Annotated in this window: 53 protein-coding genes and 9 pseudogenes; 22 read left to right on the top strand and 40 right to left on the bottom strand. The window is 66.7% G+C overall.

The features are described 5' to 3' along the window. The first annotated feature begins 182 nt into the window (after positions 1–182). Positions 183–419 (top strand): hypothetical protein, encoded by a 237-nt coding sequence (locus AB0B64_RS58505; RefSeq protein WP_357961408.1) that lies wholly within the window; start codon positions 183–185, stop codon positions 417–419. Between the two features lie 96 nt (positions 420–515). Here AB0B64_RS58505 and AB0B64_RS58500 read toward each other — a convergent pair whose 3' ends face one another. Next, positions 516–1472 carry a tyrosine-type recombinase/integrase gene (locus AB0B64_RS58500; protein ID WP_357961411.1) on the bottom strand — a complete coding sequence of 319 codons (957 nt, stop codon included), beginning with the start codon at positions 1470–1472 and terminating at the stop codon, positions 516–518. 203 nt (positions 1473–1675) lie between these two features. Further along, a complete protein-coding gene (locus tag AB0B64_RS58495; RefSeq protein ID WP_357961413.1) occupies positions 1676–2167 on the bottom strand; it encodes a MarR family transcriptional regulator in 492 nt (163 codons plus the stop codon). A 129-nt stretch (positions 2168–2296) separates the two neighbouring features. Here AB0B64_RS58495 and AB0B64_RS58490 point away from each other — a divergent pair, with 129 nt between their 5' ends. After that, positions 2297–2869 (top strand): NADPH-dependent F420 reductase, encoded by a 573-nt coding sequence (locus AB0B64_RS58490; RefSeq protein ID WP_357961416.1) that lies wholly within the window; start codon positions 2297–2299, stop codon positions 2867–2869. Here AB0B64_RS58490 and AB0B64_RS58485 read toward each other — a convergent pair. Continuing rightward, positions 2850–3032, bottom strand: coding sequence for a hypothetical protein (locus AB0B64_RS58485; RefSeq protein WP_358205283.1), 183 nt, complete (start codon positions 3030–3032; stop codon positions 2850–2852). The two genes, AB0B64_RS58490 and AB0B64_RS58485, sit on opposite strands and share 20 nt — an antisense overlap. Between AB0B64_RS58485 and AB0B64_RS58480 the strand changes: the two genes are divergently transcribed. Beyond that, positions 3021–3758 carry an SDR family NAD(P)-dependent oxidoreductase gene (locus AB0B64_RS58480; RefSeq protein WP_357961421.1) on the top strand — a complete coding sequence of 246 codons (738 nt, stop codon included), beginning with the start codon at positions 3021–3023 and terminating at the stop codon, positions 3756–3758. The genes AB0B64_RS58485 and AB0B64_RS58480 overlap by 12 nt on opposite strands. A 30-nt stretch (positions 3759–3788) precedes the next feature. Further along, on the top strand, positions 3789–5045 hold the full coding sequence (locus AB0B64_RS58475; protein WP_357961424.1) for an MFS transporter: 1257 nt from the start codon (positions 3789–3791) through the stop codon (positions 5043–5045). Between the two features lie 62 nt (positions 5046–5107). On the opposite strand, the gene AB0B64_RS58470 is transcribed toward AB0B64_RS58475, so the two are convergent. The 4 genes from AB0B64_RS58470 to AB0B64_RS58455 all read right to left on the bottom strand — a co-directional run bounded on the left by AB0B64_RS58470 (position 5108) and on the right by AB0B64_RS58455 (position 9186). After that, positions 5108–5503 (bottom strand): Tn3 family transposase, encoded by a 396-nt coding sequence (locus AB0B64_RS58470; protein WP_357961427.1) that lies wholly within the window; start codon positions 5501–5503, stop codon positions 5108–5110. Beyond that, entirely contained in the window at positions 5500–6939 is a 1440-nt protein-coding gene (locus tag AB0B64_RS58465) for an MFS transporter (protein ID WP_358205268.1), read from the bottom strand. The genes AB0B64_RS58470 and AB0B64_RS58465 overlap by 4 nt, the downstream gene beginning before the upstream one ends. A 116-nt stretch (positions 6940–7055) precedes the next feature. Beyond that, positions 7056–7736 (bottom strand): TetR/AcrR family transcriptional regulator, encoded by a 681-nt coding sequence (locus AB0B64_RS58460; RefSeq protein WP_357961435.1) that lies wholly within the window; start codon positions 7734–7736, stop codon positions 7056–7058. A gap of 205 nt (positions 7737–7941) precedes the next feature. Next, entirely contained in the window at positions 7942–9186 is a 1245-nt protein-coding gene (locus tag AB0B64_RS58455; RefSeq protein WP_357961438.1) for an MFS transporter, read from the bottom strand. An 81-nt stretch (positions 9187–9267) separates the two neighbouring features. Between AB0B64_RS58455 and AB0B64_RS58450 the strand changes: the two genes are divergently transcribed. Both AB0B64_RS58450 and AB0B64_RS58445 read left to right on the top strand, forming a co-directional pair. Further along, positions 9268–9813 (top strand): CGNR zinc finger domain-containing protein, encoded by a 546-nt coding sequence (locus tag AB0B64_RS58450; RefSeq protein WP_357961441.1) that lies wholly within the window; start codon positions 9268–9270, stop codon positions 9811–9813. Between the two features lie 145 nt (positions 9814–9958). Further along, positions 9959–10879 carry a tyrosine-type recombinase/integrase gene (locus tag AB0B64_RS58445; RefSeq protein WP_357961444.1) on the top strand — a complete coding sequence of 307 codons (921 nt, stop codon included), beginning with the start codon at positions 9959–9961 and terminating at the stop codon, positions 10877–10879. 53 nt (positions 10880–10932) lie between these two features. Here AB0B64_RS58445 and AB0B64_RS58440 read toward each other — a convergent pair. The 5 genes and pseudogenes from AB0B64_RS58440 to AB0B64_RS58420 form a co-directional block, all read right to left on the bottom strand. Beyond that, positions 10933–11109 (bottom strand): annotated as a pseudogene (locus tag AB0B64_RS58440) (integrase core domain-containing protein); the annotation flags it as partial. A 294-nt stretch (positions 11110–11403) separates the two neighbouring features. Then, positions 11404–12267, bottom strand: a pseudogene (locus AB0B64_RS58435) (IS1380 family transposase); the annotation flags it as partial. A 123-nt stretch (positions 12268–12390) separates the two neighbouring features. Next, positions 12391–14151 (bottom strand): reverse transcriptase domain-containing protein, encoded by a 1761-nt coding sequence (locus AB0B64_RS58430; RefSeq protein WP_357961447.1) that lies wholly within the window; start codon positions 14149–14151, stop codon positions 12391–12393. 532 nt (positions 14152–14683) lie between these two features. Further along, positions 14684–15193, bottom strand: a pseudogene (locus tag AB0B64_RS58425) (transposase); the annotation flags it as partial. An 87-nt stretch (positions 15194–15280) separates the two neighbouring features. Next, complete coding sequence (locus tag AB0B64_RS58420) at positions 15281–15460, bottom strand: hypothetical protein (RefSeq protein ID WP_357961450.1); 180 nt, start codon at positions 15458–15460, stop codon at positions 15281–15283. 193 nt (positions 15461–15653) lie between these two features. On the opposite strand from AB0B64_RS58420, the gene AB0B64_RS58415 reads away from it, so the two are divergent. Next, entirely contained in the window at positions 15654–15968 is a 315-nt protein-coding gene (locus AB0B64_RS58415; RefSeq protein ID WP_357961453.1) for a hypothetical protein, read from the top strand. Positions 15969–16082: 114 nt separating this feature from the next. On the opposite strand, the gene AB0B64_RS58410 is transcribed toward AB0B64_RS58415, so the two are convergent. The 10 genes from AB0B64_RS58410 to AB0B64_RS58365 form a co-directional block, all read right to left on the bottom strand. Next, entirely contained in the window at positions 16083–16250 is a 168-nt protein-coding gene (locus AB0B64_RS58410; protein ID WP_357961456.1) for a hypothetical protein, read from the bottom strand. A 282-nt stretch (positions 16251–16532) separates the two neighbouring features. Beyond that, the gene (locus AB0B64_RS58405; protein ID WP_357961459.1) at positions 16533–17093 is read right to left on the bottom strand and encodes an ATP-binding protein; all 561 of its coding nucleotides are present in this window, start codon (positions 17091–17093) and stop codon (positions 16533–16535) included. Continuing rightward, on the bottom strand, positions 17090–17284 hold the full coding sequence (locus AB0B64_RS58400; RefSeq protein WP_357961462.1) for a DUF5999 family protein: 195 nt from the start codon (positions 17282–17284) through the stop codon (positions 17090–17092). Before AB0B64_RS58400 ends, AB0B64_RS58405 begins: the two co-directional genes overlap by 4 nt. Before the next feature lie 102 nt (positions 17285–17386). After that, positions 17387–17602: a hypothetical protein gene (locus AB0B64_RS58395; RefSeq protein ID WP_357961465.1), complete on the bottom strand. Its 216-nt coding sequence runs from the start codon at positions 17600–17602 to the stop codon at positions 17387–17389. A 346-nt stretch (positions 17603–17948) separates the two neighbouring features. After that, positions 17949–19097, bottom strand: coding sequence for an ABC transporter substrate-binding protein (locus AB0B64_RS58390; RefSeq protein ID WP_358205248.1), 1149 nt, complete (start codon positions 19095–19097; stop codon positions 17949–17951). A 26-nt stretch (positions 19098–19123) separates the two neighbouring features. Continuing rightward, complete coding sequence (locus tag AB0B64_RS58385; protein ID WP_357961471.1) at positions 19124–19975, bottom strand: ABC transporter permease; 852 nt, start codon at positions 19973–19975, stop codon at positions 19124–19126. Continuing rightward, positions 19950–20789 carry an ABC transporter ATP-binding protein gene (locus AB0B64_RS58380; protein ID WP_357961474.1) on the bottom strand — a complete coding sequence of 280 codons (840 nt, stop codon included), beginning with the start codon at positions 20787–20789 and terminating at the stop codon, positions 19950–19952. The genes AB0B64_RS58385 and AB0B64_RS58380 overlap by 26 nt, the downstream gene beginning before the upstream one ends. Beyond that, positions 20786–22450, bottom strand: coding sequence for a hydantoinase B/oxoprolinase family protein (locus tag AB0B64_RS58375; protein WP_358205243.1), 1665 nt, complete (start codon positions 22448–22450; stop codon positions 20786–20788). The genes AB0B64_RS58380 and AB0B64_RS58375 overlap by 4 nt, the downstream gene beginning before the upstream one ends. Next, positions 22447–24510: a hydantoinase/oxoprolinase family protein gene (locus AB0B64_RS58370; protein ID WP_358205238.1), complete on the bottom strand. Its 2064-nt coding sequence runs from the start codon at positions 24508–24510 to the stop codon at positions 22447–22449. Before AB0B64_RS58370 ends, AB0B64_RS58375 begins: the two co-directional genes overlap by 4 nt. Positions 24511–24513: 3 nt before the next feature. Continuing rightward, positions 24514–24831, bottom strand: coding sequence for a cupin domain-containing protein (locus AB0B64_RS58365; protein ID WP_357961481.1), 318 nt, complete (start codon positions 24829–24831; stop codon positions 24514–24516). Positions 24832–25142: 311 nt separating this feature from the next. On the opposite strand from AB0B64_RS58365, the gene AB0B64_RS58360 reads away from it, so the two are divergent. After that, positions 25143–26258 carry an ROK family transcriptional regulator gene (locus AB0B64_RS58360; protein WP_358205232.1) on the top strand — a complete coding sequence of 372 codons (1116 nt, stop codon included), beginning with the start codon at positions 25143–25145 and terminating at the stop codon, positions 26256–26258. 508 nt (positions 26259–26766) lie between these two features. Here the strand turns inward: AB0B64_RS58360 and AB0B64_RS58355 are convergent. Further along, positions 26767–27540 (bottom strand): GntR family transcriptional regulator, encoded by a 774-nt coding sequence (locus AB0B64_RS58355; RefSeq protein WP_357961487.1) that lies wholly within the window; start codon positions 27538–27540, stop codon positions 26767–26769. Positions 27541–27662: 122 nt separating this feature from the next. Here AB0B64_RS58355 and deoC point away from each other — a divergent pair, with 122 nt between their 5' ends. From deoC to AB0B64_RS58330, 5 genes and pseudogenes are all read left to right on the top strand, one after another. Further along, a complete protein-coding gene (deoC, locus tag AB0B64_RS58350; protein WP_357961490.1) occupies positions 27663–28421 on the top strand; it encodes a deoxyribose-phosphate aldolase in 759 nt (252 codons plus the stop codon). Positions 28422–28847: 426 nt separating this feature from the next. Then, positions 28848–29180: pseudogene (locus AB0B64_RS58345) on the top strand (hypothetical protein); the annotation flags it as partial. Between the two features lie 115 nt (positions 29181–29295). Beyond that, positions 29296–29673 (top strand): annotated as a pseudogene (locus tag AB0B64_RS58340) (transposase); the annotation flags it as partial. A 488-nt stretch (positions 29674–30161) separates the two neighbouring features. Beyond that, the gene (locus AB0B64_RS58335; protein ID WP_357961553.1) at positions 30162–30359 is read left to right on the top strand and encodes a hypothetical protein; all 198 of its coding nucleotides are present in this window, start codon (positions 30162–30164) and stop codon (positions 30357–30359) included. A 142-nt stretch (positions 30360–30501) separates the two neighbouring features. Then, positions 30502–30792, top strand: a complete 291-nt coding sequence (locus tag AB0B64_RS58330) for a hypothetical protein (protein WP_357961493.1) — start codon at positions 30502–30504, stop codon at positions 30790–30792. Positions 30793–31139: 347 nt separating this feature from the next. Here AB0B64_RS58330 and AB0B64_RS58325 read toward each other — a convergent pair whose 3' ends face one another. The 6 genes from AB0B64_RS58325 to AB0B64_RS58300 all read right to left on the bottom strand — a co-directional run bounded on the left by AB0B64_RS58325 (position 31140) and on the right by AB0B64_RS58300 (position 36928). Then, positions 31140–31592 (bottom strand): amidohydrolase family protein, encoded by a 453-nt coding sequence (locus AB0B64_RS58325; RefSeq protein WP_357961496.1) that lies wholly within the window; start codon positions 31590–31592, stop codon positions 31140–31142. Between the two features lie 68 nt (positions 31593–31660). After that, entirely contained in the window at positions 31661–32590 is a 930-nt protein-coding gene (locus tag AB0B64_RS58320; RefSeq protein ID WP_357961499.1) for an ROK family protein, read from the bottom strand. Between the two features lie 256 nt (positions 32591–32846). Then, complete coding sequence (locus AB0B64_RS58315; RefSeq protein WP_357961502.1) at positions 32847–33683, bottom strand: carbohydrate ABC transporter permease; 837 nt, start codon at positions 33681–33683, stop codon at positions 32847–32849. After that, positions 33680–34630: a sugar ABC transporter permease gene (locus tag AB0B64_RS58310; RefSeq protein ID WP_358205221.1), complete on the bottom strand. Its 951-nt coding sequence runs from the start codon at positions 34628–34630 to the stop codon at positions 33680–33682. Before AB0B64_RS58310 ends, AB0B64_RS58315 begins: the two co-directional genes overlap by 4 nt. A 1-nt stretch (position 34631) precedes the next feature. After that, on the bottom strand, positions 34632–35891 hold the full coding sequence (locus AB0B64_RS58305; RefSeq protein WP_358205217.1) for an extracellular solute-binding protein: 1260 nt from the start codon (positions 35889–35891) through the stop codon (positions 34632–34634). Continuing rightward, positions 35888–36928 (bottom strand): nitrilase family protein, encoded by a 1041-nt coding sequence (locus AB0B64_RS58300; protein WP_357961511.1) that lies wholly within the window; start codon positions 36926–36928, stop codon positions 35888–35890. Before AB0B64_RS58300 ends, AB0B64_RS58305 begins: the two co-directional genes overlap by 4 nt. A 97-nt stretch (positions 36929–37025) precedes the next feature. On the opposite strand from AB0B64_RS58300, the gene AB0B64_RS58295 reads away from it, so the two are divergent. Beyond that, positions 37026–37928, top strand: a complete 903-nt coding sequence (locus AB0B64_RS58295) for a LysR substrate-binding domain-containing protein (protein ID WP_358205212.1) — start codon at positions 37026–37028, stop codon at positions 37926–37928. Positions 37929–38021: 93 nt separating this feature from the next. Next, positions 38022–38177: pseudogene (locus AB0B64_RS58290) on the top strand (IS701 family transposase); the annotation flags it as partial. Between the two features lie 656 nt (positions 38178–38833). Here AB0B64_RS58290 and AB0B64_RS58285 read toward each other — a convergent pair. Next, the gene (locus AB0B64_RS58285) at positions 38834–39607 is read right to left on the bottom strand and encodes a transposase family protein (RefSeq protein ID WP_358205207.1); all 774 of its coding nucleotides are present in this window, start codon (positions 39605–39607) and stop codon (positions 38834–38836) included. Positions 39608–39698: 91 nt separating this feature from the next. Beyond that, positions 39699–39947 (bottom strand): hypothetical protein, encoded by a 249-nt coding sequence (locus tag AB0B64_RS58280; RefSeq protein WP_358205203.1) that lies wholly within the window; start codon positions 39945–39947, stop codon positions 39699–39701. Between the two features lie 406 nt (positions 39948–40353). Between AB0B64_RS58280 and AB0B64_RS58275 the strand changes: the two genes are divergently transcribed. The 3 genes from AB0B64_RS58275 to AB0B64_RS58265 all read left to right on the top strand — a co-directional run bounded on the left by AB0B64_RS58275 (position 40354) and on the right by AB0B64_RS58265 (position 42576). Continuing rightward, positions 40354–40932, top strand: coding sequence for an RNA polymerase sigma factor (locus AB0B64_RS58275; protein ID WP_357961520.1), 579 nt, complete (start codon positions 40354–40356; stop codon positions 40930–40932). Further along, positions 40925–42025, top strand: a complete 1101-nt coding sequence (locus AB0B64_RS58270; RefSeq protein ID WP_357961522.1) for a CU044_5270 family protein — start codon at positions 40925–40927, stop codon at positions 42023–42025. The genes AB0B64_RS58275 and AB0B64_RS58270 overlap by 8 nt, the downstream gene beginning before the upstream one ends. 371 nt (positions 42026–42396) lie before the next feature. Continuing rightward, positions 42397–42576, top strand: a complete 180-nt coding sequence (locus tag AB0B64_RS58265) for a hypothetical protein (protein WP_358205198.1) — start codon at positions 42397–42399, stop codon at positions 42574–42576. Positions 42577–42578: 2 nt separating this feature from the next. On the opposite strand, the gene AB0B64_RS58260 is transcribed toward AB0B64_RS58265, so the two are convergent. The 9 genes and pseudogenes from AB0B64_RS58260 to AB0B64_RS58220 all read right to left on the bottom strand — a co-directional run. After that, positions 42579–43625: a LacI family DNA-binding transcriptional regulator gene (locus AB0B64_RS58260; protein ID WP_357961528.1), complete on the bottom strand. Its 1047-nt coding sequence runs from the start codon at positions 43623–43625 to the stop codon at positions 42579–42581. Between the two features lie 254 nt (positions 43626–43879). Then, positions 43880–44890, bottom strand: coding sequence for an acryloyl-CoA reductase (locus AB0B64_RS58255; RefSeq protein ID WP_358205190.1), 1011 nt, complete (start codon positions 44888–44890; stop codon positions 43880–43882). A 76-nt stretch (positions 44891–44966) separates the two neighbouring features. Further along, complete coding sequence (locus AB0B64_RS58250) at positions 44967–45962, bottom strand: ABC transporter permease (protein ID WP_357961534.1); 996 nt, start codon at positions 45960–45962, stop codon at positions 44967–44969. Next, complete coding sequence (locus AB0B64_RS58245; RefSeq protein WP_357961537.1) at positions 45959–47449, bottom strand: sugar ABC transporter ATP-binding protein; 1491 nt, start codon at positions 47447–47449, stop codon at positions 45959–45961. The genes AB0B64_RS58250 and AB0B64_RS58245 overlap by 4 nt, the downstream gene beginning before the upstream one ends. Before the next feature lie 142 nt (positions 47450–47591). Further along, positions 47592–48659 carry a substrate-binding domain-containing protein gene (locus tag AB0B64_RS58240; RefSeq protein ID WP_357961539.1) on the bottom strand — a complete coding sequence of 356 codons (1068 nt, stop codon included), beginning with the start codon at positions 48657–48659 and terminating at the stop codon, positions 47592–47594. Between the two features lie 103 nt (positions 48660–48762). Next, on the bottom strand, positions 48763–49755 hold the full coding sequence (locus AB0B64_RS58235) for an ABC transporter permease (protein ID WP_357961542.1): 993 nt from the start codon (positions 49753–49755) through the stop codon (positions 48763–48765). After that, positions 49752–50672, bottom strand: coding sequence for an alpha/beta hydrolase (locus tag AB0B64_RS58230; protein WP_357961545.1), 921 nt, complete (start codon positions 50670–50672; stop codon positions 49752–49754). Before AB0B64_RS58230 ends, AB0B64_RS58235 begins: the two co-directional genes overlap by 4 nt. Positions 50673–51030: 358 nt before the next feature. Beyond that, positions 51031–51212: pseudogene (locus tag AB0B64_RS58225) on the bottom strand (IS5/IS1182 family transposase); the annotation flags it as partial. A 97-nt stretch (positions 51213–51309) separates the two neighbouring features. Beyond that, positions 51310–51483: pseudogene (locus AB0B64_RS58220) on the bottom strand (integrase); the annotation flags it as partial. A gap of 430 nt (positions 51484–51913) precedes the next feature. Between AB0B64_RS58220 and AB0B64_RS58215 the strand changes: the two are divergent. The 4 genes and pseudogenes from AB0B64_RS58215 to AB0B64_RS58200 all read left to right on the top strand — a co-directional run. After that, positions 51914–52207 (top strand): annotated as a pseudogene (locus AB0B64_RS58215) (integrase core domain-containing protein); the annotation flags it as partial. A gap of 257 nt (positions 52208–52464) precedes the next feature. Continuing rightward, positions 52465–52815, top strand: coding sequence for a DoxX family protein (locus AB0B64_RS58210; RefSeq protein WP_357961548.1), 351 nt, complete (start codon positions 52465–52467; stop codon positions 52813–52815). Between the two features lie 1046 nt (positions 52816–53861). Next, positions 53862–54527: a HAMP domain-containing sensor histidine kinase gene (locus AB0B64_RS58205; RefSeq protein WP_357961551.1), complete on the top strand. Its 666-nt coding sequence runs from the start codon at positions 53862–53864 to the stop codon at positions 54525–54527. A 271-nt stretch (positions 54528–54798) separates the two neighbouring features. Next, positions 54799–54957: DUF5999 family protein (locus tag AB0B64_RS58200; protein ID WP_358205292.1), on the top strand; the 159-nt coding region annotated here is incomplete at its 3' end.

Genomic DNA, 54957 nt, shown 5'->3' with positions numbered 1-54957 from the left:
CCTCGGCACGGGGCGACCAGAAGCACCAGGTCACAGGTCAGAAGGGGTGCGCCCCGCTCAGCCTCAGGACGCGGGAACACAGAGGTTATTTCCTAGTCCTGGGAAATTTCCAACGGATTTGCCTGACCTGCGACGATGTATGCCCAAGTGACTGCAGTCTCGATTCACTTACCGTGTGGGCCATGAGCGACAAGCCGGAGTTTGGGTACGGCGCGAGCGGTCGGCCGCTGTGGACCGCGCGGGATCGGGACGCTGAGGTCATCCGGACGGTGCTGCGCAAGGCGGAACGGCGGGAATTCAGCGAACGCCATGACGGGTTTGTCGAGGGCGGGGACGACGGGGCGCCGTTCCTTGTCGCGTGCGCCGTCGAGGCCGAGGTTCCGCGCCGGAGCTTACGCGGTATCGGGTCGATCTGGTGAAGGCTGGGTATCGAGTCGAGCCTGACCCCGACGATGATCAGGTGCCGCTGGTGCGGGACGGCTCGTGATGCGGTGGTCTACCGGGTGATGTGGGGGTCAGCGGGTACGGCGACGCTGGACGGGGTCGGCTTCGGCGGTGATGCGGGCGGAGGTCTCTTCACCGAGTCGCACGTAGCGGCCGAGGCTGGCCAGATGCTGGTGGCGGCTTTTGGCCTGCAGTTCGGGCGCTGTTCGGCCGGCTTGGGCGAGGTGCTGCAGCGCCCAGTGGCGGAGCTGGTGCAAGGTCCACCCTTGCCGGTGCGGGTCGAGCTTTGCGGAGGCGGTCTTGAACAGGTACTCGGCGCGCGGGTAGGACAGTCGGCCTCGCCCGGTGACGGGGCAGATGTCGGCGGCTGCCGGCGTTCGGCGTCCAGAGGTGGGGGCGCGCCGGTCGGTCAGGAAGACCGGTCCGGTCGTGCGGCCGGTCAGCAGGCGGGGCAGCAGCCGGGCCGTGGGGGTGGCCCAGTGTACGTACTCGATCGCGCCGCTCTTGGAGACGACGCGGGCGCGGCGGAACTCCAGGTCGAGGTCTTCGACGTTGAGGGTGAGGATTTCGTCGGCGCGGCCGGCCGTGTCGTACAGCACCCTCCACAGGACTCTTTCCCGCAAGGCGGGCGCGGGGTCGGTGAAGAGCGTCTCCAACCGGGTGCGCGGGATGGCGCGGTCGCCTCGGTGTGCCGTCCTGCGGCGTTCCAGCCGCCGGGCCGGGTTGGTGGCCAGCAGTTCCTGGCGCTGGGCCCAGGCGGTGAACGAGGTCAGCGCGGATAGGTGCCGGTTCCAGGTCGCGGCGGCCGCGGCGTTCCAGTGGTCCATCACCGCGGCGTAGTGCTCGGGCTGCAGGACGGCGACCGGATGGTGCGGGCCGGTGGCCGCGGTCAGCCGGGTGAGGGTCTCGGCGTAGCCGGCGCGGGTGGTGGCCGCAGCGAGGGAGTCGAGGAAACGCTCGACCGCAGCCGTGACCGTCACGCTGGCGGTCGCAAGGTCGGGCTGGCTGGGGAACGCCACGATGGACACGGAGCCGCCTCCCGAAAGGCGATGTGACACATAATGTAGCCGAGTCGCCTGCGCGGCGGCGGGCGCCGAGCTGGGCGAAGGTGACCCGGCGGCAGCCAGTGTGACAGATAATTCACATTCTGTGTCACGCTGCCGAGCGGTCCTGGGTGGGACGGGTGTTCCTGGGTGGGACTGCGCGAGAGAGCCGCGGGTCGGCGTGCCGATCAGGGGGCCCTTTTGCGGGAGGCGGTCGGCAGTACACGGGGACGCAGCCGGGTGCGCACACCGTCCATGATGTCGGCGAGTTGGGCGATCTCCTCGTCGGTCAGGAGGTCGATCAGGCCGTCGCGGACCGCCTCCACATGTCCGGGCGCGGTCTTCTCGAGGAGTCGCTGGCCGTCTTCGGTGATGACGACCATGGCCCTGCGTTCGTCGTTGGTGTCGGTTTCGCGGCGTAGCAGGCCGGCCTTCTCCAGTTGGGCCACTTGGTAGCTCAGGCCGCTGCGCGAGGTGATCATCAGGTCGGCGAGCTCGGTGATGCACCGGCGTTGGGGGGCGCACTCGTTGGCCCAGTGCAGGATCTCGTACTGGATCATGGTGAGGCCGGCGTCGTCTCGAAGTTGGCGTTCGACATGGCGCTGGATCAGGCCGGAGGTTTCCAGGAAGCCGGTCCAGGCGCGCATCTGCGTCTCGTTCAACCACCGCGGTTCGCTCATGTGAGGAGCCTATCGGAGTTGCGTCGAATTCGACGCATCCGTACGATCGACTCCGTTGCGCCGATGCGTCGAATTCGACGCATTTCGTGTCGTGCATCGACGCGCCTCACATCTCGGAAAGGGCCACTCATGAAGATCAGCATCATCGGCAAGGGCAACGTCGGCTCCGCGTTGGAGCGCCGTCTTGCCACGGCCGGGCACACGGTCACCACGGCGAACTCTTCCACCGCTCCGGACCAGGTCGCGGCGCAGGTCGCCGAGGCCGACGTCACCGTGCTGGCCGTGCCGTTCCCCGCCATCGCCCAGCTCGACGCCAAGATCAAGACCGCCCTGGCGGACAAGGTCGTGATCGATGTCACCAACCCGCTGGCGGCCGACTTCATGTCGCTGACCATCGGGCACACCACCTCGGCGGGTGAGCAGGTCGCCGCCACACTGCCCGGCGCCCGGGTGGTCAAGGCCTTCAATACCGTGTTCGCCGCCACCCTGGACACCCCCGGCCTGTTCTTGCCGGTGGCCTCCGACGATGAGGCCGCCAGGAAGACCGTGCTGGAGTTGGGCACGCAGCTCGGCTTCGACGCCGTGGACGCCGGCCCGCTGGCCAACGCCCGCTACCTGGAGCCGGCCGTGGAACTGCTGATTCAGCTCGCGTACGGGCTGGGGATGGGCGCAGGCATCGGCTTCACTCTGGCACGGGCATGACGATCCCGACGTGGACGGCGGGATTCCGCCCGGCGGTCATCAGCCCGTACGAGCGGATCTCGTCCCATGCCTTCGGCGAGGAGGCCACCCGGCAGACCTTTGATCCGCCGACCATCCGTACAACCGCGGCGTGCACCGGAAAGGGCGGGAGATGACCGATCACGACCTGTCCGGCAGGGTGGCCTTGCTCACCGGGGCATCAGGCGGCATCGGCCAGGCACTAGGCCAGCGCCTCATCGCCTCCGGCGTAAAGACCGCCTTCGTCTACGGTTCACACTCCAACCCGGCCCACGCGTTGGTCGCCCAGGCCCAGAACGCGATGGTCGACGCGGTCGCGCTCGCCGGCGACCTCGCCGACCCGCACGTCCCGGCCAGACTGCTGAATGAGGCCGCCGACGCGCTCGGCGGCCCCGTGGACATCCTGATCCCCAACGCAGGCCATGCGCTCCAGCAGGACTACACCACGCTCGAACTCCAGGCGTGGGACCGTACGCTCGCGGTCAACCTGCGCGCCCCCTTCCTGCTGGCCCAGCACGCCCTGCCGGGCATGGCCGCACGCGGGTACGGGCGCGTGCTGTTCATGTCCTCGGTCGCCGCCTTCACCGGCGGCATCATCGGCGCGGACTACGCCGCCTCCAAGGCCGGACTGCACGGCCTGACCCACTTCCTGGCCGCCCGCGTCGCCTCCCGCGGCGTGACGGTCAACGCCCTGGCGCCCGCTCTGATCGCCGACACCCGCATGCTGCCTGGCAACGCCGATCCCCGCGCACTGCCCGTCGGCCGGTTCGGCCAACCCCAGGAGGTCGCCGACCTAGCGCTGGCCGTCCTGCGCAACGGATATCTCACCAACCAAGTGCTGAGCCTGGACGGCGGCGCCTACCCGCGCTGACCTCTCCCTCTTTGCTGACAGGAGCCCCTCATGCCTGTGGCCCTGCTCGCCCTTGCGATCAGCGCATTCGGCATCGGAACCACCGAATTCATCATCAACGGCCTGCTGCCCGAGCTGGCCGCCGACTTCGACGTCAGCATTCCGGCCGCCGGGCTGCTGGTCTCGGGATACGCAGCCGGCGTGGTCATCGGCGCGCCCCTGCTCACCATGGCGGGAGCGCGCCTGCCCCGCAAGACCATGCTGCTCGCCCTGATGATCCTCTTCCTGGCCGGGAACATCCTCTCAGCGCTGGCACCCTCCTACGGCGTGCTGATGGCCGGGCGGATCGCCGCGGCCTTCTCCCACGGCGCCTTCTTCGGCGTCGGCGCCGTCGTCGCGGCCGACCTGGTGAAACCGGCCAAGCGCGCCAGCGCGCTGTCGGTGATGTTCTCCGGCCTGAGTATGGCGAACGTCCTCGGCGTGCCCGCTGGCACCGCGATCGGGCAGGCGTTCGGCTGGCGCGCCACCTTCTGGGCCGTCGTCGCCGTCGCGGTGGTCGGCCTTGCGGGGGTGGCGGCGCTGGTCCCCTCCCGCCCTCGCCCCCAAGAGCAGAGCCTCCTGCGCGAGCTGAGTGTCTTCCGGCAGGGCGGCGTGTGGCTCGCGCTGACCATGACCGTGTTCGGATTCGCGCCCGTCTTCACGGTGATCACCTTCATCGCGCCGATGATGACCGACGTGGGCGGTTTCTCCCCGGGAACGGTGCCCGTGGTCATGGGGCTGCTCGGAGTCGGCCTGGTCGCGGGTAACCTTCTCGGCGGCCGCCTGGCCGACCGGGCCGTGCTACCCGCGGTCTACATCTCCGTCGGCACCCTCACCGCCCTATCGGCGATCGTCGCCGTGGCGGCGGACAACCAACCGGCCTTCATCGCCGCGATCGTCCTGTTCGGGGTGGCGGCCTTCGCGACAATCCCGCCATTGCAGACGTGGATGCTCGACAGCGCCTCACAAGCGCCCGCCCTGGCCTCGGCGGCCAACATCGGTGCATTCAACCTGGCCAACACCCTCGGCTCCCTGCTCGCCGGACTCACTATCGAGACCGGGCACGGATACGCGGCACCGGCCTGGATCGGCATGGCGCTGGGCCTGGCCGGCCTGGCCGTGACCGGGCTGGTAAGCCTGCGCATCCGCCACCAAGCCCTGCGGGCAGATGCTGACCAGAAACACCAGAAGACGGCACAGCCGTTCGCCTCCTCTGGGCCGGCGAATCCCGCGACATCAGACACCAGCACCACCATCAGTGAGGCATAACCGCACGTCGATGGTGACGGCCCGCCCCTCACGCGTGCCATCACCATTGTTGTCCCTGCGGTTCAGGGCGCCAGTCCCAGCTCCCGCAGCTGGGCGGTCCTCAACGGCCGCCAGCCGCCGCCGTCCAGCTTGGCCAGCTCGGCCTCCACGTCGACGGTGATTACGCCGAAGAAGTTGACGTTCTCGCTGTGTGCTGGGGAGATGTGGGCCAGCAGCTCGTCGGGAATGTCCCGGCCGGCCGCCCGCAGCTGCCGCACGGCCAGCGAGTAGTACTCCGTCGTCCACGCGATGACAGAGTTGGTCAAAACGGTCAAACACCATGCCTGGTCCGTCTGGTCAGCCAAGGCCGGCTTGGTGATGGCGCCCTGCTGGGCGTAGTGCAGGTCCCGGCGCAGCGCGTGCAGGCTCTCGGGGCCTCTCCCCGAAGCGTGGACATTGATGTGTATGGCCTGTGTCATCGCGGCGTGGTGGAGGGGCGAGGAACGAACCAGGCGATTAGGGCTGATGCGGCCAGCAATCCGGCTCCGGTCAGGAATGCCGCCGCGTAGCCGCTGGTGAGCGCTGGAGCCGAATGGGGGTCCGTGGCGGTGCTGGTGACGGAGAGGGCGAGGACGTTCAGGAGTGAGATGCCCACGGCTCCGCCGATCTGTTGGGTGGCGTTGGTCAGCGCGCTGGCGATGCCGCTGTCTTCGGGCAAGACATCCTGCAAGGTGATGCTGACGATCGTGGTGAGTGCGGCGCCCACCCCTGTGCCGACCACGAGTTGGGCGATCAGCAGGACGGCAAAGCCGCTGTGGGGGTCGATGGTGGCCAGGCCGGCCATTCCCAGCGCGCCCACAGCCAGGCCACCGATCAGGATGGTTCTGGGCGTGACACGCGCGGGCAACCTGCCGATGCCCAGGGCACCGATCAGGATGCCAACGGCCATGGGGACGAAGGCCAGGCCGGCCTGCAGCGCGGAGTAGTGCTTGACGCTTTGCAGGTAGTAGGTGAGGAACAGGTAAGCGGCGTACAGAGCGCCACCGGCCATAAAGTTGATCACGTGTCCGTTGCCCCGGACCCGGTGGGCCACCACGCGCAGAGGCATCATCGGCTGTGGCGAGCGGTGCTCGATCCAGACGAACAGCACCAGCAACGCCATACCTGCCAGCCCGAAGCCCAGGGACACAGGATGGGTCCAGCCCCGCGCTTCCGCCTGTGAGACGGCGTAGATCAGCGCACCGATGCCCAGCGTGGCGGTCAGCGCGCCGGGCAGGTCATAGCGAATCGGTCCACTGGATCGACTGTCACGCAACACTCGCACGGCAGCGACCAGCAAGATCGCCACGATGGGGACGTTGATCAGCAAGCACCAGCGCCAGGAGGCGTACTCGGTGAGCACGCCGCCGAAGATCATGCCCGCCACTCCTCCGGTGCCGACGGCCGCGCCGAAGACGCCGAAGGCCTTGGCGCGTTCGCTCGTGTCGGTGAAGGAGGTGGTGAGCATGGCAAGTCCGGCGGGGGCGAAAAACGCTCCGGTCAGGCCCTGCGCGGCTCTGCCGGCCAGCAGCAGCAACGGGTCTTGGGCCAGCCCGGCGAGCGCCGAGGCTAGCGCGAAGCCCACCAGCCCCGCGACGAAGGCCTTCTTGCGGCCATGCAGGTCGGCCACCCGGCCGCCGAGCAGCAGGAAGCCGCCGAAGGTCAGCGAATAGGCGGTGACCACCCATTGCCTGTCGCCGTCGGACATGCCGAGCGCGGCTTGGGCTGAGGGCAGTGCGATGTTGACGATGTTGGCGTCGAGCACGATCAGCAACTGGGCCGTGACGATCACCCAGAGCATCTTCCAGCGTCGGGGGTCGCTGCCGCCCGAAGAGCCGGGCTCGGTGGTGTTCCTATCGATCTGCTTGCGCTTCATTTGCCTCTCCCGTCCGTCATAGGCCGACACTTTACAACAGTCTGTCGAAAAGTCGTCAGCCTGATTGAGGGCGGCACAGGCAGGTGCGGTTCCTACGGGGCGTACACGGACGCTGCTCAGCGGCGGCGCTGAGCAGCGCCGTCCAGGAAGAGATCCAGTTTGCGCTCGAACCAGGCCTCCGGAGGTCCTGAGACCGCCGCGGCGAGCACAGGGCGCAGCCGCTGGTCGTAGTCGTCCAGCCAGGGCTCGATCAGCTCGCGGCGCCGTCGCTGCCGGCCGAGCGATGTCTGCGTTCCTGGCTCACCCTCCGCTGCGCCGATGAACGCCTGCACCACCAGTTCGGCGACCATGTCCATGATCAACGCTGCGTCCTGGCTGCTGAATCCGAACCCCAGCAAGGCGACACCGGTCCGGTTGTAGCGACGCACCAAGGCGGCGGAGGTCAGCCTCAAGGAGATGATCTCTTCGGCCAGTCCGGGGTGGGATGTGTACAGACGCCAGTGCGCCCATGCCGTTTCGGCCAGGAAAGCACGCCAGTCTTGCCCGGGCTCCGGCCACTCGACCGTGTCCACAGCCTGGTCCACTGCGGCCGCGGCCAGCTCATCCCGGCTGCGAAAGTATCCGTACAGCGTCGAGTGCGAGGTGCCAAGCCTCTTGGCCACCGCGGTCATGGTGAACTCCGCCAGACCGATCTCCAACGCCGCGGCCACGATCGCATCGCGGTCCGCGAACGGCGGCCGCCCCATCCGGGAGGAAACCGAGCCGTCCGTAGTCCGCCGCCTGTCGCGCCCGCCCATCGACACCCTCCTGGCATCCATTACTTCGCAACTGATGCTACGGAATGCCGGCACCGTGGTCGGGAGTATCTCCGGCGTCACCAGATCGCTCGATCTTCTCATCCGGTCGTCTCAAGCGGTCACCCGCAGAACGGCCGCAGGGGCGCCACGGCCTTCTCCGCCTGATCGCGTCACATGAGAGCAAGTCTCTAGGTCACGACTTGGTCTAGGCTGCGTCCGGTCGTATCGGTTCGGGCTGCGCCGAAGACAGCCCCGATCCAGGCGGTGTGGGGCGGTAGGCGATGGCGGCCACGAAGGCGCTTGCCAGTGCGATGGCCGAGGCGGCGACGAATGCGGCGATCCCGCTGTCGTCGAGCCCGGTCAGCTGGCCCGCGATGGCGGTGCCCAGGCCATAGCCGGTCCACATGAAGGTGTTCAGCCAAGCGAAGACCTCCGTGCGGTAGCGGGCGGGGGCATGCTCGGCGAGCAGGGTGGGCTGAACCGCGTCGCGCGGCCCCGTCAGCAGCCCGATCACAGCGATCAGGACGGCCAGGGCGAGGAATTCCGGTGCGAAAGCTCCGGCGAGCATGCTGGCGCCATCGGCCAGGGACAAGACGATGAGCAGGCGCTTGCCGGAGATGGGCCAGGTGCGAGATCCATAGCCGAGCGCGCCGACGAGCGCGCCGGCCGACAGCAGCCCCATCAACACTCCCGCCGAGGACGGCGAGCCGAACTTCGTGGCCGCGGCCACCGTGGCGATGCGCAGGCAGCCGAAAGAGAAGGTGCCGAAGGCGGCCAGGATCAGCAGGACCAGGGTAGGGCGGTGGCTGAGGGGCCCGGCCAGCCGACTCAGCCGGGTACCGGCCTTCGCGGCCGGTGTCACCGACGCCGCCTGGCGTACCCCGCGTGACACGAGCATGAGGCTGGTCCCGATCAGCAGGCAGGCGCCGGCGGCGGCCACCACACGATCCGTCGGCATCGCCAGCATCAACACCGGCACCAGCAGGGGACCGAGAATGAACATCACCTCGTTGACCGCATTGTCGGCCGCGTAGGCGGCCGGCAGCGAGTCGGGCGGGACGATCCGCGGCCAGCTGCCTCTGATCACGGCGCCGACGGGTGGTGTGGTGGCGCCCAGCAGCACCGCCGCGCCTACCATGGCGGCGGATCCGGCCTGGTAGGCGGACAAGAGCAGGCCATAGGCCACGGCGTGAGCGGCGAGGTAGGCCGCCAGCACCGGGCGCGCGCCATGACGGTCGGCCAGCCGGCCGCCCAGCGGCGCGCACAGGGCCAAGGCCAGGGCGTGCCCAATAAGGACGAAGCCGGCCGCAGCATAGGAGTCGAGCTGGTCGACGGCCGCCAGCAGTAACGCGAGGCTGAGCACCGGAGTGCTCAACTTGACGATCATCCCCACGGCGAGCAGGAAGGGGACGCCTGGCTGGATCAGCAGGCGGCGATAGGACGTGACCACAAGCACTCCGTTACCATCAATTTCAGTTACGCCTATAACATCGGAAAGGTTGTTACTGGTCAAGTGGAAATAGCCTGTAACGTGACGCGGCAAGCGCCGCTGATAGCCGAGCTGGTCAATGCGGCGACCACGCACCGGCCAGGTGGCGCCAGGACGCGGTGCCTGGAGGGAGAGGAGTTGGTGACGGTCGTCGCCGCCGCAACAGGCGAACGCGCCGGGATGGCGCTGCGGGCCGACCCGGACGCCGGTCTACGCCTGGCCGAGCTGGCCCGCGAACTGCGCGAGGTGCTGCTGGCGGAGCAGGCAGCGGACCAGGCCGCGCGCATCAACGCCCTGATCCGCAGGTACGGCGCGCAACCGTACCTGGTCGAGGACGTCGGCCAGCCGTTCCATCTGCACTTCCATGGATCGGGCGGCACCTACGTGGAAGCGATGGGCGGCGAGTTCGCCACCGCTCTCGCGCTGATCGTGGACGGCTACGGCCCCGACCGGTTCGGGCAATGCGAGGCCCACCAGTGCGATGCCGTCTATATCGACCTCACCCGCAACGGGTCACGCCGCTACTGCAGCACCGCCTGCACCGCCCGGGCCAAGACCGCCGCCTACCGCAGCCGCCGACATGCCTGAGCCATGAACTCGCCCGGATTGTCGAGCTTCCGGAATGTAGCAATTCCGGAAGGAGACTCCAAGGGTGACTTCCGGAAACACAACTAAAGAGATCTCGCAGAGCCCCGGATCAACTTCCGGAAACACAAACCGAAGACGAGCGGTCGTGCTTCCCGGCCTGTATGCGGCGATCCTCGCCGAGTACGCCACCGCGCTGGAGCGCTCACCGCTGGCCGACTCCAGCAAGACCAAGTACCACTCCCGGCTGCGCGGCTACCTGGCCTGGCTCGCCGACCAGGCCGACGCCGACGCACTGGACGGCGACCCGCTCACCGACCCCATCGCCGCCACCGGCGCCGTGCGCGACTTCCGCCGCTACCTGAAGAACGGCCGCCGCGCCCCCAACACCATCGACACCTACCTGTCGGCCATCGACGACTTCTACGCCCGCCGCGGCCTCGGCAAACCCCGAGCACGGCGCGAACGCGACTCCCGCCGCACCGCACCCCACGCCCTGGACGCCCGCCGCGCCCGCCGCTACGTGCGCCACGTTCAGCTCACCGCCGGCCCGCGCGACAAGGCCCTCGCGCTGCTGCCCTACTTCGCGGGCTTGCGCATCTCCGAAGTGGTCGGCCTCGACCTGGCCGACGTCCGTCTCTCAGCCCGCAAAGGCGAGCTGCGTATCCGAGGCAAGGGCCGCGACGGCGGCAAGATCCGCCACATGCCTGTCCACCCCGACCTGCGCCAGGTCCTCACCGACTGGCTTCAGACCCGCGCCGGCTGGAAGGGCGCCAGCAGCACCGCGGTGTTCCTCAACCACCGCGGCGGCCGCCTGAGCGACCGCGCCGCCCGCGACATCATTACCGGCCTCGGCGAGGCCTGCGGCATCAACGACGACCCCACCGACCCCTTCGGCCCGCACGTCCTGCGCCACACCTTCGCCACCCAACTCATCCGCGACGGCAAAGACCCCATCCTGGTCGCCGAACTCCTCGGCCACGGCTCTCTGGACACCACTCGCCGATACGCCCTGCCCACCGAGGCCGACAAGACCGCTGCCCTGGACGCTCTCATCACCGATCACTGAGCAGGGCTCGGGCTTCACCTTCGTCACGCAGAGTTACTTTGCCCCTGGTGACGTCAACCCGAGCGCTGGGCCGTGATGGGCGGCAGTCCGTCGTTGGCGCTGTGCCGCCGGCTGGTGTTATAGAAGTCGGCGATCCAGGTGGCGATCTTCAGGCGGGCCTCGGCCCGGGTGCGGAACCGGTGGCGGTGCACGTACTCGACCTTGAGGGTGCTGTTGAACGCCTCGGCCGCTGCGTTGTCGAGCGCTTATCCGGCTAATCAGGTCGGTGTTCGGCGTTGGCCGGTTAACGCTTTCAGCTCACGCGATTGGTGAGTCGGCGTATTTGCTCTTCGTGCTGACGGACACGAGCGGCGACGGCCTCTAGCCTCGATCTTTCGTGATCAAGGATTGGTCGGCTGAGCGGTCCGGCTGAGGGTTGATTACGGGTAGTGGTCAGCGCGCCGGCCCAGCTGTCGCGCCGGGTGGGCGGGGTTCCACGGGCCCGCGGGTGTCCTTTCCTGGTCGTAGGGTCGGTTGATTGCTGGTCAGGTGGGCGCGGGCAGGGCTTGCAGGCGGGTCAGGGCGGTGAGGATGTCGCGGGCCCAGGGCCAGCGGGCGGCCAGGCGCAGGCGCACGCGTCGGCTGCCGCGCACGAGTCGTCCGGCCACGGCGAACAAGCGCAGGCGCAGGCGTTTGGGCTCGTAGCTGCGGGCGGCGGTGCCGGGCAGCGCGAGCATCTGCATCCAGGCCAGCAGTTCGCAGGCCAGGGCGACGAGTTCGCACCAGATCTGGTTGCGGGCGAAGTGGTGCAGTGGCAGGTTGGCCAGGCCGGTGTCCTTGGCGCAGCGGATGCGGTCTTCGGCGCGGGCCCGGCGGCGGTGGCGCAGTTCCAGGTCGGCGAGCTGACCGCGTTTGGCGTCGGTGACGAAGCAGGTGACGCGGCATCCGTCGATGTCGGTGAAGCGCAGCTGGGCGCCGGGATGCGGACGCTCCTTGCGGGCGATGACCCGCATGCCCTTCGGCCAGCCCGTCAGGTCCAGCAGGCCGGTCAGCTCGGCCACCCAGGCGCCGGGCCGGACCTGACGGTCGGCGTCGTAGGCGGGCGTCCACGCGCTCTTGGGCAGGCGCAGGATGGCCTGTTGCACCTCCTCGGTGAGGGTGAACCCGATCGAGTACGACAGTCGCCGACCCGGCTTGGTCAGCCAGGACAGGAACTCATGGGTTCCGCCGCCGGAGTCGGTGCGGATCAGCACCTGGCGTCGGCGGTGCTTGGGCAGCTGGGCCAGGGCCAGCCGGGTGGCTTCGATGTGGTCGGCGGCGGTATTGGAACCGGCGTTGCCCGGTCGCAGCAGAATGGCCAGCGGTTCACCGGAGCCGCCTGCGCCGTGGTCGGCGAAGACCGTCATCGGAGCACCGGTAGGCCACCGGCGAGGTGCCCGCGCGGAGCGCGGGTCCTTTTCCGGTGACCTCCGGCCCGAACCGCCCGTGCGGCTTTGACCGCAGACGGCTCTCCAGTGATCTTCGTGGTTCCGTCAGCCGCTGGCGTGGATGGCGGTGTGACAGTCACGGCAGACCACGAGGGTCTTTCGCCGTTTCTTGACCATCACCGTCACCCAGGCCGGGTGCGGCTGCCTGCGGTCGGTCAGGTCCGCGAGGCTGCGAACGTGGTGGACGACAATGTCGTCCGTTTCGCCGCAGATCTCGCAGCGTCCGGCCAGGAGCCTGGAAATCAGTTCCTTGCGCCGGACAACGGTCCTGGTCATGGACTTGTCGATGACCAGTGCGGTTCTCTGCCGCCGCAGCGGAATCCCGCCGAACCGCGCGACCAGCGGCTTCCTGCCGGGACGCTCCGTGATGACCTGCAAGCACGTGCGGGGTCCGACCGGGGTGTCGACTTTGGCCTTGTATCTCCGGGCCATGGTCGCGACGGTCGAGCGGTGCTTGCCGGCGAGCGTTTTGAGCAGCGAGGTTTCCATCACCCAGCGGAGCCGGGCGAGGCGGAATACGTCGCTGGCGAGCAGGTAGTACTGGACGATGCCTCGGTACTCGGCTCCGTAGGTCCTGATGATGTCCCGGTCCGGGGCGGCGAACAGGTTGGAGCGGTGCACGGGTTTGCCGCGGTCGAGGTAGCGAGTGCAGTAGGCGTTGATCACCGGGATCGGCACCCGCAGCCGGATCACGCCGTTGACGGACCTCCGCCGGTTCGTGATCTTCGTGGTGCTGTGCTGAACGGTGATCTCGTAGCCGAGGAACCGTGCCGCTTGGGTGCGGGCATGGGTGATCAGGGTCTTGTCCGGCGACAATTCGAGCTTGAGGTCTTCATGCAGGAACTGGGCCAGGCGTGCCTTGATCTGCTCGGCTTCGGCCTTGGGTCCGGCGAACCCGAACAGGATGTCGTCGGCATAACGGATGTAGCGGAGCCTGCGATAACTCGGATCTCGGGGATCTGAGCTGGGCAAGGACCGCAGCCGTTTGCGTAGGGCGCGGAACTCGGCGAGGTCGCCGCGTTCGCGGGCTCTGCGCATCGCGTAGTACGTCCTGTGATACTCCCGGTTCGGTTTCCGGGAGCCTCCTCGGGTGTATTCCGGGATGAGGACGGTCTCGACGAAGACGTCCAACCGGTCCAGATAGATGTTGGACAAGATCGGGGACGCGACCCCGCCCTGCGGACAACCGCTGAGCGTCGCGTTGAAGATCCAGTCTTCCAGGTATCCGGCTTGCAGCATGTGTCTGATCAGCCGAAGAAACCGGCCGTCGTGGATGTTCGCCGCCAGCCTCGTCATCATGACGTCGTGGTCGAGGCTGCCGAAGCAGTCGGCGATATCCCCTTCGATGAACCAGGTTGTGCCCTGCCACGTGTCCGCGACCTTGCGGAGCGCGGTGTGACAGCCGCGACCTGGCCGAAACCCGTGAGAGGCGTCGCGGAAGGTCGGCTCGTAGTAGGCCTCCAGCAGCAGGCGCACCACTTCGGCCACCAGCTTGTCTGTCCAGGAAGGAAGGCCGAGCGGGCGGCGTGTGCCGTTCTTCTTCGGGATGTGGATCCTTCGTGCGGGACTCCACCGGAAGCGCTCGTGGCGCAGCGCGTCGATGACGCGTCCGATCTTGCCCAGCGACATGCCGTCCACGGTTTCCCGGCTCGTCCCGGGCGTCATCGCTCCGTGATTGGAGTAGAGCCGCCCGTAGGCCAGCAAATACAACTGCGGGTTGAACAGTTGCCGATACAACTCCTCACACGACAGGCCGTGCCTGCCGCGTTCACGCAGGACACCCAGCACCGTTTCGGCGCTCTGCATTTCGCATACCTCCCAGACCGGGATGTCCGATCACCTGTGCCCCTTGGCCCTGTGGACGGCTTTCCCGTCCTCCCCGGCAGGCCGTGACCCCTGCGACTACTACGGGCACTCCGTCGCCGTAGGACTCGCATCCCGTAGGCGATCCCATGTTCGTCTCCGACGTACGTAACAGCGTGAGGTAGGCGCCCCACTCATCTCCTTCAACACCCTGACTGGGCGTCGCTCCGCCGACTGAAAGGTGCGGCGGCCCTTCCATCAAGCCACCGCAGTCGACGGCACCGGCCTCAGACGCCTTGCCGGTGGAGTCTCCGTTGCCTCCGCTGGAGATTGGGGTTCAGGCAATCCAGCTTTCGCCATGTCACGCGGGCCTCCTGGCGCGCCATCCGCAGCGTCTCGGCATGGCCGCCAGTTTCCTGACATGCTCTGGTCCCGTCACCGTTTCCGGATCGGGTAAGTCATTAGGCCCAGGAACCTCCTTTCAAGTCCCTCCCAGCTATGCCGGGGATACGCCAGAGCGCCTCATGGCGCACTGGAAGCCGAAGGTGTGTTTCCAGGTCGGTGCGGCGTGTTGTTTGTCGGAGTGGGCGATGACGATGGTGGCGTCGATGTCGATGGGGATCAGCTCGCCGTCGCTACCCGGCGCTGCGGTTCCTGCCAGGTCCCAGGCGCGTTGGCGAGCAGCGGCGCGAGCGGCGCGCAGGGCCTTGAGCGCCTTGACCTCGTCGCGGGCGAGCCGGTCGATCAGGCGGGAGACGGTCGGGTCGGAGGCGACCGGGCCGAACAGGTCGGGCTGGGCGCGCAACAGGGCGATGTCGGCCAGGCAGTCACCGCCGAGGGCAAGACTGACCGCCAAGTCGGCCACGATCTTGCCGGGGTCGTGCACCGCCCGTTCCGGCCGCCAGCGCTCCAGCTGGGCCGACAACGCCCGGTCCAGGCCTGTGAGGTGCAGGGTCTTGAGCAGCAGCAGGCTCCCGGCATGGGATAGCAGCCCGGTGCCGTCGGCGGAGGCGGTGATGGTGCGGTGGGAGGCGATAGTCTTCACGTGGAAAGTGCTTCTCGATCTGGCGGGGACAGGACTCTAGACAAGCCCCATCCTCCCAGCTCAGAAGCACTTTTCTTATGCAGTCGATCAACCTGCGCGAAATTCACCGCGAAAGCCTGAGGTTAGAAAGTGAGTCCGCGTCGCGAACCAAGTACTCGCGTCGATCTCGACTCCCGTGTCCGTCAGGCGCTCGACCGCGCAGAAGCCGCCATCGCAGACGATGCCACGACTCAGCAGCAAATAGATCAGCTGCTCCAGGCCGTTCACGAGCCAAACGATCCACTCGAAGCCAGCGCGCCCGACGACTGATCGCCAGTCGCCGGGCGCGCGACACCACGAAGAATGCCTCAACCAACCTGCCTCGCGCTGCGGACGGCGAGAGTCGGGTCACAGCGCATCCGACTGAACACATCAGAACCGCGTCCATAACGTCAGCAACTCCAGCGCAGGCAAGAACTCCATGGCGTTGCTCGCCCACGTCGCCAAGCTGATCAAGGATCAGGGCTACACCGGCCGCGTCGTCGTGCTCCACAACGACCTCGGCAAAACCCCATCCGGGGAGCCGATCGAGTGGCCAGGCGTGGCAGCGCTCGCTCGCGAGCACGCCGAGAAGGACGGGTTTGAGTTCTACTTACGTCCGCACCCGCGACTTGGGCGGGCTGTGGTGTCAGCTCGTCCACGAATGCCGCAACTGGCCATCCAGCTCGGCGCGCTGGTGCACCTCGGTTATCCGAACTTCTCTACAGGGTGTCTCTTCTGTCCCCCAAGGGTGTAAGCGCAGGTCTAAGCCTGCATGGGAGATAGGTCGAGCTTGAGTGTCTCCCAAGAGTGTCCCTCGGGGCGAAGTGTCGCGGTGCTCCTATGTTCGTCCGCTCACTGACCTGCGCCATCAGTTCCAATCCCAGCAGGAGCGAGCACGCACGGTCGAGCACGAACGCGACCAGGCCCTCGGTACGTCGCGGCGCACGCCCAGGAGATCGAACGGCTCCGCCAGGAACTGGCCGCCGAACACCAGCGACGCGAGCAGGCGGTTACCGCCGCGGCCGTGACCGAGCAAGCGACGATCGCGTCACCGCTTTGAGCGCTACGTCCAGGACCCGGACGCCTGAGCAAGGACATCCTCGGTCTCCCGAGTATTCGCGGCCGGGCAGAGGCGTGCCGGTAAAGCGCTACCCCGCCCACCGTGCGAGCGCCGCGACCGTGGATCCGGTCACTGCGGCGGCCGGGCACGTGAGCACCCTTTGCAGGCTCGCGCTCGAACACCGCCACGCTCGCACCCATCGGGTCGCTGTGCCGCTGCGCCAGCAGGATAGGGGCCCGCCCATTCCCCCACGCCAGGCTACGCCCGGGGGTTCGAGACGGAGACGCCGCGGTGCTGGTCGGCGCCGAAACGTCGGGTGAGCTCGTCGGCCGCGCGCGGGCTCTCTGGCAGCTCGAACCAGACGGCCTTGCCGGCAGCGGTGGGTGTGGCGCCCCAGCAGCAGGCGAACTGGTCGATCAAACTCAGCCAATGGCCTTGTTCGTCGTCCTGGCCGGTGTGGCCTGTGTGAGGGAGGGCTGGATCGGCGTGCTCGACCTCGCAGCGTAGCGTGCCGTCCATTGTCCACAGCGTGAGCCGGATCGGTCCTCTCCCGTGGCGGTATGCCCTGGCGACCAGTGCGCTGACGAGCAGGTCAGCGCTCTTGCTGTGGCGGTTGACATGCCAGTCGGTCAGCTGGGCGCGGGTCAATCGTCTCGCCCTGCGCACACAGGACCGGCCGGGCGGCAGCGGCCAGGTGGCCATGTCGACGCCAGGCACATCAAGCGGTGTATCGATGTGGCAGACAAGGGCTTTTAGCCTGGTGTAGGCTTGCATGAGCCCGGTTGCCGATGTGGCAATGATCGGTTTCCTCGGGTTCATGCCGCACCTGCGCAGAGGGTGCGGTGGGCAGGGATGCTCCGTCCATCGGGCAGCAGTTCGCCGGTGTCGTCGAAGACGATGACACCGTTGCAGAGCAGACCCCAGTTCTGCTCGGGGTGGTAAGCCACCAGACGCGCCGCGTCATGATCGGTTGCGTATGCGGATGGACAGGGTGGTTGGTGCTGGCACATGGTCTCGGTCCTTTGAATCCTCGCGTGAACGATCTGATCTCCCTGTTGTCAGGGCGATGTCGAGCTGGTCGATGGTGGTCGTGACAGCGGTCAGGGTTGTCGTCATCTGGTGGTGTCTCCTGAGTCGAGTTGTGGGAAGTGCCATGTTGTCTTTGTGTCGAGATTGTCGTTCAGCCCCCCAGATCGGCATGCGCGGCCGTCCTTGATGTGTCCGAGGCCCGGGCGGGCGAGCAGGTCGGCCGGGCGTGATGTCGTGGCGGCCACCGCGTCCAGCAGCGGCAGACCCAGCTGGACGGCGTTCGCTAGCGCGTGGTTCATGCGCAGCGCCTCTCTCTGTCGGCCAGTGTCGGCGGGCGGCAGCTCTCGGTGTGGACGGATCGACCACCGAGCTGGCATCGGCCGGGTGTCATGCCCGCGGCCGCTGCGGCGTCGGTGACGAGAACCAGATGCTCCGCGAAGGCCATCGCTGCGGCTTGGGAGCTCGCGGGCCATGCACGCGATCCGGTCGGTGCCGTCGGCCAGCCGCATGGATCTTGGTGCAGCCGATGTCTATGCCAAGCGCGTACCGCTACCTGCCCGGCATTCTGGCGCGGAGCGTCGGCTGTCGAGACGGGCGTCCGGAGGGGAAGGCCTCGGACGCCCATACCGAACGCCTGGTGCTGGATCACAGGCTGGAGTTGACGAAGTCGACGAGCTCCTTCTTGCCGAGCAGCTCGGTGAACAGGTCCTCCGCGATGATCCAGTCGGCCGGGAAGCCTGCGGGAACGTGGCCGGCCTTCTCGTTGGCCGCGGCCTGATAGTCGAAGCACTTGCGCCAGTAGGTGTCGGAGGTGGAGTCGTACACCGTCTTCTTGGCCTCATCGAGTGTGGGGAAGTAGACGAAGGCGGGGATCTGGTTCTTGGCGTCCTGAAGGGTGAGCCCGCCCCCGGTTTGCCGATTGAGATAGTCCACCATCGGGCCTAGCGCGTCGTCGGGGCGCTCGCGGATGTATCGTGCCGTTCGGTACCAGACGGCGATGAGCTTCAACACGATCTCGTGCCGCTGATCGAGCATCTTCGTCGTTGTGGCGAAGTTGGAGTACCAGAGCCCTGCCTCGCCGATCTGCTGGTTCTGCACCAGCGGCAGGTACTTGCCCTTGTTGGCGCCGGTGAGTAGCCGGACCGTCTCAGGCAGGCCGCCGAGGAAGACGTCGCCCTCGCCACGGATGAAGGCGATGGCGGCGCTCGCGGATTGGTCGAAGGAGAGGATCGTGACATCCTTCTCGGTGAGCCCCGCGGTTGTGAGCGTGCCGTCGATCGTGGCCTGGAAGCTCGATGGGATCGTGACGATCTTCTTGCCGCGAAGCTGTGCGATCGCCGCCCTACTCGCCTCTTTCGGGGACGCGCCCTCGGCTGGTGGCGCATATGGGCGGAAACCATCCTCGTTGCGGACGATGAACGCGAAACCTCGGAACTGGGAGGTCGTGCCGATAATCCTCATATCCGGCGTCTTGGGCTGCAGCGGCACCAGCGAACCGAGCGCGCCGCTGGCGACGTCGCAGGTGCCCCGGGCGAGGGCTGCCGTCTCACCCGGCTCCAGCGAGAATTGCTGCAGTTCAAGCTGCAGGTCGATGGTCTTGTCGATGCCCAGGTGCTTGGTCGCCTGCCAGGCGACGTAGTCGAGGAACGGCAAGACGCCCAGCGTGACCGCGCCGCTGTCGCGGGTGCCCGGTGAGCTTGATGTACGCGGCGAGCCGCAGCCGGACAGGGCGCTCAGCAGGGCGGCTGCGGTGGCGGTGGAGCCGGTGGCGGATAGGAAACGTCTTCGTGTCATTTGCATGGTCGTGCGTCTTTCTCGGATCAGGCGGGGCCGCGTCCGGACCAGCGGACGAGCCTGCCGCCGGCGAGGCGGATGATTGCGTCGAGGATCAGAGCGAGCAGGGTGAAGACGGCGATCGCGACGAGGATGCCTTCGGTGCGCAGGTACAACTGGTTGGTGATCATCATGTGCCCGAGGCCGTCCTGGGCACCGATGAGCTCGGCCGCCACCTCCAAACCGAACGCCGCCGAGCCCGCGGCGCGTACGCCCCCAAGGATCTGCGGGGTGATAGCCGGCACGACCACGGTGCGGTAGACACGGGCGCGGCTCGCGCCCAGGGTGCTGGCCGCGTTCATGAAGATCGCAGGCACGTTGCGGATGGCCTCCGAGGTGCTCACGACGACGATCACGAAGCAGCCGAACGCGACGAGCAGGACCTGCGGCGGGCGCCCGATGCCCAGCCACAGCATGAACAGCGGGATGAGTGCGAAGACGGGTACGGGCCGTAGGGCGTCGACCAGGCCCTCGATGGAATACCGTATGATCTTGCTGTAGGCCATTGCCAGCCCGAGGAGTATCGCCGCCGCGCAGCCAGCCGCAAATCCGGTGAGCAAGGTGCCCATCGAGTAGGCGATGGCGCCCGGCAGCAGCGGCGCCATATCGGTGAAGGCGTTCCACACCAGGCCGGGGCTGGGCAGGAACAAGGGGTCGATCGTGGCCAGGCGGCTGATCGCGGCCCAGGCGGCGGCGACCACGAGCAGTGGGATCGTCCGCCGCGCCAGCGTGCGAACCGTGCGCCGCAGCCGACCCTTTCCTCCGTCCAGCGGGGATTGCGCCGCTCGCACGGGTGCGGCCGCACGGGTGGGATCAGTGCTCGTGGTGTGATGGGCCATGGGAGCTCCGGTCCGGGTCTGGCGCTTGCAACATGAGCCGGGACAGTTCTCGTCGGCGATCCTGCAGGTCGCGGGAGGTCCGCAACTCGTCGGTGCGGGGCCGGGGCAGGTCGTTGTCGTAGATGAGGGGCGGGTGGGACGGGCGGAGCAGCACGATCCTGTCGGCCAGGAACACCGCCTCCTCAAGGTCGTGTGTGACGAACACGATGGTCTTCCGCTCGGTGTCCCAGATTCGGAGAACCTCCTCCTGGAGGCTTGCCCGAGTGACCGTGTCCAGCCCTCCGAACGGCTCGTCCATGAGCACCACGTCCGCTCGGCCCGCGAACGCGCGGGCGATGTCGACACGTTTGCGCATCCCGCCCGACAGCTGCCTCGGGTACATCAAGCGCCAGTCACGCAGGCCCACCAGGGCGAGCATCTTCTCGACCCGGTCACATCGCTGCTTTTTGGGCAGGCCTTGGGCCTTCAGTCCGTACTCGACGTTTTGGTGGACGCGCAGCCATGGGAAGACCGCGTCATCCTGGAACACCATGGCCCGGTCGGCCCCGGCACCCCGTACGGGGTGCCCGTCCAGGAGGACTTCGCCCGAGGTCTGCCGCACCAGTCCAGCCGCGATATGCAGCAGGGTCGACTTGCCGCCCCCGGAGGAACCGACCACGCACAGGAACTCTCTCGCCCGCACGTCGAAGTTGACGTCCTTGAGCGCCGTGACCGGGCCGCCGTCGGCCTGATAGATCATGGCCACATCGCGGAAGGCCAGTTTTACCTCGGGTCGCGTCGTGGTCGCGTCGAGGACACCGTCTCGCGTGCTCATGTGTCGTACCCGTAGTGGATCTTCGCGGCCTCGGCGCTCACGCGGTCCTCGCGCAGGTCGCGCTCAACGAGTTCGACTGGCCGCTCTCGCGCATCGCCGTACCCGCCGCCCCCGCCGACCGCGACCGTGACGACGTCGCCCCGGTTCAGTACGGTCGAGCCTTTGCTCGGGAATTCCTCGTGCTCGCCGCTGGCGCGGTTCACGCCGATGGCGGCGGTCGTGCCCGGCTCACCGCCGAGCAGTCCCTCCGGCCGGGTCGTGAAGCGGTCGGAGTAGGCAGTCATGTAGATGTTGTCGCGAAGGATCTCATAGCCCCGGCTCGCCCCCATCCCGCCGCGTGTGCGGCCCGGCCCGCCGGAGTCGCGCAGCAGACCGTAGTGCGTGACACGGAAGAAGTCCTGCGAGTTCTCCAACGCCTCCACCGGCGTGTTCGTGCAGTTTCCCAGAGGGTCATCAACCTGGTCGGCGCCGTCGTGGCGGTGGCTGGCGCCGTACCCGCCGCCGTACAGATCGGAGAATCCGCTGTGCCCCTGCGAGGTGGTGTGGTGCAGGTCGATGGAGGTACGGGTGTCGTAACCGGTGGCGGCCACCCGTTCCGGCGCCGCCTTCGCCAGCGCCTTGATCACCGCGGAGAACACTCGGATGACCGGCAGGGCACGGGCTTCGACCGGAGCGGGTGATGCCGGATTGAGGATGGAACCGAGCGGCGGGTGCTCGATCGTGACCGGGCGGTAGCAGCCAGCGTTGAGGGGCAGGTCCAGGTCGTTCAGCGCGGACTTGATCGCGCTCATCGCGGCGGACACGGTCGAAGCCAGCGGGCAGTTGATGGCGCCCCTGACCTGGGCCCCGGTGCCGGCGAAGGCGACGTGGATCTGGTCCCCCGCGATGCGGATCTGCACGCGCACGGGGATGGCGTCTGGTCCGAGGCCGTCATCGTCCACCCAGTCCTCGGCTTCGAACACACCGTCCGGAAGCTCGTGGATCTGGGCCCGGGTCCGTCTCTCGGCGTAATCCAGGTAGTCATCGAAGGCGTGCAGCAGCGTGTCGGTACCGTACTTAGAGGCGAGGCTGCGCAGCCGGTCGGCGCCTATGGCGTTGGCGGTGAGCTGGGCGTCCAGGTCGCCGAGCACATAGCGAGGCATGCGTACGTTCGACTCGATGATCTTCGGGAGGATGCCGTCGTTCCAGTCCCGGCTCAGCGAGAACCGCATCGGCGCGAAACGCATGCGCTCCTCGTACATGTCCCGGGCACGGAGGTTGAAGCCGAGCGAGTGGCCGAGGTCGATGTAGTGGCCGACGCTCGCCGTGTAGCCGATCAGCCTGCCTTCGTGGAAGACCGGACGGAACAGGAAGATGTCGGAGAGGTGCTGCCCGCCCGAATACGGGTCGTTGTTGATCCAGACCTCGTCGTCGTCGGCCGGTGCGCCGAGTGCCGCCTGGCACGCGGCGAACGCCGGCGGCATCGAGTTCAGGTGCAGCGGGATGTTCTCGGCCTGCGCGATGACCCGGCCCTGGGGGTCGAGGAACGCGGTCGAGGCGTCCGCCGCTTCCCGGATGACGGGAGAGTAGGCCGAGCGCAGCAGATTGGTGCTCATCTCGCGGGCGATCGCTACAAAGTTCTTCGTCAGCACCGCGAAGGTAACTGGATCGAGGAGTGTCATGGGTTCCTCCTGGACAACCGCAGGTTCGAGTGTTCGTCCACGCGCGCTGTCCAGCCGCGTGGGACGTAGCAGGCTGAGGTGCTCTCCTCGACGACGGCGGGGCCGACCAGCTCGTCCCCGGCTGACAGCCGCGCCCGGCCGGTGAAGACCGCCGTCAGGTTCCCGTCCGAGCCCTTGATGTCGGCGCTCTGCGCGCCGCCGCCGGCGGCCTGCGACGGATACGTCATCGACGCCAGGTCGGCGAAGTCGCGCTGGCATTCGCCCCGCACCCGGTAGGACACGAACTCGATCGGCTCGGATCGGCGGGAGCGGGAGTAGCGCTCCTCGTGCGCCTGGTGGAATCCCGAAACCAGGTCGGGGATGTGGGCCGGGGCTCCGGCGAGGACTGACAGTTCGTACGCCTGGCCGATGTAGCGGCCTTCGAGGATCCGGGTCAGCTGGATGGCCTCCTCCGGTGCGCCCATATCCCGCAGTTCGGCGCGGACCTGGGCGTCGAGGCTCTGGTAGAGCTCCTCCAGGTCCTGGGGGGCCCATTCGGCGGCCGGGCGGATGCGGGTGGCGGTCCGGGTGGCCTGCAGTGGCGCGACCAGTAGCCCGAATGCGGACAGCATCCCCGCGTTCGGTGGGACCAGCACCTCGGGGCAGCCCAGTTCCTCGGCCACCCGGGCGGCGTGGAGCGGACCGGCGCCGCCGTACGCCACCAGGGTGTAGTCACGCGGGTCGAGTCCTCGTTCCATGGTCACGATGCGGATCGCGTTGATGGTGTTCTCGTCGGCGAGCCGCACCACGGCCTCGGCCGCCTCTGGCACTGTGGCGCCGAGGTCGTCGGCGAGGGCGGCGATGGCCCGCTCGGCGGCCGCGCCGTCCAGCGTCCACTCGCCGCCGATGAAGCTCTCCGGCCGGATCACGCCACGTACCACGTGCGCGTCCGTCACGGTGGGGCGTGTGCCGCCCCTGCCGTAGCAGGCCGGTCCGGGGTCGGCCCCCGCGCTTTCCGGGCCGACCTGCAGGAGCCCGCCCGCGTCGATCGACGCGATCGAGCCGCCACCCGCGCCGACCGAGCTTATGTCGGCCGTCGGCGAGCGGACGGGGAGTCCGTCGAGGGTTGACTGCGACGCGTAGCGGAGCCGCCCGTCATCGATGACGGCGATGTCAGTGGACGTGCCGCCCATGTCGAAGGTGATGACCGAGCGGACTCCAGCCCGCAGCGCGATCTCCGCGGCGCCGCCCGCGCCGGCCACCGGTCCTGATTCGAGCATCTCGACTGGGCGGACGTGGCTGTGGCCGATGTGCTGCAGGCCGCCGGAGGACTTCATCACCATGAACCTTCCGGCGAAGCCGCGCGCGCCTAGGTCCTCGTGCAACTGCGACAGGTAGGTGGAGATGCGCGGTCCCAGGTACGCGCTCATGGCCGTGGTGGAGGCGCGTTCGTACTCACGGAACTCAGGGGCGACGTCCGATGAGATGTCGACCCAGAGCCCGGGGAGTGCCCGGTTCAGGTATTCCTGCACGCGGGTCTCGTGCTCGGCGTTGGCGTAGCTGTGCAATAGCGTCACGGCGACCGCACGCACCCCGCTCGTCTCCAGCCGTCGAGCGAGGGCGTCGAGCGAGTCGGGCGCCAGCGGGGTCAATACTTCGCCGGCGGCGGTGATCCGTTCGGTGACCTCGTGCGCGTGGTCTCGCGTGACGAGCGGCGCCGGCTTGACGTACTGCAGGTCGTAGATATTGGTTCGGGCGCCTCGCTGGAGCTCCAAGATGTCCCGGAATCCCTCAGTGGTCACGAACGCGGTGGGCGCGCCCTTGCGTTCGATGACCGCGTTGGTGGCGACCGTTGAGCCGTGCAGGAACTCCTGTGTCTGCTCCAGACTGGTGGACATCCGCTCCAGCGCGTGCTGTACGGACAACTCGGGCGAGCCGGGGGTGGAGGGGACCTTGGCGCACAGCAGGGCGCCCTGCTCGGTCTCGAACACACAGTCGGTGAATGTGCCGCCGATCTCGACTGCGATTCTGCGGAACGCCCCCGCCTGGTCCTCCCGGGTGATCTGGTTTGGTGAGGTCATCGTCTAGTCTCCCGTCAGGCGGTCGGCGCGGCCGAGGACGGGGGCGGTCGACCAGGTCATCTCCGCCTGCGCCGGGCCGGGGTTGTACACGGTGTGGGGAACGGAGTCCTCGATGAGGGCGGCATCGCCCTCGCGGAGGTTGACGAAGTCGCCCTTGTCGCCGATCTGGATGAGGATCTGGCCCTTGACCACGTAGACGACCTCGTCCGCTCCAACGTGGCCCGGGTCGAAGGCGGACTTGCCGCCGGGAGGCATGGTCGAGTACGCGAAGACCAGCCGGTCTGAATGGAAGTACTTCAGGGCGAACTCATCGCCCTCCATGAACGCCTCTGCTTCATGCCGGTGAACGATCTGGGCCCCAGTTACTGCGTGCAACGTCGCTGTCCTCTCGGTGAGCTACGCGAAAGCTTCAGAGTTTGTTAGTATGTTTCCTAACAAACAACCCCCCTAGGCGTCAACGGTCACCACATGCCTTGAGAAACCGTTTAACATCGTGATCACACGGAACCGGCGGGGCGGGTCGACGCTGGGCGGACCGGTTGGCTTTTGAGAGGATTGACGACATGACCCCGGAGACGGGACCGGCTGGGCGAGCGGACATGCGCTCACTCCGCGGACTGAGTGAGCAACTTGTGCTGGAGGCCATCGCGGCGGCGGGGTCGACCACCCGGCCAGCCATCGCGAAGGCCACCGGCTTGTCGAAGCCGACGGTGTCGCAGGCCGTGCGCCGCCTGCTGGAAACGGGGCTCATCGCCGAGAACGGCGACGTGCGGGGCAACACCGGCCGGGTGCCGATCGCCTACGCTATCCAACCCTCGGTCGGCTTCGTCGTCGCCATCGACGTCGGGGGGTCGAGCGTACGGGTCTCCTGCGCCGACCTGTACGGCGAGAGCCACGCCGAGGTCCGGGCTGAGACACGCACCGGCGAGGAAGCCCTGCCCGTCCAGCTTGTCGAACTGGTCCACGAGGTGCTGGCCAAGGCGGGTCTCGCTGAGTCCTCCCTCCTGGCGATCGGCGTGGCCGCCCCCGGCGTCGTCGACCCTGTCACTCAACTGGTCAGTCTCGCGCCGAACATCTTCGTGCGAGACGGATTTGATCTGACCCGGTCGCTGCGAGAGGTGTTCACGACGCGGGTCTACGTTGAGAACAACGTGAACATGGCCGCGGTCGGCGAGAAGTGGCGTGGTCTCGGCCGCGCCGTCGACACCTTCGCTTTCGTGGGCATCGGTGCCGGCATTGGCATGGGACTCATCCACAACGATCAGTTGTGGCGTGGCAGCAACGGCGCGGCGGGGGAGATCTCCTTCCTGCCGCTCGCCGAAGACCCGCTGGACACCCGCCACCGCGTACGCGGTGGTCTGGAGGACCAGACCGGGGCGGCCACCCTGCTTGCTATGGCCCGGCAGAATCGCGGCTGGCAGGAGCATCCCCCGCGCGGCGTCGCTGAGATCTTCCTGCGCGCCGAGGACGGCGACCCTGCCGCGCAGGCACTGGTCAAGGCAGCGGGAAACTGGATCGGGCTCGCTATCGCCAGCATCTGCGCCGTCGTCGACCCGGGTCTCGTCGTGCTTGGCGGTGGCATCGGGGCCAACCTCCGCGTACGGGAGATGGTGCAGGGCGTCGTCGAATCCCTCATCCCTTACCCGCCGCGTATCGAGACCACCGAACTGGGCGAAGCAGTCTCCCTGTACGGCGCGACCTCGGTAGCGCTGTCCATGGCCCGGGAGTTCCTCGCGGCAAAGGCATGAAGGCCCGACTACATCCGATGCCCAGGCCCGCAGCAGGCCGAGCGAAGCATCCGGAACTCCCGGGGAGAAGCCAACTGCTCAGGCACCCCAGAACACCCTGGCCACTGCGCTGAAGGAGTGGGGCATGCTGTGCGGCACCTGCACGCGGCGAAGTATTTGTCGGGATCCGGGCCTACAACAGGAAGACGCCGCCTGCTGAACGAGCGCGATGCCGCACGCGCAGCGCCCCGACCTGCACGATGCCCCACCAGAGCGCCGTCACCAAGCCAATAGGCGTGGTGTTTGGCCGTCTTGACCAACGTGGTGACACACTGTGGATGGCGAAGTGGTACACGCTCGCGGTGCGGCAGTTGCGGGCCGGAAGGTGCCCGACGAACCGCGAGAGGGCCTGGAGGCCTGTCGGGAAATCTTCGTTTCCCGACACCGTATGGCGCCGCTTGCGTTGTTCCGCTGCGTCGTTCCAAAACCTTGCCCGACACGACTGGGTGCTTGGAGGCCGGGTGAGGCGTCAGGCTGGGTGACTCGCCGCGTCGCCGCCGCTGTCGGCCCGGTGCGAGGGGTGGCCGGGAGCGGAGACGGAGAAGTCGACCTTGAGCGCGTAGCGGTGCGCGACATAGGAGCTGATCGTGTATTCGAGAGGGTTCCCATGCTGGTCGATGATGGAGCGCGTCTCGACGAGCATCGGCGTGGTGGGGTCAACGTCGAGTTCGGGTGCATCGTCATCGGCTGTGCGCGCCGTGAGGACGGAGGAGCCGAGAGTCGGGTGCAGTCCTGTGCGGCGGAGGGTCTGGTGCAGTGATCCGGTCTCCAGGTCTGCGGTGAGCAACGCGTCGAGGGTGGCGGGGAACGTGGCGTGTTCGATGGCCACGGGCAGGTCGTCGAAGAGCCGGACGCGGCTGATGGCGACCACGGACGCAGATTGCCTGGCGAGGGCCGGGTAGAGGGCGGCCGTCTCCTGGGGGGAGGCAGGGCGCACGGCGGCCTCCAGGACCCGGGAACGTGGTGTCTTGCCAAGGGCGAGGGCCTGGTCGTGGAAGCTCAGCAGGGTGCCGACCGGCCGGGCGGCGGCGGTCTGGCGCACGAAGCTGCCCCGCCCGGGCACCCGCTCCAGCAGGCCGTCGCGTTCCAGTCGGACCAGAGCGGCGCGCGCCGTCATCCGGGAGACGCCGAACTCCTGAGCCAGCCGCGATTCGGAGGGGAACGGATCGCCGACGGCGGCTCCTTCGAGGCGCCGGCGCAGCTGCTTCTCGATGCGCTCGTACAGCGGTTGCGACGCGGCCATGGCGGGTGTGGTCCTCCTCAGTCGGATGGTGTCGGCTCCCAGTGTGACGTCAGTCGACACCACCTTCGGATCTGTATAGGCTGTATATACAGATTATCTGAGGCGACCCTAAGGAGAGCATCATGTCCGTGGCCTCGATCGACGTCCCGCGCTGGGCGGGCCCCCTGCCCTCACACGAGGTGGTGGCGAAGATGATCGACCACTCGCTGCTGCGACCCGAACTGACTCCGGCCGAGGTCGAGGACGGCCTGGAGACTGCCCTGGAGTACCGCACAGCGTCGGTGTGCGTGCGGCCCACCGACGTGGCGGCGGCGGCCGCCACGCTGCGCGGCAGCCAGGTTCGCGTTGGCACGGTCGTCGGCTTCCCGCACGGCAGCAGCACCACGCAGGCGAAGGTCTTCGAGACCACCGAACTGATCTCTCTGGGGGCGGAAGAGATCGACATGGTGATCAACATCAGTCGCCTGGGCGGCGGCGACGTCGCGTTCGTCCAGAACGAGATCGCCGCCGTCGTCCAGGCCGCTGAGGGACTCCCCGTAAAAGTGATCTTCGAGAACGCCTACCTGACCGACCAGGACAAGACCGCCGGGTACAAGGCCGCTGAGACAGCTGGCGCGGCCTTCGTCAAGACCAGCACCGGGTTCGCCCCCGGCGGCGCGACGGCCGCCGACATCGCCCTGATGCGCCGCACCGTGTCCTCCCACGTGCAGGTCAAGGCGGCCGGAGGCGTTCGCACCCTGGACGCTCTCCTGCACCTGCATCGGCTCGGCGCCACCCGCTTCGGAGCCACGGCCACCGCGGCGATCCTCGACGACCTCGAAAGCCGCCGCAACGGCAACCCGCCCACCGCGAGTGCCGCCGAACTGACGGCGGGCTATTGAGTGGGAAGCACCGTGGAGGGCGTAGCGCCTCCACGACCGGGGTGGTTAGGCGGCTGCGAGGCCGAGGCGGGTGTCCATGTCCAGGCGGTGCCGCCCGTCTCATCGCCAACGGCTGTTCCCGCGTAAGTAACGACCCAATACCTGGCGGCTGGGGACACCTTCGGGAGCGGAGCCCCTGGTCGAGGCGGATGCCGCAGGCGAGGGAGTGCAGGGCGGGGAAGTCGCCGTTCTCGATGTTGGTGAGCCAGCCTTCAAGGTGCTGGGTTCCGGTTCTGTTCGTCATCATTTGGGCGAAGTCGGTGACGTGTCCGGCGAGCAAGGTCAGGCGGGCGCTGCGTGCCTTGAGCTGGGCGAGCTTGGTGGCTTCTTCGGTCGTGAGGTGGTCGGGGTCGCTGGTGATCCAGCGGGTTGCTTCACGGACGGTCGGTGGCGGCGCGGGCAGACGAGCCGTACAACGCCAACGCGCTCCTCGCCGACGCGGCCGACTGCGACAACCGCCACGTACAGACCGCGCTCGACCGCGCCAAGCAGGCCCTCGACAAGCTCCACACCATCTACACACAGGTGGACGAGCAGCGAGCCGTCGCAGCTCAGCGCGAAGCCGCTAAGCAGGCTGCCGCCGACCGCGTCGCCGAACTGGAGCAGCAACTCGCCGACGCCCGCGAAAGGGCCAAGGCGCTCGGCGCGACCACTAAGCGCACCATGTCCGGCGACCGCGAGCGCGACCACGCCATCCGCGAGTGGGCCAAGACCCAGGGTCTGCCCATCAGCGGCCGAGGCCGGATCCCCGGCACCATCCGCGACCAGTACAACGCTGCCAACCCCGCAGCCAGTGCGCACCGCTGCGGGCCGCAACCCCGAACCCAGCGCCTGCATGATCGACGCCCAGAGCGTCAAGACCACCGCCAACGTGCCGGCCACCAGCCAGGACTACGACGCCGGCAAGAAGATCGCCGGCCGCAAGCGCAGCATCGTCACCGACACCCTCGGCCTGCTCCTGGCGGTGCTCGTCACCGCCGCCAGCATCTCCGACACTGCCGCCGGCCTGCCTCTGCTCACCACGGTCGCCGCCACCCACCCCACCCTCACCAAAGCCTGGGCCGACAGCGCCTACCGCACCACCGTCATCGACGGCGCCGCCACCCTCGGCATCAACGTCGAAGTCGTCACCCGCGACCCCGCCACCAAGGGCTTCACCCCGCTGCCGCGCCGCTGGGTGGGCGAACGCACACTCGGCTGGCTGATGCTCCACCGCCGCCTGGCCCGCGACTACGAAGCACGCCCCGACCACTCCAAAGTCATGATCCACATCGCCATGATCGATCTCATGACGCAGGAGATGTCCTTCCCCGTCAACTCTGCGTGCTGGACGCGGCGATCGCCGCGGCTGAGGATCCTGCCAGCGGAGAAGGCCCGACCGATGACAGCTGACGCTGCAGGGTATGAGCCGGCCACCCGAGGGGTGATCCTGGCTTGCCCGCTCTCACCAGCGCTCTGCGTCGCCTGCTCCGTTCCTTCGATGCCTGCGCCGACAGCTGACCGAGCAACCCCAGCCCCCACACATTCTGCTGCGACCGCCAGAGCGCAATCTGCCGGCCACACCGGGGAGAGCCGACTGGCCCTCCTGGAGGACTTCTCCCACCCCCATTTCGCCCGTTGGGACAACCGGCCCGTCGGCACCTGGGGGACCTGGCGGTCTTCTCCACCAAGCAGAAGGCGACCACCACCGGGGAATGGGGCATGCTGGTGGCCCGCGACCCGCGCCTGCGCGAGTTGGCCGTCCTTTTCGCCCACTACAACAAACGGGCCCGCGCTGAGATCGACGCCAGCGACGAGTACTTCCCGTTCGCCTTCACCAGCATGGGACTCAAAGAGCGGATGACCACGCTCGGCGCAGCGATCGGCGCTCAACCAACTGGCCCGGGCCGTCCACGTTGAGTCCCACCGCCGGCACAACCTCGACGCCTTCACCAAGGCCCTGGACGGCAACCCCATCATCTCCCCGATCGTCGTACCGCCCGAGCGAGGCGCCCACGGCCTCTACGTCCTCGGACTGCTATTCCACCCCGACCAGGCGAGCGTGACCCGCGATGAGTTCGTCTGTCTGTGCGTCGCAGAAGGCGCGCTGGAGGTCGACACGCCCGGCTCCACCCGCGACATCTCCGACGAGCTGCTGTTCGCCCGCCAAGACCCGTCCGCGCCCCTGCCGGGCCACCGCGGTCGGCGCCGTCGACCTGCCCGGCGTCGCCGCCTTCCAGGAAGCCTTCATCAAGCTCCCGCACGGGGGACCCCGACGATGAGGAACTGTGAGGAACTGCTGGACGGCTACCTCGCCGCGCTGGCCAAAGTCAGCGCGCACGTGGCCCGATGACCGCCACTCCCGACGTTAGCCCCGGCACTGACGCGGGAGCCGCCTGCCGGTACAGGGCGAGGTCGACGCCGACTTCACCCCCGCGCACATCCTCGCCGCGCTCCCCCGCACCGGCCATCCCCCAACGCCGCAACCGATCGGGGGTGGCCGAAGCGGCCCTAGCCGACCGCTGGTGGCATCCCGGACACACCGCCCCAGCCACGCCGCCCGCTACCATGCCCATGCCCGTGCCTGGCGCGCAGCCCGCACCGGCGACCATCGAGACTGCGGCGGCACCTGTCCGCGCGTGCGACGCGAAACTGCTGTACCGCAACCTGTCATCCACGCGCATACCCTGCACGCCTTGATCATCGAGCCACGCCCGGAATGGGAACTTGCGGGAGGGCCCTTCGCCAGATGACCGGGGCCTTCTCAGCCAGGCCGACGGACGGAACGACCGGGCAGGGCGCCGGTGGGCCGACCCTCTTAATGACCCAGGTGCCCATGACGAAGGGAATGCCGGAAGGCTGCGGCCGGGGGTTGTCGTATGTCGCGACGTCGCCGACCGTCTCGGGGTCGAAGAGCGCCAGGTCGGCCTGGTGTCCGGGCTTGATCAGACCTCGGGTGGTGAGTCCGATGCGGCGGGCGGGTCGTGACGTCATCTTTGCGACGCATTTCTCCAGGGTCAGCAGGTTGAGTTCGCGGACGAAGCGGCCGAGGAGGCGGGGAAAGGTGCCCCAGGCGCGAGGGTGCGGCCGGGTTCCCGCGAGCAGCCCGTCACTCCCGACCGTATGGGCCGGATGGCGCATGATGGCACGCACGTTTTCTTCGTGCCCCACATGCTGGAGGCAGGTAGTTCCGAGCCGGCTGCGGCCCTGGCTGGTGGGGATCAGGGGTTCCAGGTTGCCAGTGCGGCACCGATCATGCCCCCGTCGTCGCCCAGCACCGCCGTCCGGACGTCTCCCTTGTGCCAGCGCAGCGTGCGGGCCGCCGCGAGGTACGCATCCCGAATCGGACCCGGCCTCGCCATGATGCCGCCGCCGAGCAGGAGGACATGCGGGGCGACGACGGCGCAGAGGCTGTCGAGGCCGACGGCGAACAGGTCGGCACAGCGGCGGATGACGCCCATGGCGATGCCGTCGCCTTCGGCGGCGGCCTGGGCCAGGCATGCGGTGCTCGGACGGCCATCCCCAGCGATAGCGGCGGTCCGTCCGCCGGGGTTGGCCCGTGCCTCCTCCAGCGCGGCGACGTTCAGCGCGAGACCGCCGGCCAACTGCTCCCAGCATCCGTATCGTCCGCAACGGCAGGCAGGCCCTCTGGGGTCGACGACGACGTGGCCGACCTCGCCGGCGTCGCCGGTGCCGCTGTGCAGGTGGCCGTTGATGAAGACGCCGCCGCCGATGCCCGTGCCGACAGTGACCATGAGGATGGTGGCCGCATCGCCGTTGGCGACCAGACGTGCCTCGGCCAGTGTGGCGGCGCGGGCGTCGTTGAGCACGGTCGTGGCCCGGCCGGTCGCCGTCTGGATCTCGCGGCGGTAGTCCACGGCTTCGAGGCCGAGGTTCGCCGACCAGGTCAGGACGCCGTTGGATACGGTTCCCGCGACGGCGAGTCCGACGGCGTGGATGTGGCGGCCGGGATGGCGGTCGAGCAGTTGGAGTGCGACCTCGGTGGTGGCGTGCCTCCGGGCGCCGGCATCGGTGGGCAGGACGCGCCGTACGGTGCTTGCCACGGTGCCGTCGGCTGCCACGATCGCGGCGCGGATGTGGGTGGCTCCGAGGTCGATGCCGATCGCGGCGGGATCTGCCGAAGTGTTCATGTCAGGTTATCCGAACTCTCGTTGGGGCCATGTGCTTAAAAGATTCAAGGCCCCAGGCCTTCTAAGGGGAAAATTGCATCGTCATCCAGGGTCCTTGGCTGAAGGCCGGCCGGCGAATTTACTTGAAGGGTTGTGCCTGTGCCGGGATGTCGCACGGGTTGAGATCCTCGCGCTGCGGCTTGCCTGCGAACATCGCCCGATTCTTCGACCCGATCCAGGCACTCTGAAAAGTCGGTGTGTCATGGCTCGGCCGTGGCTATTTGACGCTCCCGGCCGTCAGACCGCCGACGAGATGGCGTTCGATCGAAGCGAAGAGGATGACGACGGGGACGATCGCGATAAGTGAGACAGCGAACAAGTACTGCCACTGCTCGTGATACTGGGTGACGAACCCGGGGATCGCTCTGGTGAGGGTCATCCGGTCGTCCGAGGACGTCACGGTGATGGCCACGATGTATTCGTTCCAGGTCCCGATGAACGTGTAGACGGCCGCTGTCACCACGCCGGGCATGGCCAGCGGAAGCATCACGCGGGTGAAGGCCGTGAGGCGGCCGGCGCCGTCGAGGTAGGCTGCCTGCTCCATTTCTTTCGGGATGCTGGAGAAGTAGGCGTTCAGAATCCATACGCAGAACGGCAGGTTGAACGCGGCGTTCACGACGATCAGCGCCTGGCTCGTGTCCGTCCAGTCCAGTGCGACGAGCTCACGGTAGATGCCGACCAGCAATGCGGTCGGTGCGAACATCTGCGTGACAAGCACGACGAACAGGAACGCGCCACGTCCGCGGTATTGGTTGCGTGCCGTGTAGTAGGCCGCCGGCAAGCCCACGGCCAACGCCAGGACGGTGGCTGCGCCTGAGACCTGGAGTGAGAACCTCAGGGCCGCCCAGATCTTGGGATCGTTCACCTTCCAAACATTCACGAAGTTCGCCCACTCCCATGTTCTGGGGAGGTAGGAGGGTGGCGACTGCATCAGTTCGGGTGCCGGTTTGAGGGCGGTCAGGAACATCTGCAGGTACGGCGCGACGAAGGCGATGGCGATCAGCCATCCGACGGCCGTGATGAGTACGGTACGCGGCCGTATCGGCGATCTCATGCCTGCGCCCTCCCCTGCCGACGCGCACCCCATGAGTAGAGCAGCGCGAGGGTGAGAATCAGTGCAAAGTTGACCACGGCCAGGGCGGCGGACTCGCCGACGTCCTGGTTCAGAAAAGCGATCTTGTACATGTAGGTCGTCGTGGTGTCGGTGGCGTGTCCCGGCCCGCCCTGGGTCATCGCCCAGATGATCGGAAAGGAATTGAAGACATTGATGATGTTGATGACCGATGCGACGAACAACACCGGCCGCAGAAGGGGGAAGGTGATCTGGAAATATGTGCGAAGTTGCCCCGCGCCGTCGACGCGTGCCGCCTCATACACCTCGCCAGGGATGGTCTGCAGGCCGGCGAGGATGACGAAGGAGGTGAACGGCAGTGAGACGAAGACCGAAACCGCCATCATGCAGGCGAACGCCACCTCCGGGTGGGCGAGCCAGTTCACGGGCGTGTCGATCACTCCTATGTCCATGAGGAGCTTGTTCACCACGCCGTAGAAGTCGTCGAGCATCCATTTCCAGAGCAGGGCGGTCATGAGGACTGAGGCCGCCCATGGCACGATCACCGCCCACCGCACCAACCGGCGTCCAGGGAAGCGGGCATTCAGGACCTGTGCCAATGCCAGAGAGACCACTATGGTGACGGCCACGACGCCGACCACCCACAGCGCCGTGCGCCACAGCACCAGCACGAGGTCGTCTTCGCCGAACAGCTCGGCGTAGTTGCGAAAACCGGTGAACCCGGTGGACAGACCTGAGGAACTGACTTTCGTCAGGGATGTCCGCACCATCTCGACGGCAGGCCACAGGACGACGCCGAGAATCAGGGCCACGGCCGGGCCGACCCACGCCAGCGGCGTCAGTACCCGGCCTGCGGTGCGCCACAAATTGGATCGTGGTACCACGCCGCTCGATGCTGTTCCAAGCGGCGTGGTTCGCGCGTCGTGCATGTCAGTCGTTCTTCGCGGCGACGTCCTGGAGCTTGTCCAGGACGGTTTTGGGGTCGGCGTCGGCCACGGCGGTTCCTATCTGCTGTTTGGCGGCGCCCGCGACCGCGCTCCAGGCCGGATCGTCGGTCGGTGCGAACCGCGGGTTCGCCAACGACTCGACGAAGGGCTTGTAGTACGGGTCGGAACTCAACGCGTCGCCGGCCGACCTGGTGACCGGCAGAAAGCCTTCGGTCTTGAGGAACCCGGCGACATTGTCCTTCTGGTAGAAGAAATTGAGAAACCTCGAAACGGCGTCCTTGTTCTTACCGTCGCCGTTCTTGAAGGCCACCAGGAAGTCCTGGACGCTGAGCGTCTGGGAGGTCGCGCCGGCTGCGCCGGGCAGGGGCGCCACACCGTACGGCAGGTTCTTGTCCACCGTGTCGATGAAGCCCTTGCGCTGAAAGACGGCGCCGTTCAGCATGCCGATCTTGCCCTGCGAGAACTGGTTGAACACGTCCTTGCGGTTGGTGGTCTCCGGGTTCGGCTGGGTCAGTTCGGCTTTTGTCAGCTCCCGCAGGAACCGGAGCGTGTCGACGTTGGCCTGCTGGTTGATCGCCCACTTGCCGGAGGAGTCCACCCAGCCACCGCCATTGTTCATCGACCAGATGAAGAACTCGGCCTGTGCCTCTTCGACACCGAGCGGCAACCCGAGCGGGCTCACCCCGTTCACCGCGGACTTGATCTTCTGAGCGGCGAGCTTCACATCATCCCAGGTCTTCGGCGGTTCGGCGATCCCGGCCTTGCGGAAGATGTCCCGGTTGTAGAAGAACAGCCGTGCGCTGGCGAGGAAGGGTAGTCCGTATTGCTGTCCACGGTACTTGGCCCCGTCGGCGAACTTGGGCAGGAAGTCATTCATGACCTGCGGCGAGACGACATCGGACGCCTTGTAGATCAGGCCGTCGCGCGCGAAGTCGGAATAAGCGTTGTAGTTGAGGATGTCGGGCTGCTGACGGGTTTGGATGTAGGTTTTCACCTTGGCATCCATCTGTTCCCAATCAATGATCTCAAGCCTGACCTTGTACCCGGGGTTCTTCGCTTCGAATTGCTCGATCAGGCTCTCCCAGTATGGCTGGGTGTCGTCGTCGTACTTGGCGGCGACGAACCTGATCTCCTTGCCGGTGTCTTCTCCGCCGGCTGACGAGCTGCCCTTGCCGCATCCGGCGAGTCCCGCGAGGATCGCCAGACCCGCCGCAACAGCCGTGATCGGATGTGTTTTCATCATGGGTGACTTTCTTGCTGCATGTCGTGAGGACGTGAGACGTCGATCCGCGCGGGCTCGTCGGAGAAACGCGCGGCGCGCGGGTCGCGTTCGTCGCCGAAACGCTCGGTGAGAATGCCGTACAGCTCGGGCCTGCGCCCCATCATCCAGCGCCGCCCGGTGGACATCGGCAGGAGATTCAGGTCGAGATCGGCGACCACCATGGTGTCCTCAGGGGAGGTCGTCTCGACCAGGATCCGGCCATAGGGGTCGAGAATCATGGCGTTCCCGGTACGCACCTCGTCGTCGTCTCGCCCGACGCCGTTGCTGAAGACGACGCCGAGCCCGTTGTCGTGGGCACGCGCCGGCAACCAGCGCAGCAGCCATTCACGTCCGCTGGGCCCGCGGAACTGCTCTTCGATCGTTTCCCGATCCCGATATCTGGCCTGCCAATGCGCCAACGGGATCGGCTTCATCGAATGCGGGCTGCGTGATGCCGTTCCACCGGTCTGATGCGGAGCCAAAAGTACGGAGGCGCCCATGAGAGCGGTGGCGCGCACGTTTTCCACGAGATTGTTGTCCCAGCAGATGAGAACCCCGAGGCGAACACCCCAGGGAGTGTCGAAGACGGTGTACTCCGCGCCGCTGGATATGGCCTCGTGCTCGAACGCGTGCAGCTTGCGATGGCGGTGCACGCGTCCGTCCGGAAGGCATACCGCGTACGAGTTGAACAGGCGGCCGTTCTCGTCCACCTCCAGGAATCCCACCCCGACGGCCAGGCCGTTCTCCATCGCGAGGCGACGTACCGCGGTCGTCGATGGCCCGGAAATCGGCTCCGCGAGCTCATGCAGTTTCTCGGCCGAATGATTGCGGAGATGCCAGTAGCCGAGCAGGCACATCTCCGGAAAGGCGATGACCTGTACGGAGTCCGCGGCGGCCTCGCGCACGAAGTGCGCTATTCTCGCCAAATTATATTCTTTGGCGTCCGGCCTTGCCTCGAACTGCACCGAAGCGCACCGCAGGACACTCTCCTGCTTTTTATCGCCGGTCGACGGTGACAATGGTTTCTCCCTGAACTGGAATCGATGGGCTCCATCACACCCGATACGAGGGGGGCCGGTCCAATGAAACTTTCGACGGGTTCCATAGACTGCAGGAATGGAAATCCGTCTGCTGCGTGCGTTCATTGAGACGGCCAGGGTGGGTGCGTTCGGCCGGGCGGCGCAGGTGCTCGCTGTCACGCAGCCTGCTCTGACCAAGCAGATTCAGGCTCTGGAGGCCGAGATAGGCGGTCCGCTGTTCGACCGGGGACGGCACGGGGCCACCCTGACCCCCCTCGGCCAGATGTTTCTCCCCGATGCCCAGGACCTCGTTCGCCGCGCGGACATCCTGGCCCGCCGGGCCCGCCAGACGGCACTCGGCGAATCAGGCTTGCTGAGCGTCGGCTTCGGAATGTCCACCATCGACCTGGCCCCGCGCGCCGTGGCGGCATTCCGCCGCCGCTACCCGCACGTCGAAATCACCCTCGACGACATGTCCACCGCCACCCAGCTGGACCTCATACGGGCGGGCAGGCTGCATGTCGGTTTTGTCAGGCTGCCTGTGGACGACCTGGGGGCCATCGCCCTGCGCACGGACACGCTCGCCGTCGCCGTGTCCTGCGACGAAGGACCCGCGCCTCCAGGCGATGAGAGCGTCGTGTCATGGCTGGACGACCACCCGCTCATCCGGCTCGCGGCGGCGAAGGGCCCAGGACTGGCGGCCCAGCTCGACGGCTTCCTCAAGGCCTACGACCTGAGGCCGCACATCCTTCAGGAAGCTCACGATCTTCAGACAGTCGTGGCCCTGGTGGCCTCGGGCGTCGGCATCGCCATCGTGCCGGCCAGCGCCGCCAAGATCGCGTCCCCCGCCGTCACCATAGTGCCCATCGCATTGCCTCCCGCGAGATGGCAGGTGGGCGCCGTGTGGGATCGCGCCCACATGAGGCCGGTCACGGCCAACTTCCTCGCCGTCGTACACGAACTCGTGTCACCAGCTTCCCGAGGTGGCGCAGAGGCCTGACTCATTTAGCACTACAGTCATGTTTTGTGATCTATAGTCGGGTTCGTGTCGGGTGTGGTGACGTCTGAGGATCTCCAGTCGTGGGCGGCCGGGCTGGATGAAGTGTTCGCGCGGGTCGCCAGTCGTTTCGGTCGGGTAGAGCCGCGTCGGCAGGCACGGGCGTATCTGGTCGGGCTGCTGGCGCCGGTGGAGCGTAAGAACGGCTGGCAATTGGCCGAGGCCGCAGGCGATGCCCAGCCTCATCGGATGCAGGCCGATCACCGGGCGCACCTCGGAGTGCCACATCTCGATTGTCAGTCCGTCCTGACGCTGGCTGCGGTCCTCCCCCGGAATCACCGCGCGTGAACCCATGCCCGGATTCGCGTCGATCATGTGGTGGCCGGGGCCCAAAACCGCTGATTGTCGGCATATCGGCCGGACTGCCGAGTTGCCGGGTGATCGCAGGAGGCGGGAGCGCGGACGCCCCGACGTCTGCTCCGTGGTCGGGCGCCCGCCCTTGTCACGGGTTCGGCTCCCCCCCCTGAATCCGAACCCGCCCCGCCGCTTTCATATCCGCATTCGTCCGATTACTAACAGCGAGAAACCGCTGATGGCGCACCATGACCGTGGTCGCGCGGCGGAGGGACGCGGGCGTTCGGCGGTTCCGTCGGTGGCCCAACGCCCGCGCATTCACGGGCTCGGAATCCCCTCTGAAACCGAACCCGCCCCAACACCTGCATACCAAGAGTCGCCTGATCCACTACAGGCGAATCGCCGACGCCGGCGCAGCGGACGTCGACTGTCGGCCTGCGGGCGGTCTCCAACCGCCCGACCAGCGACAAGCGACAGGGGGACGACGGCGGCGCCGGTCAGAAGAATGCGCAGGTTAAAAGGGGTTCAGCTCCTACAGTGACCCTTTTTCATCCTCAGACGGCCTGTGTGACGCGGTGGTTCTGAAGGACGGCGATGGCCTTGCAGAGGTGGCCGGCCTTGGATGGGCTGCAGCGTAGCTTGCGGAGGATCTTCCAGCTCTTCAGCTGGGCATTTGCGCGTTCGCCGGGTCCGCGGAGCCTGGCGTGGGCGCGGTTGGCCTGCTTCTGGGACTCGGGTTTGTTCTTGCCCTTGTACGGGGTGCGGACCGGGCCCTCGGCTCCCTGATACGCCTTGTCGGCCAGGGTGATGATTCCCACCTGCGCCAGGGCGCGCAGGATGCCCCAGATGCGGGCGGCGCTCAGATCGTGCGCCTTGCCGGGCAGAGCTCCGGAGGTCCACAGGATGCTCCCGTCCGGAGAGGCAATGACCTGCACGTTCATTCCGTGCACGCGATGCTTGCCGGAGAAGTACGGCCGATCGGCGGCGATCCGGTCGGTGTGGATCAGCGTGCCGTCCAGTACCAGATAGTGCACTCCATCCCGCTTCGCCTTGCGCAGTGCCTGGCCGAGCTTGGGTGAGCGGGCCGACAGCAGCGCGACCGTCTCCTCCGCATACCGCCACGCGGTCGCCGTCGATACCCCGAACCCGGCGCCGAGCTCGGTGAACGTCTCACCCTTGCGCAGGTAGACCAGCACCAGCAGCGCCTGTTGCCCGGGGTTGAGCAGCCGCCAGGCCGACCCGATCGCCTTACGGTGCCGGCGGATCATCCCGGCGACGTAGTTCAGCGTCCGAGGCGACAAATCGACGGCGGCACGATAGAAAAGCATCCGAGGCCCCTGGTTGTGACGGATCTGGTTGTGGTGATCAATCCATCTACCAGGGGTTTCTTGCGTCGTCAGGCGAACGCCTAGTTCGCGATCATGCCGTGACCAGCGGACCGCTGCTTCGGGGATGAAAATGCCTCAGTGTTTGAATGGGCCATTGAATGTGCTGGATCCGGCCTTGCCGCCCCACATGAGGCACGTGCCGGCGACCGAAGCGCGCATCGGCCCCGGCGTAGCTCCCGAAGTTGCCGGTGTCGGCGGCTGGGGCCTTGCCCACGACCTCCAGGTAGGCGGTGGTGGTGGCGGTGGCCTTGCCGAGCGAGTCGTTCTTGATCCTGGCCATGCAGTTGTCGCTGTTGTCCCTGGGATCTTTCGAAGCGCTCGCTGCGGATCAAGATTGCGAGACCGGCATACAAAGAACGCACAAATCGAGATAAAAGCCAGCCGCGTTGCACCCATCGCTCAACGGGAGCCCAGCTTGCGGCGCCGACCCGCTGCGTGACATCTAGGTCTGCCCCTACGACGCCTGGCACCAGCACGTCACTTTGGCCATGCTGGCCCACGCCTATCTCGTGGTCACCGCGCTCGCTCCCCAAAGCCCAAGCGGCCTGGTCAGCATGCCCGTGTGCCCTTACTTGTGCCGCCTGAACCGGTGGACTTCCCGAAACACCGTGAACCCGCCAAGCGCCTTCGGGCTATCACCTTTAGAGCCCGACATCCAGAGAGGCGGATACAAACGATGGGATGCCATGATCGCACCCAGTGAGATATACAACGACGAGATCGACGATGCGGCCATCGTCGCCCGCTCGCTGGACGATCCCCTGCAGTTCGCCGGAATCTTCCAGCGGCACGCCCCGCAGCTCCACCGGTACGCGGCCCGTCGCCTGGGCGAGAGCCTGGCCGACGACATCGTGGCCGACACGTTCCACATCGCCTTCCGTGACCGTCACCGCTACGACCTCAACCGCGGTGACGCCCGGCCCTGGCTCTGGCGGATCGCCGCCAACCTCATCCTGCGGCACCATCGCTCCGAGACACGTTTCTACCGCGCGCTCGCCCGGACCGGGGTCGATCCTGTGCTGGAGGGCCATGCCGACCAGGTAGCCGGCAAGGTCACCGCGGAGGCGGCGAGCCCGCTGCTGGCCAAGGCGCTGGCCCGGCTGTCGAAAGGTGATCGCGACGCCCTGCTGCTGATTGCGTGGGGCGAACTCAGCTACATGGAGGTCGCCGAAGTGCTGGGCATTCCCGTGGGCACGGTGCGCTCACGGCTCAACCGGGCCCGCAACCGGGTCCGTACTTCCCTGGGAGGACAGACGGATGACTGAACTGCGTGAGCTGAGCCAGATGCGTGCCCAGATTCGCGAGAGAAACGCGGACGAGCTCGCCCGGAGGATCGGCTGGCGGCCCGGTGCCGAGCCGGTCGCCAGGCGGCACTCCGCGGCCCGAGGGCGCAGCCTGCGGTCCTCGCTGCTCCGGCCCGTCCCCCTGGTCGCCGTCGCGCTGGCGGGGGCCGCCGCAGCGACCGTGATCGTGGTTCCGGGAGTTTCGGGGCTCTCCGACGAGTCGCCGCGGCCCGGTGGGAACTCGCCGGTCGAAGGCTCGCGGACGCCGGCGCATGCCAAGGTCACGCTGGACTCGCGCAGTGTGCTGCTCGCCGCGGCGGCGCGGGCGGCGAAGGCTCCCGAGGGGACATACTGGCATGTCAAAGACGTTTGGGGCATCACATACCAGACGTCCGACGGCTATCTGGTCGAGCAGCGTGACGAGTTCGACCACTGGAGCTCAGCCGACGTCCTGCTCGTCGGCAGCAAGGATCTGGGCGCCAAGCCCCTGCGCGACGAAGACCAGGCGGCCTGGAAGCGCGCCGGCAAGCCTGCGACGTGGCAGGTCAAGTCCAACGACGTCACCCGGGAGCTCAGCACGAAGGAGGGCGCCCTGCAGTATGACAAGCCCAGTAAGCCGCGCTACAAAGTCGGCGACCGCGTGATGACGCCGAAGGAACTGGCGGACCTCCCCACGGACCCGGAGCAGCTCGACGCCCTCCTGGCCCGCGCCAAGCGGCCGAACGCCTCACACATAGGGGCCTTTCTGCTCGCCGAGGCACCCGTACCGCCTCAGGTACGGGCGGCGGCCTACCGGTTGCTGGCCGATACCCCCGGCATTCGGCTCACTGAGAACGTCACCGACCCGCTCGGCCGCACAGGAACGGGCATCGGCCAGCTCGGAGAGTCGGAAGAGCTGGGGGAGTTCGAGCAGCGCCTGGTGATCGACCAGAAGACCGGCATGCTGCTGGCGAACGAGACCATCGCCGTCAACCCGCCAGCGAACCGCCCCTGGGCGAAGGCCGGGACGGTTCTCCAGTACCAGGCCTATACCACCACAGAGTGGACCGATGACAAGCCAGACGCCCTCGACTGACCGGCGGGTCGGCGTCGAGCCAAGACTCGGTAGCCTCACCCCTGCTGATTCAACGGTTGTCGGCTGAGCTTGCTGAAGATCAAGAAAGGTGCACCTAGCCTGCCAGGATCTGAGTGGCTAACTCATGATCTCGACGGGTATGGGTGCACCTTCTGGTGTCGCGGCTATCGGATGGAACGGCCACTCGCCGTGTGCGTGGCGGCGGTCGTGCTTTGGTCACGATGGGGGCGGCTGAGCGCTGCAGGTCGCAAGCGCAGGCGGCATCTGCTTTACGCGGTCGTGATCCTTATCCCCTCGGCTGGGCTGTGCTCAACGGCCTGGGCCCTGTCCTGACGCAGTTCGAATGGTGCCGACATGGTAGGTCCGGCTGGGTGGCCTTGCGCAAGCGAGAGCAGGAGATCGCCTTTCAGCTCGCCAAGCAGGTCAGCGAGATGTATCTTGCCGACAAGGATGATCGTAAGCCCTGGCTTTTCCCGCAGACGCTCGCCATCACTAAGCTGAGGAAGGGCCACTGCCGCCCGTACGCGACGCCGATCCGATGGGAACCGTGACTTCAACGGTTACCTTGGGGAGGGGTGGCCACAGATCCTCGTAGAATGAGTGTCGGTTCGAGTTGAACCGCATCTGCTACTGGCAGGCTCTGCGCGAGTCCGGTTGCCGCATATGCGGCCGCCCGGCCCACCTCGAACATGGGTTGTCGGATGGTGGTCAACGGTGGCGTGGTCGCATATGCGATCTCGGTGTCGTCAAAGCCGATGACTGACAGGTCCCGCGGTACGGCGATGCCGCGCCTGTCTGCCTCTTGGAGGGCGCCCGCCGCAACGTAGTCGTTGGCGGTCATCAGGGCGGTAGGGAAGGTGATCTTCGAGTCGGCGCAGCGGTCGAGCAGCGTCGCCAGACCCTGTATCCCGTCTGCGACGGTGAAGTCGCCCCGTTGTACATAGGCGGACCGCACGTGGATACCCAGCTCGGCTGAGGCACGATAGAACGCTTGCAGACGCCGGTCAGCATCGAGATGGCCTTTGGGCCCTGCGAGGTATGCGATCGCGCGGTGTCCCTGCTCGACCAGATGGGCCAGTGCCGCCTCGATGCCGGTGTCGTTGTTGATCGAAACGCTGGCGTCGCTGGCAGCGACGTCGTCGTTGACCATCACGACGGGAACTCCGGTTCGCCGGAGCTCGTAGAGGTAGCTGCCGTCGTTGGCCCACTGCGGCACGATGACGAACGCAGCGTACGATCCGCGAGCCGACTCTTCCAACAGCTGCCTGCCCACCCGGTCAAGGGGCTGGTCGGTGACGTGCAGCGTCATCCGGTGTTCGTTCTCCTGAGCGCCGGCCAATACGCCACGGATAAGCGGATAGAAGAACGACGCTTCGGTATAAACGATCGTTCCTGGTCGGTTGATGATCCATAGCGCGATCGAAGTGGCCTGTCCCGTTCGTAGCGCGCGGGCGTCGCCACGCGGCACGTAACGCAGCTTGGCCGCCGCTTCCTGGACGAGCTGGCGGGTCTCGGCCTTGACCGCATTGCCGTTCAACGCTTGCGAAGCCGTCGAGACCGACACGCCTGCAAGAGCCGCGACGTCACTCAAGGTGACCATCTGCCGTCCACTGCCGGACCGACGTCTGTCTGAGTGCCCTTGTGCCACGGTGCACTTGATCCCTTCACCTAGCCTGGGGCATACGGCTGCCTCTGGCTACCCAAATCGTATCGCATTGGGCCTAGATGGGATCTCAGATCTGCCGAATGGAGGCTTATCCTTGCCCAAACCAGTAGCAAAAACGTTTCGGATGCGGGAGTTGAATGATGAGAGGCGCACGCCGAGACCTGCCTCCTCTTGAGGCCCCCTCGCTGTTAGTGGGCACCCACCAGGCCGACGAGGAATCTGCCGAGGGCTCCACCTTCCAGGAGCGTGTCGGCGGCCTGTCCGACGTGGGTGAGAGGAATCTCGTGAGCGATGCACTCATCCAGTCCGACGGGGCGCAGGTCGGTTGCCAGTCGTGACCAGATCTGGCGACGTAGGTCGAGACCCGCTTGGACGGAGTCGATGCCGATCAGGCTCACGCCGCGCAGGATGAAGGGCATGACGGTGCTGTGCAGCGAGGTTCCAGCGGTGAGGCCGCTGAGAGCCACCGCTCCGCCGTAGAGAAGGGACCGCAGAGCGTAGCCGGTTCCGGGACCGCCGATGGGGTCGACGCACGCCGCCCAGCGTGTTTTGCCCAGTGGCCGATCTGCTGCTTGCACCAAGATTTCGCGATCGATTATCTCGCTGGCTCCGAGAGCTGCGAGATATTTGGCTTGGTCTGCCTTACCGGTGACCGCTGAGACGTGATATCCGGCTGCGGCGAGCGCACCGATCGCTATGGATCCGACGCCTCCGGTGGCTCCCAGCACCAGGACAGGGCCGGAGTTCGGCGTCAGGCCGTGGCGCTCGAGCGCGTGTATCGACAGTCCGGCGGTTAGTCCGGCGGTGCCGAGGATCATCGCTTGCCGCGTCGAAAGACCATCTGGTAGCGGCAGGACCCAATCGGCGGGTACGCGTGCGTATCGCGCCCACCCGCCGTGTTGGGATACGCCTAGTCCGAAGCCGGTCACGAGTACTTCGTCGCCGATGCTGAACTTGTCGTCGTCGGAGGCGACCACAGTGCCGGCTAGGTCGATGCCCGGTACGAGCCTTCGAAGGTTGGTGATGTTGCTGTTCGCCACCGTCGCCAGGGCGTCCTTATAGTTGACTGCCGACCAGGTGACCCTGATCGTCACGGCGCCGTCGGGCAGTTCTCCGGGGGACATGCTGATCAGTGTCTGGCGGGTGCCGTCTGCGCCGTGCTCAACGAGCCAAGCTGGAAACGGTTCCTCGGGAATCACGAGGCTTCCCGGTCATATGAGGGTGGATTCTGCGACATGTTGTCCTTGTCAGGTAGGGGGTATTCGGTGGTGATCGCTAGGTTCGTCGGGTCGAGGCGCGGCGTCGGGCGACGTCTGCCCCGATGGCGATCACGAGGATGATGCCGATCGCGAGAGATTGCCAGTTCGCTCCGAATCCGACCACGACGACGCCGACCGTGATGATGGTCAGGAAAAGGACGCCGAGCATCGCGCCGAGTGGTGATCCGCTACCGCCGAAAATGCTCGTGCCGCCGATGACGGCCGCCGCGATCGCCGATAGTTCGGCGCCGTTGCCGGTGGTGGGCTGGGCGACGCCCTGGCTGGCCATCTGCAGCAGACCCGCGAGCGCTGCGATTCCTGAGCATATGAGGAAGGCCGCTGCTTTGACGCGGCCGGTGCGGATTCCGGTGATCGCGGCTACCGCGGGGTCGCCGCCGCTGGCCATCAGCCGGCGTCCATTGGTCGTGAATCGTACGCCGAGGTCGATCAGCACTCCTAGCCCGAGGAAGATGAAGAACATCCATGACAGGTTCAGCGGGGTGGCCAGGCCGAACTGAGTGAGTGCTGCGGGCAGTGGGTATACGGGGTTTCCGTGGGTGATGAACGTTGCCAGTCCTGAGGCGATGAACTGCATGCCGATGGTGGTGATGAATGACGGAAGTCTGAGCAGGACCACGCAGGCGGCGTTGATCGCGCCGACGAGGAGGCCGGTACCGACAGCGGCCAGGACGCCGATCGGGATGTTCCCTCCAGTGGCGATCATGGATTTCGCGCCGACGACCGATGCCAGGCCGGCGACCGCGCCGACGGACAGGTCGAACTCACCGGCCAGGAGCAGGATGGATTCGCCGAGCGCGATGATCCCGATGAAGGCCGCGCCGACGGCGAGGTTTGCCAGGCTGGCGTAGCGGAAGAAGGAACTCTCCAGTCCGCCGATGACCAGAATCGACACGAGGATCGCGAGGGCCAACTCGATCTCTGGGGTCCGGACGTGGTTCAGCCGTGTCCGGGTGTCGAGCAGAGCGGTGCGTAGTGACGCTGCGGCGATCATTGGGGTGTCTCCGGGGTGGTGCGTGCGTTGAGAGTGCCCGACATGGCCGCGAGGGTGAGATCTTCCGGGGTCGTCGTGCGGGCATCGAGTTCGCTCACCACGCTGCCCTTGGACAGCACGATGACGCGGTCGCAGAGTCCCAGCAGTTCCGGAACCTCGGAGGAGACCACGACGATGGCCACGCCGTCGGAGGCCGCCTGTCGTATCAGCCGGTAGATCTCGGCGCGAGCGCCGACGTCGACGCCTTTGCTCGGCTCGTCCAGCAGCAGCACAGATGGTCGGGCCGCGAGCGCGCGAGCGATCAGTACTTTTTGCTGATTGCCGCCGCTGAGGGAGGTGATGGGTGCGGTGCCCTGGTCAGTCTTGACCGTGAACTGGTCGATCAGGCGTGCTGCGGTGTCGTGGCGTGCAGCCGGACGAAGGAGCAGGCGGCTGCTCAGTGTGCGCAGGATGGCCAGCGTGAGGTTGTCCTCGACGCTACCGTTGAGGAACAGCCCGTCGCTCTTGCGGTCTTCGGGGACGAAGGCGATGCCGTGGGAGATCGACGCCTTCGGGTTCTGTGGGGTGAACGCGCGGCCGTGCACGTCGATGTGCCCGGACCGGGCGGGCAGCAGTCCGTAGATGGCCTCGAGCAGTTCAGATCGTCCAGAGCCCAGCGGGCCACCGATACCGATGATCTCGCCTGCGGCGGCACTGAAGGACACGGAGTTCACCGCCAGCCGGTCTGGTCGGCGCGGATCGGGCACAGTGAGGTCACGCACGGCCAGCCCGGCTGCGGTTGGGACATGTGTCGGTCGGCTGGGGAACGGCTCGTCGAGCCGTCGTCCGGCGATCGCGGTGACTATTCGGCCTCGATCGAAGCTGCTTCGCGGTAGCTCGTCGACGAGTCGGCCATCGCGCAGCACCGCGATGTCGTCGGCGAGATCGAACACCTCATTGAGTCGGTGGCTGATCAGGATGGAACTGACCCCTTGGCCGGACAGGGACCGGACCACGTCGAACAGGCGCCCGGCTTCGGTGTCCGTGAGCGCTGTTGTCGGTTCGTCCAGGATCAGCACCCGCGGTCTCGCGTAGACAGTGCGGGCGATCATGACGAGTTGCTTTTCGCTGGTGGTCAGCGACGCGACCGGTAGGCGGGCATCGAGGGGAAGCTGGATGCCGTCGAGGAATACCTGTGCTCGGCGTTGCAACTGGGCGACGGTGAGAAGGCGACGGGCACCGTACTGGCCGAGGTGGATGTTCTCACCGACGCTGAGGGTGTCGATAACGCTGGTCTCTTGCGGGACAATGCCGATTCCGGCTTGCGTGGCATCCCGTGGTGATCGCAGACGGACTTCCTGTCCGGCGATCACCACGCTGCCCTGGTAGCTGCCATACGGGTACTGGCCGTTCAGGATCTTCATCAGCGTTGATTTGCCTGCGCCGTTCTGCCCGACCAGGCCGAGGACACGTCCGCTGTCGAGGCTGAGTGAGACGTCGTGGAGCACGACGACCTCCCCGAACGATTTGCTGACGTGACGCGCTTCCAGTACGGGCGCGGTCGGCTGTGCCGGCTCCGGCTGGAAGCCGGCGGCGGGTGGGGCGCTCGGAATATGGGGCGGTATGAGCGGGTGCGAAGTCATCATTGGCCTAATGGATGTTGACCTTGGACAGCAACTCGTAGTACGGCGCCAGCCGTGTCTGCTCCACGATCGGAGCCGACAAGGGATTGTCGTAGGCGATCGGATCACGGCAGATGGCCTTCGCCAGCGCGAAAGCCGCCAGATAGTGCTCCTGGTACAGCGGCTGGGCGACGATACCGAATATCGAGCCGCTCTTGACCAGCTCGAGGTTCGCCTTCGCGTAATCCATCGAGATGACCACCAACTGGCGGCCGGTGTCCTTCTGCGTAGTCGCCCAGTTGACCGGTCCGTTGCCGCTGGTGTCGAATGCCGCGACCAGGTCCTGGTGGGCTTGGACGAGGGACGTCTCGGTCGCGATCGCCTTGCTCGAGTCGCCACCTTCGGCTACCGGGGCAAGCACATGCTGCTGGGGATATTCGGCCTTCATCGTCTCGGTGAACGCCTTCGCCGCGGCGTTCTCATTCGGGATGAAACTGGTCTGCATGATGGCGATGCTGCCGGTCTTTCCGGCCTTCTTCAGGCGCGCGCCGATAGCCTCCGCGGCCGCCTTGCCGTAGGAGGTCGGATCCGGGTAGAACTGCCCCAGCAGACCCGGCGCCTCGCCTTTGGCGATCGGCGAATGCGTCTGGATTACCGGGATCCCCATCGCCTTGGCCCGGGCGATCATCGGGTAGAACGTCGGGCTGGACGCCAACACGACAATCCCGTCGACGCCCTGTGCCATGCTCTGGGTGGCCAACGTGACGGTCCCCGGCTCGTCGAATCCCTGAGACGCCACCCACTGCTCGGAGGCGAAGCCCGCTTTTTTGGCCCCGTCGATCGCCCCCTGCGCCATGATTTGCAGGACCGGATTCTCGCGAAGCACAGAGACGAAGATCATTTTCTTGCCTCGCATAGAACATGATGCTCCGGTGCTCGTGGGCAAGTTGAAGTAGTCGACGTTGGAGGCGGAAGGGCCAACGGTCGAGCCACCCGTGGTCGTCGCCGGCTCCGCGCCGCAGGCGCTCAGCGCGAGCACCGCGATGGCCGCGGCCGCCAGGACACGTCGCTGACGTTTCCCAGAGATACCGATCATGTCCTGTTCCTGACTTCCTTGTAGTGGATGCGGTTGCCGTGATCTGTGACTTCTACTTGTTCGGACGAGCCAAGGCCGGCCGGGAGACGGCATCCTGGTCACCTCAGGCACGTCTGGCTCGCCGTCGCAACGTGTCGACTGCCACCGCGACGATCAGCAGCGCGCCGCTGGCGACCGGCTGCAGAGTCGAGTCCAGGCCCACCAGCACGAGTCCGATCGTGACCACCTGGATGAACACGGCTCCGAGAAAAGCTCCGAGCATGGTGCCGGCACCGCCGAACAGGGAGATCCCTCCCACTACGGCTGCGGTGATCACGGTCAGTTCCAGGCCCTGCCCCTGGGTGGGGTCGGCGACGCCGACCCGGCCGGCCAGCAGGATCCCGGCCAGCCCAGCCAAGCCTCCCGAGGCGATGAATGCGCAGGTCACGTAGCGCCTCACGGGTACACCTGCACGTACTGCGGCCCGCTCGTTACCCCCGATCGCGTAAGCGCTCTTGCCGAACACCGTCAGGTTCATGACTCCGTGAGCCACGGCGACGACGGCGAGCAGCAGATAGACGGCGAACGGCAGCCCAAGCAACCGCGATTGGCCCAGCCCGACAAGGCCCTCGGGAAGTCCGCTGATCTGAAGTCCCCCGCTGATAACCAGCGAAAGACCGCCTGTCGCGTACAGCGTCCCCAGCGTCACGATCAACGCGGGCAGCCGCGCCCATACCACCAGCAGTGCGTTCACCGCTCCCACGGCCATACCAACACCGAGCGCACCGAGCACGGCAAGCTGCCACGGCAGGTGGTAGTGGGTGACCAGCTGGCAGCCCACGATGGCCGACAGCGACACCACCGATCCGACGGAGAGGTCGATCTGCTTGAGGATGAGCAGGAGCGTCTCCCCCACCACCACCAGCCCAGCCACCGCCGCCGCACGCAACACGGCCTGGAGAATCGACGCCGACCAGAAAGACGAATTGAGTACTGTGAACATGACCACGATTACTGTGAGCAGAGCACCGAGGCCCACCTCGACAGGCACCTGCGGGAGCCGGCGTACGCGCACGGTCCGAGCCTGCTCCTCGGCTGTGGCGTGCACGGTGCTCATGCCCGCAGCCACGTACTGGTTGCCCTCGCCTGCTCGGCGTAGGCACGGCGGGACACCTCTGCCTCGGGGACCTCAAGTTCGAAGGCATGGAACGTTCCCGGCACGTAGTGTAGTTCCGTCGGAACATCGGCGTCTATCAATCGACGCGCGAACTCGATTGCCTCATCCCGCATCGGGTCGTTGTCGGCGGCGAATATATAGGCTGGTGGCAGGTGCTTCAACGAGGCCGCGCGTGCCGGCGCGGCATACGGCGAGACGTCATCGGAATGGTCGCCGAGATACATCTGCCACATGGTGACCGAGTTTCGTGAGTCCCACCCTGGCGTATGCGTGAAGCGCGCCATCGACGCGGTCACCATGCGATCGTCGGTGACGGGGTAGATCAACAATTGGAACTTCAATGTCGGCCCGCCGCGATCGCGGGCGGCCAGGGCGACCGCAGCCGACAGCGCGGCACCGGCACTGCTTCCACCGATCCCGATCCGTGACGGGTCGATATCCAAGCTCTGGGCATGCGCCGCCACCCAGCACAGCGCCGCGTACACGTCGTCAAAGCCGGCGGGGAACGGATGCTCTGGGGCGAGGCGGTAGTCGACGGAGACGACGACCACTTGTGCCTCTTCAGCGAGAATCAGGCACCGGTAGTGCTCCGATTCGAGGTCGCCCATCACAAACGCGCCGCCATGCACGAACAGCAGCCCCGGCAGGGGCCTGACCGCCTCGTGCGGCGTGTACACACGCAGCACCAGGTCGGATCCCGGGCCCGCGATCAGGATCTCCGTGGTCTTCACTCGACGACCGAAATCCCTGCCGGCGACCGAATCGCTGAAGTCAGCCGACACTCGCCGGGCGTCGTCGAGATCGGCAAGGTCGCGCCGAACCCATGACCGGGCGGCCACCGCGAGTTCAGGGTCCATGGTTATCCTCCGTCATGTTCATGGTCGGGCGCCCAGAAGGCGCCTTCCCGCCACCGCGCGTCACTGCGCCTGCGCAGCCGCCTTCAGTCACCGCGTGATACCGCGGCGTCATGCGTGCGCTACTTGGTGAACCGTAATCACCTCAGTCGGCGCGACCGAATAGTCTAAAACGTTTTGTAATATTTCTGTTACATGAACGTCATTGGCTGCACAGGTCCCTGTGCCGGACGAGCGAGCTCAACGCATAGGCTCAGGCAGTGCTCGTATGTCGGCACTTGGCCACCAAGGCGACGCTTGACCGACCAAGACGAGGCATTGCTCCGACAGGGAGAGAAACGATTCAGCTAGAAACCCCCCGGAGGATCCTGTCCGGTGCGGTGCGGCGGGCGATCTGCCACCGTCCGTCGATGCCATCGGAGCGTCGGCGGGTTTAACGTCTTGACCGGCGACCAGTGCCAGCAGACCGACCGCAGCAGCGGCGCGCTCGTCCAGGTTCTGGTCCCTCAACTGGTCTCGCAGGGTGAGCGCGTCGGTGACCAGCCCACCGAACCAGGCCGGTCTTGCCCTCGGGTGTGACGAGGATCTCGGTGACCACGGCGAGGTCGCTTTTACCGCGGACCAGGGTGGTGGCGAGGGTGTGGCGCAAGGCATGCGCGGTGGTGAGATCGTCGAGGCCGGCAGTTTGGGCGATCGTAGCGATGATGCCGCCGACGGCCCGGGCGGTCAGCCGTCCCTCTTTAGCGTTGAAGAACAGCGCCCGGTTGTCGATGGCATGGGGCCAGTTGGGGCGTTCGTCGAGCCAGAGCTGCATCTCGTGGCGGAGGTTGGGGTGGATGTCGACCTCGCGAAACTTACCGGCCTGTGCGCCACCTGTCCCCTCCACGACCGCTGTACCACCGCTAAAGGCCCTCCACTCGGGTCGGTGCGACCAAGTGAAAAGTAACTGTGCGTAGTTTTTGGGTGAACGGTGACGGTCGGGGATCGGCTGTCTCGGCCCTCCGCTTCCGAACGTGTCCCCAGACATCCGCCAAGTGTCGGAGGGCGGGTGCGTCGGAACTGTGAAAGTCGCGTTTGCGCCCGGGGCCGATCCGCGAGCTGCGCGACCCCGACGCGTCCGATGACGGCGAGGATGATGGCGCGGGATCAGTCCTGGGCGTGCCCGGCGGACTGGTCGTTGCTGGCCCGGGCTGTGGGGGTGAGACCGTGTTCGGCGGCCCAGGTCCGACGCACTCCGACCACGGGCCCAGTACACCTCGGCCGAGTTCGCCAAGCTGTGCGCCAAGCTCGGCGTGCGCCAGTCCATGGGCGCCGTCGGCACCAGCGCCGACAACAGCGCTGCGGAGGCGTTCAATGCCACCCTCAAACGCGAGACCCTGCAGGGCACCAAGGGCTGGCCCTCGCCGCGCGAGGCCCGCCTGGCGGTCTTCAAGTGAATCACCCGATACAGCACCCGAAGGCGCCACTCCACCCTCGACTACCTCAGCCCGATCGACTACGAGCAGCAGACCATCGATAGAGTGCTGCTCGCCGCATGACAGCCGATGTCCACACTTCGGGGTGAACGCCCCCTCCTTCTTGAAACAGAGGGCTCCCCGATGACCGAGATGCGGGACGGGATGGTGCCGCTTGAGGCTTTGCAACATTGGGGTGACTCCCCCACCGTTTCCCCTTTTCTTCCCATCCCATCAGGGACGCAACGGGCACGACTGACATACTCACCCTGATCTGGATGCCGCAATAGCACAGGCCATGCGGCAGCAGGTTGCTGTATGGATCTTTGGAGTAGCCACCGATGAGCACCACCGTTGTCCTCTTGTCGATCCTTCTCGGCCTCCTGTTCATGGGGACCGGCGGGATCAAAGTTCTGAGTCTGCCGCAATCGCTGGCAATTCGCGATCATCTAGGATTCCAGCCGAGGTTGTGGCGATTGATCGGCGTGTGCGAGGCAGCGGGGGGAGTGGGGCTGCTCGCCGGGCTCATGGTGCCGTTGCTCGGCGCGGCCGCGTCGATCGGGCTGGTCATGCTGATGGTGGGTGCAATCGTCAGCCGGATCCGGGTGTCTGACTCGGCGCCGATGATAGCCATCGACGTCCTGGTGCTGGCGTTGGCGGTGGTTCTCGTGGTCGTACGCGCGTCGGCGTGACAGGCAGGAACAGCTCAGGTTCCGCGCCTGTTCCTCATTAGCGCCCGCCATGAACCGTTCCTAAGGACTGAGCATGAGTTGCGCATGCTCAGCCGAACGCTCCGAACGGTGGTGAGCGTTCTGGTCGCCCGCGTTCGCCGCCTGGTCAACCTCGCCCTCACCCACCTCAACAACACCTGGACCCTCACCGCCACCACCCCAATAGCCCGCGAACAGGCGACCGCATACCGACCGCCCTGCCAAGACCTTCAGGGAACTCCTAAGTCCATGCACGCGCGAGGCACGGTCTCACGCGTCACTTCGGAGGCGTGGTCACTCGACGGTCCGCGCCGTCGTAGGCGAGGGCTCGGGGATCCTCGGGAAGGACACCACGGGCGTCCCGGATACCCAGGAGGCTGGATCTCCGAGGGTCTCTAGCTGAATCGTTTATCTCCATGTCGGAGCGACGAATCTGTCTCCTGAGTCAAGCGTTACCTTGCCTGCACCAGTGCCGACAATCGTGATCTGCCTGCGGCTATGTGTTTCGCTTGCTCATGCGGCACAGGGGATCTGTACCACCAGCGGTACTTAGGTAACGAATGTATTACAAAACGTTTTAGGACATTCATTCGCACCGACCGATGTGCTTACGCTCACAGGTAGCGCACCCATGACGCTGCGGTATCACGCGGTGACTGAAGGCGGGTGCGCAGGCGCAGTGACGCGCGGTGGCGGGAAGGCGCCTTCTGGGCGCCCGACCATGAACATGACGGAGGGTGACCATGGACCCTGAACTCGCGGTGGTCGCCCGGTCATGGGTTCGGCGCGACCTTGCCGATCTCGACGACGCCCGGCGAGTGTCGGCTGACTTCAGCGATTCGGTCGCCGGCAGGCCAGGTCAGGTGTCCGGGCAACGGGGGGAACTCGCCCCGGGAGACAGGTATTTCCACTGGTCTCGGAGACGAATCCGCCGTAGCTGCTGAAAGCCGTGCTCTGAGGAGGATCCTATGGCTACAGCTTGCGATAACTGCGAGACAGTCAACCTCGTGAGTTACATGGTGGAGTGCGTGCAGGCCCAGCAGCGGCAATTCGTCACCGATGCCTCGCACGAACTGCGCACCCCTCTGGCAGGGCTTCGGCTGCGCCTGGAAGAGGCGCGGATGTATCCCGGCCAGATTGATCTGTGCGAGCTCATCCACCACACCCTGCGGGAGGTGGACCGAATCCAGGACATCGTCAGCGACCTGCTCACACTCGCCAGGCTGGACGCCGGCGTCGGCGACGCGCCTGTGTTCATCGACATGGCCGGCTTCATCGTGGACGAGGTCGGCAAGCGAACCGATGGCCTGCCCATTCACCTGAACCTGGAGCAGGGCCTGATCGTGGGTGGCACGATAGGCGGCCTTGCCCGCCTGCTCGGCAATCTGCTGGACAACGCGCAGCGACACGGAAGAACGGCAGTATGGGTGACGGTCAGCGGTGAGAAGGGCGAGGTCGTCGTCACCGTTGACGACGACGGGCCGGGCATACCCGCTGAGGAGCGTGACAGGGTCTTCGACCACTTCTCTCGCACCGATAGCGCTCGCGGCCGCGAGCTCGGCGGAGCCGGGCTCGGACTGGCGATCGCCCAGGGCATCGCACGCGCTCACCACGGCACCCTGACCGCCCGCGCATCTGATAGGGGAGGCGCTCAACTCATGCTGCGGCTTCCATGCCTCAACTCAGCAGGATGACACAGACAAATCGGCGTGGAGATGATCCGCATGCTCAAAGTCGCCAAAGACACGGCGATCAAGGCCCGCACCCAGGCCATCAACCAGCTCAGGGCCGTCCTGGTGCGAGCCGACCCCGCACGGCTTCCTCAACACCATCGTCGCCATCTCACCCGGCCACCACTTCCAACCTCACCGCTCAGGAGGCACCGCCAGATGACGATCATCCTGACCGCAGCGTGCTCTAGCGGCAGGATCAGATATTCCAGCAAGGATCCAAGGAAACAAGACCATGTGCCAGCATCAACCACCCTGTCCATCCGCAGACGCCATCGATCATGACGCGGCGCGTCTGGTGGCCTACCACCCAGAGCAGGGTTGGGGTCTGCTCTGCAACGGTGTCATCGTCTTCGACGACACCGGCGAACTGCTGCCCGACGGACGGAGCATC

Source organism: Nonomuraea sp. NPDC049129, assembly GCF_040648495.1.
GTDB lineage: Bacteria > Actinomycetota > Actinomycetes > Streptosporangiales > Streptosporangiaceae > Nonomuraea.
Note: the sequence above shows the minus strand (reverse complement) of the source record. Positions and strands in the feature narration are given on the sequence as shown.

Bases quoted from the DNA above. Each gene is read 5' to 3' on its own strand.
- AB0B64_RS58505 (WP_357961408.1), top strand. From the start codon at position 183: ATGAGCGACAAGCCGGAGTTTGGGTACGGCGCGAGCGGTCGGCCGCTG.
- AB0B64_RS58495 (WP_357961413.1), bottom strand. From the start codon at position 2,167: ATGAGCGAACCGCGGTGGTTGAACGAGACGCAGATGCGCGCCTGGACC.
- AB0B64_RS58490 (WP_357961416.1), top strand. From the start codon at position 2,297: ATGAAGATCAGCATCATCGGCAAGGGCAACGTCGGCTCCGCGTTGGAG.
- AB0B64_RS58480 (WP_357961421.1), top strand. From the start codon at position 3,021: ATGACCGATCACGACCTGTCCGGCAGGGTGGCCTTGCTCACCGGGGCA.
- AB0B64_RS58475 (WP_357961424.1), top strand. From the start codon at position 3,789: ATGCCTGTGGCCCTGCTCGCCCTTGCGATCAGCGCATTCGGCATCGGA.
- AB0B64_RS58470 (WP_357961427.1), bottom strand. From the start codon at position 5,503: ATGACACAGGCCATACACATCAATGTCCACGCTTCGGGGAGAGGCCCC.
- AB0B64_RS58465 (WP_358205268.1), bottom strand. From the start codon at position 6,939: ATGAAGCGCAAGCAGATCGATAGGAACACCACCGAGCCCGGCTCTTCG.
- AB0B64_RS58460 (WP_357961435.1), bottom strand. From the start codon at position 7,736: ATGGGCGGGCGCGACAGGCGGCGGACTACGGACGGCTCGGTTTCCTCC.
- AB0B64_RS58430 (WP_357961447.1), bottom strand. From the start codon at position 14,151: ATGCAGAGCGCCGAAACGGTGCTGGGTGTCCTGCGTGAACGCGGCAGG.
- AB0B64_RS58415 (WP_357961453.1), top strand. From the start codon at position 15,654: ATGGCGTTGCTCGCCCACGTCGCCAAGCTGATCAAGGATCAGGGCTAC.
- AB0B64_RS58405 (WP_357961459.1), bottom strand. From the start codon at position 17,093: ATGAACCCGAGGAAACCGATCATTGCCACATCGGCAACCGGGCTCATG.
- AB0B64_RS58400 (WP_357961462.1), bottom strand. From the start codon at position 17,284: ATGTGCCAGCACCAACCACCCTGTCCATCCGCATACGCAACCGATCAT.
- AB0B64_RS58395 (WP_357961465.1), bottom strand. From the start codon at position 17,602: ATGAACCACGCGCTAGCGAACGCCGTCCAGCTGGGTCTGCCGCTGCTG.
- AB0B64_RS58390 (WP_358205248.1), bottom strand. From the start codon at position 19,097: ATGACACGAAGACGTTTCCTATCCGCCACCGGCTCCACCGCCACCGCA.
- AB0B64_RS58385 (WP_357961471.1), bottom strand. From the start codon at position 19,975: ATGGCCCATCACACCACGAGCACTGATCCCACCCGTGCGGCCGCACCC.
- AB0B64_RS58380 (WP_357961474.1), bottom strand. From the start codon at position 20,789: ATGAGCACGCGAGACGGTGTCCTCGACGCGACCACGACGCGACCCGAG.
- AB0B64_RS58375 (WP_358205243.1), bottom strand. From the start codon at position 22,450: ATGACACTCCTCGATCCAGTTACCTTCGCGGTGCTGACGAAGAACTTT.
- AB0B64_RS58370 (WP_358205238.1), bottom strand. From the start codon at position 24,510: ATGACCTCACCAAACCAGATCACCCGGGAGGACCAGGCGGGGGCGTTC.
- AB0B64_RS58365 (WP_357961481.1), bottom strand. From the start codon at position 24,831: ATGGAGGGCGATGAGTTCGCCCTGAAGTACTTCCATTCAGACCGGCTG.
- AB0B64_RS58355 (WP_357961487.1), bottom strand. From the start codon at position 27,540: ATGGCCGCGTCGCAACCGCTGTACGAGCGCATCGAGAAGCAGCTGCGC.
- deoC (WP_357961490.1), top strand. From the start codon at position 27,663: ATGTCCGTGGCCTCGATCGACGTCCCGCGCTGGGCGGGCCCCCTGCCC.
- AB0B64_RS58335 (WP_357961553.1), top strand. From the start codon at position 30,162: ATGCTGGTGGCCCGCGACCCGCGCCTGCGCGAGTTGGCCGTCCTTTTC.
- AB0B64_RS58320 (WP_357961499.1), bottom strand. From the start codon at position 32,590: ATGAACACTTCGGCAGATCCCGCCGCGATCGGCATCGACCTCGGAGCC.
- AB0B64_RS58315 (WP_357961502.1), bottom strand. From the start codon at position 33,683: ATGAGATCGCCGATACGGCCGCGTACCGTACTCATCACGGCCGTCGGA.
- AB0B64_RS58310 (WP_358205221.1), bottom strand. From the start codon at position 34,630: ATGCACGACGCGCGAACCACGCCGCTTGGAACAGCATCGAGCGGCGTG.
- AB0B64_RS58305 (WP_358205217.1), bottom strand. From the start codon at position 35,891: ATGATGAAAACACATCCGATCACGGCTGTTGCGGCGGGTCTGGCGATC.
- AB0B64_RS58295 (WP_358205212.1), top strand. From the start codon at position 37,026: ATGGAAATCCGTCTGCTGCGTGCGTTCATTGAGACGGCCAGGGTGGGT.
- AB0B64_RS58285 (WP_358205207.1), bottom strand. From the start codon at position 39,607: ATGCTTTTCTATCGTGCCGCCGTCGATTTGTCGCCTCGGACGCTGAAC.
- AB0B64_RS58280 (WP_358205203.1), bottom strand. From the start codon at position 39,947: ATGGCCAGGATCAAGAACGACTCGCTCGGCAAGGCCACCGCCACCACC.
- AB0B64_RS58275 (WP_357961520.1), top strand. From the start codon at position 40,354: ATGATCGCACCCAGTGAGATATACAACGACGAGATCGACGATGCGGCC.
- AB0B64_RS58270 (WP_357961522.1), top strand. From the start codon at position 40,925: ATGACTGAACTGCGTGAGCTGAGCCAGATGCGTGCCCAGATTCGCGAG.
- AB0B64_RS58260 (WP_357961528.1), bottom strand. From the start codon at position 43,625: ATGGTCACCTTGAGTGACGTCGCGGCTCTTGCAGGCGTGTCGGTCTCG.
- AB0B64_RS58250 (WP_357961534.1), bottom strand. From the start codon at position 45,962: ATGATCGCCGCAGCGTCACTACGCACCGCTCTGCTCGACACCCGGACA.
- AB0B64_RS58240 (WP_357961539.1), bottom strand. From the start codon at position 48,659: ATGATCGGTATCTCTGGGAAACGTCAGCGACGTGTCCTGGCGGCCGCG.
- AB0B64_RS58235 (WP_357961542.1), bottom strand. From the start codon at position 49,755: ATGAGCACCGTGCACGCCACAGCCGAGGAGCAGGCTCGGACCGTGCGC.
- AB0B64_RS58230 (WP_357961545.1), bottom strand. From the start codon at position 50,672: ATGGACCCTGAACTCGCGGTGGCCGCCCGGTCATGGGTTCGGCGCGAC.
- AB0B64_RS58210 (WP_357961548.1), top strand. From the start codon at position 52,465: ATGAGCACCACCGTTGTCCTCTTGTCGATCCTTCTCGGCCTCCTGTTC.